At 40.4% G+C, this 57,671-nt stretch carries 39 protein-coding genes and 4 tRNA genes (1 of these 43 running past the window's edge); 20 read left to right on the top strand and 23 right to left on the bottom strand.

Annotated elements, in window-relative coordinates; all coding sequences use genetic code 11:
- From ACTJKC_RS19820 to ACTJKC_RS19795, 6 genes are all read right to left on the bottom strand, one after another.
- On the bottom strand, positions 1-848 hold the 5' portion of the coding sequence (locus tag ACTJKC_RS19820; RefSeq protein ID WP_440794626.1) for a glycosyltransferase family 39 protein. It extends 640 nt beyond the left edge of the window; only the first 848 of its 1,488 coding nucleotides appear in the window; the start codon lies at positions 846-848; the stop codon falls past the left edge of the window.
- A 59-nt stretch (positions 849-907) separates the two neighbouring features.
- Positions 908-1,699, bottom strand: coding sequence for a phosphatase PAP2 family protein (locus ACTJKC_RS19815; RefSeq protein ID WP_440794624.1), 792 nt, complete (start codon positions 1,697-1,699; stop codon positions 908-910).
- A gap of 3 nt (positions 1,700-1,702) precedes the next feature.
- Positions 1,703-2,113, bottom strand: a complete 411-nt coding sequence (locus ACTJKC_RS19810) for a hypothetical protein (protein WP_440794622.1) — start codon at positions 2,111-2,113, stop codon at positions 1,703-1,705.
- 57 nt (positions 2,114-2,170) lie between these two features.
- Complete coding sequence (locus ACTJKC_RS19805; protein ID WP_440794620.1) at positions 2,171-3,424, bottom strand: sensor histidine kinase; 1,254 nt, start codon at positions 3,422-3,424, stop codon at positions 2,171-2,173.
- Positions 3,421-4,098, bottom strand: coding sequence for a response regulator transcription factor (locus ACTJKC_RS19800; RefSeq protein ID WP_440794618.1), 678 nt, complete (start codon positions 4,096-4,098; stop codon positions 3,421-3,423). Before ACTJKC_RS19800 ends, ACTJKC_RS19805 begins: the two co-directional genes overlap by 4 nt.
- 85 nt (positions 4,099-4,183) lie before the next feature.
- Positions 4,184-4,783: an HD domain-containing protein gene (locus ACTJKC_RS19795; RefSeq protein ID WP_440794616.1), complete on the bottom strand. Its 600-nt coding sequence runs from the start codon at positions 4,781-4,783 to the stop codon at positions 4,184-4,186.
- A 181-nt stretch (positions 4,784-4,964) separates the two neighbouring features.
- On the opposite strand from ACTJKC_RS19795, the gene ACTJKC_RS19790 reads away from it, so the two are divergent.
- The 3 genes from ACTJKC_RS19790 (at position 4,965) to ACTJKC_RS19780 (ending at position 10,590) form a co-directional block, all read left to right on the top strand.
- Positions 4,965-7,388, top strand: coding sequence for a TonB-dependent receptor domain-containing protein (locus tag ACTJKC_RS19790; RefSeq protein WP_440794614.1), 2,424 nt, complete (start codon positions 4,965-4,967; stop codon positions 7,386-7,388).
- Positions 7,389-7,586: 198 nt separating this feature from the next.
- Positions 7,587-10,058 carry a TonB-dependent receptor domain-containing protein gene (locus ACTJKC_RS19785; RefSeq protein WP_440794612.1) on the top strand — a complete coding sequence of 824 codons (2,472 nt, stop codon included), beginning with the start codon at positions 7,587-7,589 and terminating at the stop codon, positions 10,056-10,058.
- Positions 10,059-10,224: 166 nt separating this feature from the next.
- Entirely contained in the window at positions 10,225-10,590 is a 366-nt protein-coding gene (locus ACTJKC_RS19780) for a helix-turn-helix domain-containing protein (protein ID WP_440794610.1), read from the top strand.
- A 91-nt stretch (positions 10,591-10,681) separates the two neighbouring features.
- Here the strand turns inward: ACTJKC_RS19780 and ACTJKC_RS19775 are convergent, their stop codons facing one another.
- The 4 genes from ACTJKC_RS19775 to ACTJKC_RS19760 form a co-directional block, all read right to left on the bottom strand.
- Positions 10,682-13,069, bottom strand: coding sequence for a TonB-dependent receptor domain-containing protein (locus ACTJKC_RS19775; RefSeq protein WP_440794608.1), 2,388 nt, complete (start codon positions 13,067-13,069; stop codon positions 10,682-10,684).
- Positions 13,066-14,445: an HTTM domain-containing protein gene (locus ACTJKC_RS19770; protein ID WP_440794606.1), complete on the bottom strand. Its 1,380-nt coding sequence runs from the start codon at positions 14,443-14,445 to the stop codon at positions 13,066-13,068. The genes ACTJKC_RS19775 and ACTJKC_RS19770 overlap by 4 nt, the downstream gene beginning before the upstream one ends.
- On the bottom strand, positions 14,438-15,544 hold the full coding sequence (locus ACTJKC_RS19765) for an imelysin family protein (RefSeq protein WP_440794605.1): 1,107 nt from the start codon (positions 15,542-15,544) through the stop codon (positions 14,438-14,440). Before ACTJKC_RS19765 ends, ACTJKC_RS19770 begins: the two co-directional genes overlap by 8 nt.
- Before the next feature lie 96 nt (positions 15,545-15,640).
- A complete protein-coding gene (locus ACTJKC_RS19760) occupies positions 15,641-16,777 on the bottom strand; it encodes a DUF4856 domain-containing protein (RefSeq protein ID WP_440794603.1) in 1,137 nt (378 codons plus the stop codon).
- Positions 16,778-16,925: 148 nt separating this feature from the next.
- Here ACTJKC_RS19760 and ACTJKC_RS19755 point away from each other — a divergent pair, with 148 nt between their 5' ends.
- From ACTJKC_RS19755 to ACTJKC_RS19725, 7 genes are all read left to right on the top strand, one after another.
- On the top strand, positions 16,926-17,600 hold the full coding sequence (locus ACTJKC_RS19755; protein WP_344853916.1) for a response regulator transcription factor: 675 nt from the start codon (positions 16,926-16,928) through the stop codon (positions 17,598-17,600).
- On the top strand, positions 17,600-18,838 hold the full coding sequence (locus tag ACTJKC_RS19750) for a sensor histidine kinase (protein WP_440794601.1): 1,239 nt from the start codon (positions 17,600-17,602) through the stop codon (positions 18,836-18,838). Before ACTJKC_RS19755 ends, ACTJKC_RS19750 begins: the two co-directional genes overlap by 1 nt.
- A 920-nt stretch (positions 18,839-19,758) precedes the next feature.
- Complete coding sequence (locus tag ACTJKC_RS19745; protein ID WP_440794599.1) at positions 19,759-22,803, top strand: SusC/RagA family TonB-linked outer membrane protein; 3,045 nt, start codon at positions 19,759-19,761, stop codon at positions 22,801-22,803.
- Positions 22,804-22,815: 12 nt separating this feature from the next.
- Positions 22,816-24,324 carry a RagB/SusD family nutrient uptake outer membrane protein gene (locus ACTJKC_RS19740; RefSeq protein WP_440794597.1) on the top strand — a complete coding sequence of 503 codons (1,509 nt, stop codon included), beginning with the start codon at positions 22,816-22,818 and terminating at the stop codon, positions 24,322-24,324.
- Positions 24,325-25,546: 1,222 nt separating this feature from the next.
- A complete protein-coding gene (locus ACTJKC_RS19735; RefSeq protein ID WP_344853920.1) occupies positions 25,547-26,353 on the top strand; it encodes an MlaE family ABC transporter permease in 807 nt (268 codons plus the stop codon).
- 10 nt (positions 26,354-26,363) lie between these two features.
- Positions 26,364-27,137: an ABC transporter ATP-binding protein gene (locus tag ACTJKC_RS19730; protein ID WP_440794595.1), complete on the top strand. Its 774-nt coding sequence runs from the start codon at positions 26,364-26,366 to the stop codon at positions 27,135-27,137.
- A gap of 2 nt (positions 27,138-27,139) precedes the next feature.
- The gene (locus ACTJKC_RS19725; RefSeq protein WP_344853922.1) at positions 27,140-28,120 is read left to right on the top strand and encodes an MlaD family protein; all 981 of its coding nucleotides are present in this window, start codon (positions 27,140-27,142) and stop codon (positions 28,118-28,120) included.
- 97 nt (positions 28,121-28,217) lie between these two features.
- Here the strand turns inward: ACTJKC_RS19725 and ACTJKC_RS19720 are convergent, their stop codons facing one another.
- Positions 28,218-29,348, bottom strand: coding sequence for a DEAD/DEAH box helicase (locus tag ACTJKC_RS19720; RefSeq protein WP_440794592.1), 1,131 nt, complete (start codon positions 29,346-29,348; stop codon positions 28,218-28,220).
- Between the two features lie 216 nt (positions 29,349-29,564).
- Here ACTJKC_RS19720 and ACTJKC_RS19715 point away from each other — a divergent pair, with 216 nt between their 5' ends.
- The gene (locus ACTJKC_RS19715) at positions 29,565-30,050 is read left to right on the top strand and encodes a PRC-barrel domain-containing protein (protein ID WP_440794591.1); all 486 of its coding nucleotides are present in this window, start codon (positions 29,565-29,567) and stop codon (positions 30,048-30,050) included.
- A gap of 224 nt (positions 30,051-30,274) precedes the next feature.
- Here the strand turns inward: ACTJKC_RS19715 and ACTJKC_RS19710 are convergent, their stop codons facing one another.
- From ACTJKC_RS19710 to ACTJKC_RS19685, 6 genes are all read right to left on the bottom strand, one after another.
- On the bottom strand, positions 30,275-32,047 hold the full coding sequence (locus ACTJKC_RS19710) for an FAD-binding oxidoreductase (protein ID WP_440794589.1): 1,773 nt from the start codon (positions 32,045-32,047) through the stop codon (positions 30,275-30,277).
- Positions 32,048-32,511: 464 nt separating this feature from the next.
- Positions 32,512-32,585, bottom strand: a tRNA-Pro gene (locus tag ACTJKC_RS19705).
- A 54-nt stretch (positions 32,586-32,639) separates the two neighbouring features.
- Positions 32,640-32,713, bottom strand: a tRNA-Pro gene (locus tag ACTJKC_RS19700).
- Between the two features lie 54 nt (positions 32,714-32,767).
- A tRNA-Pro gene (locus ACTJKC_RS19695) sits at positions 32,768-32,841 on the bottom strand.
- Positions 32,842-32,936: 95 nt separating this feature from the next.
- Positions 32,937-33,023: transfer RNA gene (locus ACTJKC_RS19690), tRNA-Ser, on the bottom strand.
- Between the two features lie 81 nt (positions 33,024-33,104).
- On the bottom strand, positions 33,105-35,111 hold the full coding sequence (locus tag ACTJKC_RS19685; protein ID WP_344853745.1) for an HD family phosphohydrolase: 2,007 nt from the start codon (positions 35,109-35,111) through the stop codon (positions 33,105-33,107).
- A gap of 190 nt (positions 35,112-35,301) precedes the next feature.
- On the opposite strand from ACTJKC_RS19685, the gene ACTJKC_RS19680 reads away from it, so the two are divergent.
- The 9 genes from ACTJKC_RS19680 to ACTJKC_RS19640 all read left to right on the top strand — a co-directional run bounded on the left by ACTJKC_RS19680 (position 35,302) and on the right by ACTJKC_RS19640 (position 46,711).
- The gene (locus ACTJKC_RS19680; protein WP_344853633.1) at positions 35,302-36,159 is read left to right on the top strand and encodes an SPFH domain-containing protein; all 858 of its coding nucleotides are present in this window, start codon (positions 35,302-35,304) and stop codon (positions 36,157-36,159) included.
- A 3-nt stretch (positions 36,160-36,162) separates the two neighbouring features.
- The gene (locus tag ACTJKC_RS19675) at positions 36,163-36,684 is read left to right on the top strand and encodes a hypothetical protein (protein WP_440794587.1); all 522 of its coding nucleotides are present in this window, start codon (positions 36,163-36,165) and stop codon (positions 36,682-36,684) included.
- 2 nt (positions 36,685-36,686) lie between these two features.
- Positions 36,687-36,854 carry a ribbon-helix-helix domain-containing protein gene (locus ACTJKC_RS19670; RefSeq protein WP_115401408.1) on the top strand — a complete coding sequence of 56 codons (168 nt, stop codon included), beginning with the start codon at positions 36,687-36,689 and terminating at the stop codon, positions 36,852-36,854.
- 537 nt (positions 36,855-37,391) lie between these two features.
- A complete protein-coding gene (locus ACTJKC_RS19665; RefSeq protein WP_440794585.1) occupies positions 37,392-38,567 on the top strand; it encodes an acetyl-CoA C-acyltransferase in 1,176 nt (391 codons plus the stop codon).
- A 29-nt stretch (positions 38,568-38,596) separates the two neighbouring features.
- Positions 38,597-39,493 (top strand): hypothetical protein, encoded by an 897-nt coding sequence (locus tag ACTJKC_RS19660; RefSeq protein WP_440794583.1) that lies wholly within the window; start codon positions 38,597-38,599, stop codon positions 39,491-39,493.
- 100 nt (positions 39,494-39,593) lie between these two features.
- On the top strand, positions 39,594-41,255 hold the full coding sequence (locus ACTJKC_RS19655; RefSeq protein WP_440794581.1) for a peptide MFS transporter: 1,662 nt from the start codon (positions 39,594-39,596) through the stop codon (positions 41,253-41,255).
- A 42-nt stretch (positions 41,256-41,297) separates the two neighbouring features.
- Entirely contained in the window at positions 41,298-42,932 is a 1,635-nt protein-coding gene (locus tag ACTJKC_RS19650) for a peptide MFS transporter (protein ID WP_344853627.1), read from the top strand.
- A 64-nt stretch (positions 42,933-42,996) separates the two neighbouring features.
- Positions 42,997-44,478, top strand: coding sequence for a peptide MFS transporter (locus ACTJKC_RS19645; RefSeq protein WP_440794579.1), 1,482 nt, complete (start codon positions 42,997-42,999; stop codon positions 44,476-44,478).
- A 1,498-nt stretch (positions 44,479-45,976) separates the two neighbouring features.
- The gene (locus ACTJKC_RS19640; protein WP_440794577.1) at positions 45,977-46,711 is read left to right on the top strand and encodes a polyprenol monophosphomannose synthase; all 735 of its coding nucleotides are present in this window, start codon (positions 45,977-45,979) and stop codon (positions 46,709-46,711) included.
- Between the two features lie 121 nt (positions 46,712-46,832).
- Here the strand turns inward: ACTJKC_RS19640 and ACTJKC_RS19635 are convergent, their stop codons facing one another.
- The 6 genes from ACTJKC_RS19635 to ACTJKC_RS19610 all read right to left on the bottom strand — a co-directional run.
- The gene (locus ACTJKC_RS19635) at positions 46,833-47,336 is read right to left on the bottom strand and encodes a YdeI/OmpD-associated family protein (RefSeq protein WP_440794575.1); all 504 of its coding nucleotides are present in this window, start codon (positions 47,334-47,336) and stop codon (positions 46,833-46,835) included.
- A 480-nt stretch (positions 47,337-47,816) separates the two neighbouring features.
- Positions 47,817-50,831, bottom strand: a complete 3,015-nt coding sequence (locus tag ACTJKC_RS19630) for a DNA polymerase III subunit alpha (RefSeq protein WP_440794573.1) — start codon at positions 50,829-50,831, stop codon at positions 47,817-47,819.
- A 2-nt stretch (positions 50,832-50,833) separates the two neighbouring features.
- Complete coding sequence (gene dinB, locus ACTJKC_RS19625; protein WP_440794571.1) at positions 50,834-52,156, bottom strand: DNA polymerase IV; 1,323 nt, start codon at positions 52,154-52,156, stop codon at positions 50,834-50,836.
- Between the two features lie 1,684 nt (positions 52,157-53,840).
- Positions 53,841-55,802 (bottom strand): OmpA family protein, encoded by a 1,962-nt coding sequence (locus tag ACTJKC_RS19620; RefSeq protein ID WP_440794569.1) that lies wholly within the window; start codon positions 55,800-55,802, stop codon positions 53,841-53,843.
- A gap of 43 nt (positions 55,803-55,845) precedes the next feature.
- A complete protein-coding gene (locus tag ACTJKC_RS19615) occupies positions 55,846-56,817 on the bottom strand; it encodes a PorP/SprF family type IX secretion system membrane protein (RefSeq protein WP_440794567.1) in 972 nt (323 codons plus the stop codon).
- 59 nt (positions 56,818-56,876) lie between these two features.
- Positions 56,877-57,671 (bottom strand): gliding motility-associated C-terminal domain-containing protein (locus ACTJKC_RS19610; RefSeq protein WP_440794565.1); only part of this gene is annotated, 795 nt, incomplete at its 5' end.

The raw sequence follows: 57,671 nt of genomic DNA, 5'->3' as shown, positions 1-57,671 counted from the left end.
GGCAGCTGGCTTAAGCGTTTGCTATAAGTTTTAATGAGTTTAAAAACCGAATAAAGCACTGTAATAAACAGTACGGGGATGAGCAACAGCAATTGATGTCCAAAAAGGCCGAGCATGAATTTAGGCTTCAGTGTAAATGCAGCAGCCTCGTGCATGCGTTGGGTACCCTGAAAAGCGAAGGAGGCAAAATGGTTGTTTATATTCCAGATAATTACCGGTGAGGCCACTGCAATCATAATAAGGCAGCAGAGCCATGGCCATACTGTTAAAAGGTACTTTCTGTTGGAATTGGATAACAATAAAAACAAAATCATGCCTGCAGGAAGAAATACTGCGGTATATTTACTGTCGAAAGCCAGGCCCATCAATATGCCCGTTAAAATCCAATAAAGCTTCTTTTCATTAAATATTGCTTCATAAAGGACAATCAGTGAAACTGTCCAGAAAAAAAGCAATGGCGTATCAGGTGTGGAAACCAGCGACAGGATGCTAACCATGAGCGTACTTAAAAACAGGATAATGGCTTTTTCGGCTTCAAACTTTGGAAAAAACCTGATGGCAAGTTTATAAACTGCTATGCAGGTACAAACCGTCAATACCGAATCTGCCAGCTTAATGGCGAATACATTTTTGCCCAGCACCGAAGTAAATAGCCACAACAGATAAGCAATGGCAGGCGGATGATCGAAATAAGATAGTGCCGGATGCTGGGCGTAAAAAAAATAATAGGCATCCTGTGGCATAGGTCCCATTAAAAATACAGCAATAAGGCGGATCAATACAATTCCTGTAACCATATAAAAAGGAACTTTTTCTATCGCCTTACTTTTAATTTCAGTTAATTCCATGAGCTTTGGGATGATCGCTTGAAATGGATAAAATGATATTTTTTTTTGCAGGAAACAGATTAAAACTTTCCCGAAAGCATCAGCCCGGTACTACCTTGCTGATGGAAAGGCATTAAAGTGAAATTACCTTCTTTTTTTGTGGCAAACAGGCTTTTCATATAAGGATAAATCAGGTAGGCAATTTTAGTCGATGCAATACCGAAACCTGCTCCGACTACTACATCGCTAAACCAGTGTTTGTTGTTATACATCCTGAGCGTTCCTGTTGCGGTGGCTACAAAATAACCGGCATAACCGATCCATGGATTTACATCTTTATATTCCTGGTGGAGAAATTCTGCCGCCATAAAAGCCGAAGCCGTATGTCCTGACGGAAAAGAATTGGTGCCTGAATTATCGGGTCTCAACCGGCCTACGCCCTGTTTTACAAAATGGGTAGAAACGCCCATTATCGCAGCAGAAGTTATATAAAGCATAGAAGCATCAAAAAGATTGTGTTTCCCTTTTACACCCGAGAGATTCAATGCATAAACAGCGGCCGCGGGAGCTAACTGGAGATAATCATCAACATGGGCTGCAAAAAGCGGGTGATCTTCCTGCAATTCATCCTTGGTACTCACATCAAGCTGCTTTAATGCACCATGATCGTAAACGGCAGCAAAACCATAGCCTATTAAAACAACAGGTGCAATAAATGCAACCGGACGAAATTTCATTTTGGGCATCGGGTTTCCGGCATACCATCTTCCTGCCGTATCGGGCTTGAGGCTTGCTGTACTATCGGTTAACTGTGCAGAACAATTGTTTAGCGCTGCAACACAAAGCAGGATAGAAAGAAATATTCTCTGCATAATCTAATGTTTAACCGCGTTCCCCTCCATGTCGAACAAAAAATCCTTTCCTTTCACTTCGGCCTCGTAGCACACAGTTCCATCTGCCCTGGTAATCTTTGCAGCTTCGGCAATTTTCTTTCCTTTTAATCTGGCCAGTACCGCAGCCGGAAGTTCATTGGTTCGGATGGCTGTTTCGGTTTCGAGCAGTGATCCTGCAGCGGTGTAAACCTCCGAAGTTTCTTTCCCGTTCAGTGTAAAACCCGCCTCGTAATTAGATTTTTCCATTTCCCACTTCACACTTGTTTTAGCATGGGCTTTTTCGAAAGCCGCTTTAACCGGTGCAGGTACTTTGGCGCTGCTGATTTTTTGAGCCTGAGATGAGATTACTCCTCCGCCCATCATCAATAATATTCCTAACAACCTTTTCATCATTTTAATTTTTAATCAAAACTATGTGGCAATTTTGTAGGAATTCTGTAGTTATCTGCCTTAGCCTAAATAAATTGTAAAAAAATGCAGGTGATCGTCTTGTTTGTATGCTATACCAAAACCGTACAGGTTACAGATCTGCTTGCTGATGGCCAGCCCCAGGCCCATCCCTTCTGATTCTGTAGACTTGGAAAAGCGATCAAACATCCGGTTTTGGATATTTAGTTTTTTTCCGGTATTGCACACCACCAGCTTTTGAGCAGTTAATTCGAGCAATATTTTTCCGCCGTTTATATTGTGCCTTACGGCATTGCTAATGAGGTTGTTTAGAAGGATATCCGCGAGGTAGCGGCTCATGGTTAATTTTCGCTCCAATAGCTTTACTTCCACAATTAATCCATCGCGTTCAAACAGTTCATGAAACTGGCGGATTTTTGCCTCAATCATTTCTTTTAAATCCACTTCCTGCACATCCGAAATGAGGTTGTTTTCGATTTTTGCCAGCAATAAAAGCGATTGGTGCAAGCGCGAAAGCCTGCCGGTGGCCTGATAAATATCTTCAAGCAAAGTGCCCTGCTGCTCGGTAAAAGATTCAGTCTGCAAAAGTGAATCGAGCTTGGAATTAATGATCGCCAGTGGCGTCATCATTTCATGCGAAGCATTATCAGTAAAGCTTTTTAGTTCTTTATAATCCTGTTTCACCTTTTCGGCCATTGCATTTACCGATTTATTGAGTTCGTTAAACTCATCTATCCGGGTAGGCTCTTCTTTGATGTTATCCATTCGGGTTACTTCAAAAGCCTTCATCCGGTTAAGCACAGCATAAAAAGGTTTCCAGAGCCTGTTTAGTACAAAACGGTTGATTAATAACAATGAAACAAGCAGTAACACGGTTATACCTAAAGTAATCATTAAGATAATCCTGACCAGGTCTTCAGATTCTACACGGGATTTTGTGATCGTTACAATCACCGTTTTTCCGTTAAGGTTAACTGTGGTAACCAGACTTCTGCCGGGTTCCTGCTCCTTCTCCTTTGGATTTAAATAGGTAGTATAGCTAAATTCGCGTATATCGGTAGTATCGCCCTCAGGATTGCTGTAAGAAACCTGCTGATCGAGATAAGTAGCCGGCAAGGGTAGTTTTTTGTAGGTATGGGTATATTGCCTGATCTCATTTTCCTCAACCGCAAGGTCTTTATCCAGCTTATTGGTCAGAATAAGGTGGATCACCAGGTAATAAATAATCCCCGTAATAATCAGCACAATAATGGAGGTGATGATATTTACCCTGTTGTAGCGGCTCGAAAGTTTCATTGGCTGCTAAATTTATAGCCGATACCATAAACCGAACGCAGATAGTCTTTTGCACCCGCTTCGCTCAACTTTTTCTTTAAGTTCTTAACGTGAGTGTAAATAAAATCAAAATCATCCGAGAGGTCCATCTCATCTCCCCAAAGGTGCTCGGCCATGGCATTTTTGGTAACCACTTTATTTTTATTGGACAGGAAATACACTAATAAATCGAATTCCTTTTTAGTCAATATAACGGGCTGATCGTTTACCGTAATTTTCATCGCAGTAACATCAACCTTTACCTCATTAAAGGCAATTACATTATTTCCATCAAAATTCTTTCTCCTTACAATTGCGCTTACCCTTGCTTTAAGTTCAGAAAGGTGGAAAGGTTTTACCAGGTAATCGTCGGCCCCCAGATCAAGTCCGGCCAAACGGTCATCCAGCGAATGCCTCGCCGAAATAATCAGTACGCCGTCTTTTTTATTGGCACTTTTTAGCTGGGTCAATAGTTCAAGTCCTTCTCCATCTGGTAATCCAAGGTCGAGCAGAATGCAATCATAGTGATACAGTGCTATTTTTTCAGATGCCGAGGCAAAATCTTTTGCCAGTTCACAGATATTTCCCTCGCCGGTAAAATAGGCAAGAATACTGTCAGAAAGTGCCTGTTCATCTTCAATGACCAAAATTTTCATGGTGTAAATTATTAAATTATGCGGGCTTTTTAAAGTAAAGTTACAAGCAATGGATGTTCAGATCCTTATTTTTAAAAAATATGGATCAGCCGATACGGGCTATTAGCTTTTCAATATTCGGCATTTTCTTTTCCTGCAATGTTTTTCTTCCATATTCCGTAAAGTACTCATGTCGCCTGAGCATTTCCAGGTTCAGTGTATCCCAGGCCACGTCAGTATAAATCAGGCCAAGGTTTTCCTCCCATTCGGCTTTTAACCTGTCGGCATAGTTCTGATAGTCGTTTAAAGAAAAATGATAAAAATCTGCATCACAAATCACCATTTCCAGTTCGTTTTTGGGATATTGCGGAAAGCGTGTTGCCATGATGCACCCGCTTACCAGCTCTGTCCGCTCCTGACTGAAACCATTTGCCAAAAGAAACTCTGCTGCAATGGCCGCACTGGCTTCTTCATGCCCGATGTATTTTTCGGTATAGCCTAAATCGTGTAAAAATGCTGCAAGAACCACCACCAAATGGTCTGCTTTCGAAAGCCCGGCCTCACCACCTATCACTTGTACGCCCTCCACTACCAATAAGGTATGTTCGAGATTATGGAAATACATTTTTTGCGAAAGCCTGTTTTTCAACCTGTCTTCTACAAATAACTTTACCTTGTTTAATAATATATCGGCTTCTTTATCCATCAGATTAAATTAATCCAACGCAATAATAGAACTCAATTCTGGAGAAAATCTGTAGTCAGCATAATTATACTTTACCCTTACAAATGTGCTTTACTTCTTGCCGGAAATAACTGTGCAGATTTTCAGCAGTTCAGATTGTCTTCAGAATTGCTTTATAATTTGCCTTCCGGAAAACTTTAAAATGATGAAAAACTACATAAGGATATTGAGGCTTTTTTGCCTTGCGCTATTTCTTTGCCCGGATGATGCAGAGGGACAGGAAAAACTGATTACCCTTTCCGGTCAGGTTAGGGATGCGAAAAACGGGAATACACTTCCTTTTGGAAATGTGCAGTTAAAAAAAGGAAATGATGCAAAATTTATTTTCGGTACGCTAAGCAACGAGCAGGGCCGCTTTACCCTTAAAGATGTACCTCCGGGAGAATATACGCTTGAGGTAAGCATGATGGGCTACCAACGCCTCAGCAAAACCATTAACGTTGGCCTGTTAAGCCAGTTTTTAGACCTTGGAAATTTTGATCTTACGGAAGATCCTCAAACCCTGCAAACCGTTGAAGTAAAGGGAACCGCTACATCCGAAGGTGTATCGGCAAAAATGGATAAAAAGACCTACGACATTGCAAAAAACACAAGTCAGCTGGGCGGATCGGTGCTTCAGGCCATGCAGAATCTTCCGGGTGTTACCATTCAGGATGGCAAAGTGCAGTTAAGGGGAAATGATAAAGTTGCGGTACTTATTGATGGAAAACAGAATGCAATTACAGGCTTTGGCAGCCAGACGGGACTTGATAATATCCCGGCATCGGCAATAGAGCGGATAGAAATTATCGCTAATCCTTCCTCCAGATTTGATGCCAATGGTAACGCGGGAATTATCAATATTATCTACAAGAAAAACAGTCAGGAAGGATTAAATGGCAAAGCTGGTCTGAGCAGTGGCCTTGGCGCACTTTGGGTAAGAAAAGAAAACCTGCCGGGTATATCTCCTCAATACCAGGCTACGCCAAAACTTAATCCCACGCTTTCGTTAAACTATAAGAAAAACAAAACCAATACCTTTTTACAGGCCGATTATTTATACACGCAGACATTAAATAAAAATGAATTTTCTGAACGCATTTTTGATAATGGAACAATATTGAACCAGCAGGTAAAAAGAAACAGAACCACCACCTTTGCCACTGTTAAAACCGGTGTAGATTATAATCCTGATGAACACAACAGCCTTACGGTATCAGCTTTTTTTAACCGGGAAAAGATTATCGATTTTGGAGATATCCCCTATTACAACAGCGACTTTAGTGTGCGCAACAGGTTGTGGCAGTTTGTAGAAGATGAGGTAAAATACACCGCCACCGGATCGGCAACGTACCTGCATAAATTTGCCCAGCCCGGCCATACCTTAACTACAGGATTTAACTATACCTGGCACAGGGAAGACGAAAAATATAATTTCACCAACATTTTACCCGCTTTTACAGGTGAAGATGCCTTTAAACTCCTGTCTGACGAACATGTGTCTGATTTAAACGTTGATTATGTTAAGCCGTTGAAACATGGCAGGCTGGAAGCCGGCCTGAAATACCGTTACCGGAACATTCCAACCAATATGCAGTTTTTCGCGGGCCTTAATTCACCCATTGATGTGAATGCAGGGGGCTGGGCCGATTATAGCGAACACATCCCGGCTGTTTATGGAAACTATATTTATGAAACTCCCAAAATAGAACTCGAAGCCGGCCTGAGAATGGAGTATGCCAATATTTATTATGATGTAAATCCGGAACACAATACCTATACAAGCGACGGTTATGATTATTTTCGTCCTTTCCCAAACCTTCGCTTCGCCTATAAAATCAATCCGGAAAATAGAATTACTTTTTTTTACAATCAACGTGTTGATCGTCCAAATGAAGTGGATATCCGCATTTTCCCTAAATACGACGAGCCCGAACTGCTCAAAGTGGGTAACCCTACGCTACGCCCTCAGTTTACTACTTCCTTAGAACTTGGTTATAAGTACAACTGGCACAAGGGTTATCTTCATGGATCGGCTTTCCACAAAATTATTTCGGGCACCATTACCAGAATTGCCACACAAGTGCCGGGAAATACGATTCTTTATAATATCTTTCAGAATGCCGGGAAAAGCTATAATTTAGGAGGAGAACTGCTTTGGCAACAACAGCTTAAACCATGGTTTTCATTCAACCTGAGCGGAACAGTGTATCAGCATACCATTAATGCCTTTAGCATAGAAAACAGATACCCTGTACCCACGCTGTATAGCATGAATAAAGAATCGTTAATATCCGGAAATGCAAAACTCAACGCTCAGTTTAAGTTAAAAGGCAATACAGATATTCAGCTATCTATTGCCTGGCTCGCAGCTGATATCATCCCTCAGGGAAAAATTGGTTCCAGGTTCTCTGCTGATTTTGGGATTAAAAAGCAGCTTGGGAAAGGAGAAGTATTTTTAAACGGTAACGATATTTTTAATACGCTGAAAATAAAAAAAGAAATCACCGGAAATGGATTTAAGCTAAACAGTACCGACTATTACGAAAGCCAGGTATTTAGAATAGGTTACAATTATAAATTTTAAAACAGATATCGAAGCATAGCTTAAGATTTATCCGATGATATTTTTTATCTATCCGGGAGCAAAAAAACCGGAATATGGATTCAATTAACAGAGTAATTATTGCATTACAATGAGCAAAGTATTATTAAAAATAACGGCTCTTCAGTTTTGCAACAGAATCTGCTATGATATTTGCGGTATAATTATTAATTCAGATTCATGCGATACTTTTTAACCCTGCTTATCCTTATTATATTATCCAATACTTCATTTGCTCAAACCGGCTCCGGAAAAGGTAAAATTTCAGGAAATGTTATCGACGCCACTACGAAAGAACCGATTGATTTTGCCACCATCACGATTTTCAAACCCGGTACAAAAACAGTGGTTAACGGGATCAGTTCTGATGCGAAAGGAAACTTTACGGTTGCTGGTCTTGCTAACGGCATTTATAAAGTGGCCATCGATTTTATCGGTTACAAAGAAAAAGTATTCGAAACAGTAACCATTAATGCAGCATCACAAGCTATTAACCTGGGTACCATCCTGTTGGTGTCGACTGTAGATCAGTTGCAAGCTGTAACGGTTACCGCCAAAACACCCATCATTGAAAACAAAATTGATAAAACCGTTTACAATACAGCAAACGATCTTACAGCCCAAAACGGCGTGGCACTGGATGTATTAAAAAAAGTGCCCATGGTGAGTGTAGATATTGATGGAAATGTAGAGCTCCAGGGAAGCGGAAGTGTACGCTTTCTGATCAATGGCAAACCATCAAGTATTTTTGGGGCTAGCCTTGCTGACGCTCTACAATCTATTCCGGCCAGCCAGATTAAAAGTGTTGAGGTAATTACCAGTCCGGGGGCCAAATACGATGCCAACGGCACGGGTGGAATTATCAATATTGTATTAAAAGACAATAAATTGCAGGGCATTAACGGTAGCGTAAATCTTTCTGCCGGAACAAGGCTCGAAAACGGTTCGGTAAACCTGAATGTAAAGAAAGGAAATTTTGGCGTTGGTGTATTTTTTAGCGGAAACAAGCAATTAAACACGGTTACAAAAAGTTCGCTAGACCGTATTTCTTATAATAATACCAGGGATACCATTAACCGTTTGCTTCAGGATGGAAGCAACCCTACAAAAAGAGGAAGTTACCAAACGGGCATTAACCTGAACTGGAGCATTACACCGAAAGATGAAATTACGGCTACGGTAGGCTACAACCATTTTAACAATAACGGTAGTGGCAGCACCAGCCAGCAGCAGCAATACCTGCTTGCCTCATCAGGCATTTTGTTATCCGATATCCGCAGCACCAGAAATTCGGTCAGTAATTTCAGTGCCAATTCTACTGATATCAGTGTGGGTTACAAAAAGAGTTTCAAAAAAGAAGGACACGAGCTTGACTTCCTTTACAATTCGAGTTTTGGGAACAACACGGTTAATGCAGCACAAAACTCGGTTTATTTAAACGGCAATTATCCGCCAACCGGGTTGCAGAGTTTTAATCCCGGCAAAGAAAATGAAACCGAACTTTCTCTTAATTACACTTTGCCGGTAAGCAAAAAATTAACGATTGAAAGTGGCGCAAAAATGATCATCGACGATCTGAACAATAATGTGATTACCGATACTTTAACCACAAACGGATTGTACGTTAACAATGCCAGCCAAACCTATGGCTTTAATTATAAAAGGAACGTATATTCAGCCTATCTTTCTGCCTCTTTTTCGCTTTTTGAAGATTTTATTACCGGAAAAGCCGGAATCAGGTATGAGCGTACAGGCAAAGTGGCAAACTTTTCGGGTGCAGAAATAGCCGGATACAATACTTTTGCCCCGTCATTTACCCTTCAGCACAAATTCGGCGACTCGCAATCGATAAAACTTTCTTACACGTACCGGATCGAAAGACCCGATTACGGCGATCTTAACCCTTTTTATAACATCAGCGACCCACATAATATCAGTACCGGAAATCCACTCTTAAAGCCAGAAATCGGTAATAATTTTGAACTTGGCTACAGCAAAAACTCTAAAAATGGCGCAAACATCTATTTTGCAGGTTATTTTAGAAGAAATACCGACGATATGCAGCAGTTTACCACTTATTATGATGTGCTGAATATTAACGGGACAGATTATTCTGCGGTTTCGCTTACGCAAAGATTTAATCTTGGTACGCAAACCAGTATTGGGGTAAGTTTATTCGCTTCCGTTCCGATAACCGAAAAGTTTAACCTGCGCACCAATATACAGGCTGGCAACAGAAACAATGTTTCTCCAGGGCTGGCAAGCGTGAGTGCATTTGCTTACCGCACAAACCTCAATGCCAGTTATCAGTTTGGCAACAATTTACTGGCAGAAGTTTTTGGAAATTACAATTCATCACAAAAAAACCTGAGAAGCACCAGGCCACCGGTATTTAACTATAGTTTAGCGGTTAGAAAACAGTTTTTGAACAAAAACGCAAGTATCGGGATTACTGCTGCCAATCCTTTTAACAGGTACCTTACACAAAGGCAGACCAGCTTTGGCCCAAATTTTAATCAAACTAACCTCAGAATGGTTCCGGTGCAATCTTTTGGGCTTACTTTATCCTATAAATTTGGCAAACTACAGTTTAAAAAAGATGCAAATGAGGATAATATACCGCAATTACCTGATGTAGGAGGAGGAAAATAATTACTGTTTTTAATGTTAAGCCCGCAACTACAGAATTTCTACAGATTTGATTGAGATATTACCCTTTTAACATAGGTTGCAAGAAAACTGTAGATACAGATCATCATTTTTTGTCTGTGCAACAATGTTTTAAAAGTATCGGAACAAGGAAAATTTTAAGAAAATTATGGATGTAAATATTGGATTGATTATCTGGAAAGAGGTGAAAGCGAGATCGATACAGAGGGATCAGTTTGCTGAAGATATCGGGGTTTCGCGACATAAACTGGATAAAATCATGAAAGAATCGTCAATAGACACTGAAATCCTTCGCCGCATTTCTGCTGTGCTGGGCGTTAATCTTTTTGAACACTTTATACAGGATCAGGAATTAAGCAAATTCAATATTTCTCAAAAACAATTAAATATCAGCGAGCACAAAAAACTCATCGACCTTCTGGATGAGAAAAATGAACTGCTCCGTTTAAACGAGGCCACTATAAAAAACCAGGCCCGGACTATTAAAATACTGGAAACGATTACCAAACGATAAGTTCAACAGTTATAAAAGCAAATGCCATAAAATAAATACTGCCTGCAACAGGTAAATTTATTTTATGGCATTTTAAGTATTCCGATTGCGTCTATAACTTAACCTGAAGCGTTAAATAATACGTTCTCGGATCAGAAGGTAGAATCCCCGGACCTGGATAACCATCTGCCCTTCTGGTAAAATATTTCTCATTTAACAGGTTATTAATACTTCCTGATAGCGTAAACCATTTCCAGTTGTAACTGCCGCTTAAATCCATCACATTATACGCCGGTACAACACCATCAACGGCACGTTCGGTAAACTCGGCATTTGTAGCATCCGAATATTGTTTGGCCACATGCGAAAATTGTAAAGACACATCATATTTTTTTGCGCCGAATGATAACCCCGTTCTAAACAACAACGGAGGTACAAATTCTACCAGTTTATCTTTAATCGCGGTTTCCTGGGTATTGATGTAACGGGCATCGATGAGGGCGAGGTTACTGTAGGCCGATAAATGGTATTTGCTTTCTGCATTAATCAGTTTCATAAAATCGGCCTCTATCAAACTTTCAAAACCGATGTTCCGGCTATCTGCCACATTTGTGCGGAAGCGGTAGGTTTCGGTCTGGTCTTCGCTTTTTACATTTAACGATCCGATTCTGTCGTTGTATTTTAAGTAGAAAACGCTCAGGTCATAAGAAAGCCAGCCTTTTAACTTCCCCCTAATCCCGGCATCGGCAGTGTACCCTTTTTCATCTCTCAGTAACGAATCAACCCTTGCATTCTGGTTAAGCACCCTGATATCGTTAAAATTTACCGAACGGTAGTTCTGCGAGATGTTGGCATAAATTTCTACTTCTTTAGCCGGCCTGAAAGAGGTACCTATACCAAAGAAAACAAACGATCTTCCGTTTTGCTTACTTTCGTTAATTTTTACATTGGGAACAAAACGCTGTATTTTATAATAATATCCGTTGGCCTCATTAGAAATATATTCGAACCTTGCCCCGGGAGTAATGCTCCATTTATCATTGATCTGAAAAATATTTTCGGTAAAAACAGATAGGTTTTGCCCCGGAAAACGGTATTGCGAACTGCTGGGTTCGCCGTTTAAAAAATCAAAAGCGGCTCCACTACCGGCATCGGCATTCCCCTGGCTGCGTAGGGTAAGTCCGTGATAAGCCCTTACCCCGGTGAGTAAAGTACTGGTTTGCCCGTTAAAAAGTTTGTATTGGTGCAATACCCTGAGCTCGGTTCCGTAGTTATCATAAGTATCGGCCATCATATCCCTTGCGCCGCCCGGATCGGGCCTGTCTATGTATTGAAGAATGCCCAGTGCATCTCTACCTGCTTTTAAATGATAAGCCATCCAGTTTACCTTTGTGCTGGCACTAAAACGATAATCGGCCGTTAAGCTCATCAGGTTCCAGTTTACTTTAAACCAGTTCCGATCGCGCACCGAAATTCTCGGATCGGCATTAAAATCTTTGTCAGTTAAGCCTCCAGGCTGTTGAGCCAGGTAATGCATGTAAGTATATTCTCCTGTAAGGCTAAATTTATCGCTAAAATTATAATTCAGGTGGATATACGCTCCATTTTGGTCAAAATGACTGTTAGGACGGAAATTATCACCACGTTTATATTGGTAATAGGCATAATAATTCAGTTTTTTTACTGTTCCGCCTATACTGTTAAAAGAATTAAAAAAGCCGTAAGATCCTGCGGTTTGCCTTGAGGTAACCTCTACAGGTTTATCAATTGGTCCGTTTTTTAATTTAAAGTTGATCATCCCCCCAAACTGGGTTCCATATTGTAATCCTGCTGCACCACGCACAATCTCAATGCGTTCTAAAGCTTCAGTTGGTGGTGTATAATAACTTTCGGGATAGCCAAGTGCGTCGGCACTGATATCGTATCCATTTTGCCGGGTATTGAAATTCGAAACCCTGCTTGGATTCAGGCCCCTTCCTCCTATTCCCAGTTGCACACCGCCACCATCGTATTCCCAGATGTTGATACCGGCAATTCTCCCGTACACCTGCCTGGCATTATTGGTTGCAAGATTGGCGTTGAGATTGGCCAAATTAATGACTTCGGTTTTTTTTGAGGCATAAATGGCTGTTCCTTCCACCTGCCTTAATTTCCCCGAAACCCCTTCGTTTTTTGAAATCACATCAACGTTTTCCAGCTGTGTAGCCGATTCAGCTTCCATTGATATGTCTATCACAATATCTTTCTTCCTCAGCGTAAAATTCCTGATAACTGTTTTTGAACCCACAGCGCTTGCTTTCAATTGATATTGACCGCCTGGAACATTGGTAAAAATAAAATCTCCCGCAGCATTGCTCTGCGTTTTAAAATTGGTGGGTAATAAACTAAGTGTAACTCCTTCGGCTGCGCTGGCACCTAAATTAATTCTTCCCTTAACGGTATATTGAGCCTGTACGGTGGAAAGGCCGATAAAAAAGGCAATAATAATTAATATTCTCATTTATGTGTTTGATTGGAAAATGGTTTAATCCACTTCATGTGCTGCAGGCTTAACTGCTGTTCGCTCAGGTCTACGCTCGAATCGATGAAAGACTGCGAGCGCCTTCCGTTTAAGGCGACATAACCTTCAGCATAAACCTCAGGTTTTTTTATGCCCCTTTTGTGATAAGTATTTTTTAAAAAATGTGCATAACGGAGCATCATATCAGGCTGGGTACTCATCATTTTTTCCTGCAAGGGGGTTAAAAACTGCGCATTATCAACCTCCCATGTTTTTCCGTTTCCGGCATCTTTAACGTAAAAAAAGGTATTCCCCGATTTTTCCATCAGCATTACCCTCCAGGAGAAACGATAACCCTCTTCAGTCCAGAATAATGTGCCCGGATAAAGTAAAAACCGCAGGGGTAAATACACCTGGAGCAAAAAATAGAATCCCAGAAAAATGGCAAAGCCCCAATTGCGTTGTTTGCTGTAGCTTTTATTATCTCCTTCGAATGGTTTTAACCTGAATATTTTGGCCAGTAACTGATCATGATAGGCTGCACTGCAAAATATTAAACTCGATAGCATCATCACGTATGGAAACATACCAATGCCCGGAAAAAATATGGCTGTGCAGGCATGGAATACCATTACCGCTAAAAATGCTAATTTTCTGGTCGCCCGGTTAATCAATAGAAATGGAATGGTCAGATCGTAAGCAGCACCAAACCAGCTAAACAGGTAGGCTACCCAACTGTAATGCATAATTGAGCCAACCAATGGAAGATGGCTTTTTGCCGGCAGCCATATTTTCATCGGAACAGCATCTATCAGCCAGTCGTAATTTAATTTGGCCAAGCCTGCAAAAAAATACACCATGCCCAGTTGTAAACGGATGATACCGATCGTCCAGAATGGCACTTTAGCTATTTGTTTCTTTGGATCGAGCCATACATCGATAGAAAAGCATTTCCCTGCCGGTAAAATGATCATCAGCAAGCCAACTATACTCACAAAGTAATAATGGTTTAGATAGTTGGTAACATCAATCAGTTCGACATAGGTAAAGCTTAAAAAAAATGCCGCAGCCGATAACCTGTAAAATAAGCCGAGAATGATTCCGGCTGCAGAAACGGCAATCAGTAAAAATACAAGATGCATTCCCGTATCGCCCAATGGTTTTACCCAATCGAAGCCCATATAGGTAAAAAAGAATTTGGGTGCAATGTACTGGGAAGTAATCCAGCCATTAACCCAAAAGCGGATGGTACTGAAAAGCATTAATGCCCCGAAAGCAATCCGGAAAGTAATAAGAGGAGAAATGGATACCTCGCGGTTTAAATAAACCTTTAAGGCATCCAGATTCCATTTTAGTGTTTTTGGGGTATTAGTCACCGTCGCTATCCTGATAGGTAATACGTACGCCCGTTGCCGATGCTACGTCGGTTTTAATTAATGTCAGCAAAATCTGAATGTCTTTATAAGCCGTTTCTACCAAAGGTTTTTGATTGTTTAACGAAGCCGATAAAGGATTTGGAATCGCATTCAGGTCGGCAATAACCAGGTCGAATTGTTTAAGTACATCCTTATTCAGCTGTTCTTTTTTTAATGCAATCAGGTAATCAGAAATTCCTTTTCCATTGCCACCACCGGTGTACATCTGTTTTAAACCGGTAATGTTTTCGATAGCCAGGCTAAGCGAAATACCTGAATAGTAACCTTCGCATTTTTCAGGAAAAATTAATCCACCCGACTGTTTTCCAAATGGCCAGCCAATACGCGGTCCTTTCATTTTGTCCATCTCGTTTGCAAAACGTTCTACCATCGAACCAATCGGACTACCCACATCGGTTTTGGTATTGGCTACAAAAGTTGCACGGTAAGTGCCTTGCCAATCGGTAACAATGTGTCCTGTTATATCTTTAATTCTTGCCACCACATCCTGAACATATTTTTTACGCTTTTCGCTACCTGCAGCGCTTAGCTTTTGAATGGCATCCGGAGCAAACAATAAATAATCGAGTGCGGGAAAGCCCTGCTGATTGGTGGTAGAATTTAAGGTAAGGTTATAATTACCGGTAGCAGCATTATTTTCAATGGCATTGATGCCTGCATTATTATCGTTTTCAGGCTCGGCAGGAAGCGTATTCAGGAAGTTATTTTGCAGATAGGTATTTCCTGGCCCAAACTGGATAGAAGAAACCCTTTCGAACTTTTGATAAGCAAGTTTAAATGCTGCCTTTGTCAGGTCCTGATTGGCCTGAGTAGGGCTCGCCAGAAATGCGTTGATTGCAACTTCTAAAGGGCTTAATTGCTGTTGAAGGCCTAAATAAGCAGGAACAATTACATTATCTGCATAATTGGCAAGCATGGCGCTTTTATCAAAACCATTTTCGGTCGGATTTTCCGAATCAGGACTTTTTTTCCCGCAGGAGAAAATCAGCAGCCCTAAAACGATGCCCAGGCCACCCAGTTTGTATATTTTGAAATTCATAATTTCACTGTTTTTAATCAATTCTTCATTTAACAGCAAACTCCCCGCATAAAAAATGCAGAGAGTTAGCTTTGATGTTCTTTATTTTTCCGAAGCTTAGAAGGTTACATTCTGAAGATCGTAAGTTGTTCTTAAAATGCTTTCAGCCTCTTTCAGTTTAGCCAGTCCCGGATCATCAACCAAAGTGTAATAATTAGTGGTGAAGATGCTGACCAGTTTTTGATAATTGGCTTCAGTAAGTTTACTGGTAGACGGACGGAATTTCAATCCGATAATAAAACCATAACCTTCTGAAATATAACCGAACTGATCTCCTTTTTTACCAATAAAATCTGATTTTTGAGGAAGGATTACATAAGCTAAAGCAGAAATGGCATCCAAACGCTCCCAGGTAGTTTTAATGGTAGCAATGGCTTCGTCCCTCACTTTATAATCTTTGGCACCAATAGCAGCGCGACCTTTCAAAAAGGCATCGAATAAGGTTTTACCCGCATTGATCTGTTTTCCGCGTTCAGCCAGATATCCGCCCCATGCACCAGGTTTTGCAGGGAATACCAATGCGCTTAAAGGTGCAACAGTATAATCCAGATCCGGACTATAGTCTTTAGGTACAGCTAAATAACCGAAAGCTTCATCCCAGTGTTTTTGCATAGCTGTTGGGGTTGCTCCTTTAGGGTTGGTATTGTCATCAGCAGGAACAGCAGCCAATAAATCTAAAGCCTGTTTAAAATACAAAGAACCCATGGTACCTTTGTTAACTGCCTGATTGTAGTTCATTCCCTCCGGGCCAACAATTACTTTACTACCGTTTACACGGGTTAAAAAACCTGCGGTACCATTAACTGCCGGTACTGTACGCGAAAGACTGTTAGAAGCTACTTTAGCCATATAACCTGTAATTACAGCGGCATCTGCTGTTTTTGCCGCCAGGTTATAACCCAATGAGTTTAAAAAGGTATTTGTGGTAAAAGGATTACCGGTATTATTCCAATAATTTAAAAGAACAGTATTGCTTACCTCAGCCGAAGTTACCGTACCCAGGTAGGTGTTCATTTCATTATACATAATAATGCGGTTGGTAGAACTGCTGTAATCTACGCCGGCAAAATTATACGTTGCAGGGACTGTATAAGGCTCAATAGCTTCTTCTCCTACCTTATCTTTTTTACATGATGCAAGGCTCAAAACTGCAAGGGCTATCAGCGCCGGATGTTTAAAGTATTTGTTTTTCATTTTTATTGATTGTGTATGATTAATTGATTTTTAATTTGTATTAAGTCTAAATAAGCCTTATTCTTGTGCAAAGATTAAAACCGATTCTAAAGTTTTTCTAAAGAATTGGAATTTTTCAGATTTTTTTTTTTAGAAAATCCAACTAATCATGAAACTATTATTTGTGGAAGACGAGCCCGTTCTGCTGGACGAGATGCTCAGTTATTTTTCTTCGGATGGCAACATCTGCGAGCAGGCAAATGATTATGGCCAGGCCGTTGAAAAAATAAACACTTATGCTTATGATGGAATTGTGCTGGATATAACCTTACCCGATGGAAATGGAATAGACCTGATACCGCAGATCAGAACCTGCCAGATGGGTACAGGGATTTTGATTTTATCAGCAAAAAATTCGCTTGCAGATAAAGTAAACGGATTAAATCTGGGCGCGGATGATTATTTAACCAAACCCTTTTACCTGGAAGAGCTGAGTGCAAGGGTTAATGCACTTTACCGCCGGAAAGCCCTGCAGGGAGAAGAAAACATCCTGTTTGATGGTTTTACGATCGATACCGCGGGAAAATGTTTGATGTACGGAACGGAAGAAATCAAACTCACCAAAAAAGAATATCAGCTTTTAATTTATTTTGTAGTCAACAAAAACCGGGTGGTGAGCAAATCGGCAATCGCCGAACATATCTGGGGAGATAGCTTTGATGAGGCCGATAACTTTGATGTAATTTATGTACACATGATGAACCTCCGGAAAAAACTGATCAAAACAAACGGTACAGATTATATTAAAACGGTTAGGGGCCTGGGCTATAAATTTGTGAGCTGATGAAACTCTTGTCGAGAACCATCATTAACTATTTTTGGCTAACCATATCTGTATTGCTCGTTTCGGGGTTTTTGCTTTACGGCTTTTTATACCTGCAGATTTTTGAAGAAATAAAAGAACAACTGCAGTTACAGGAGTCGATGGTTGCCAAAGAAATCAGCCAGGGCAGAAAAGTGAATTTTCCACTGGTAAAAACAGAAGCTGTACCTATCGATCGGTTAATGGTAAATCCGGTTTTTAAGGATACATTAATTTATGATAACATTCAGAAAAAAGAAGAAGGTTATTATATTTTACGCCAGCCCAGGTTAATTAACGGGCAGGTGTATATGATTGAGGTTATGACTACGCATATTGGCTGGAGCGGGTACTCGCGAGCCATTCTTTATATTTTTATTTTTATTGCGATGATGTTAACCGTTGTGGGGTCGGGAATGAATTACCTGCAAAACAGGAAAATGTGGAATCCGATGAAAATTAACCTGAAACGGCTTAAAAACTATTCTGTGTCTTCGGGACAGAAACTTGAAATGGAAAGCTCGGGGATTGATGAGTTTAAGGAACTTAACGGCGTGATTCTGGAGCTTGCCGATCGTGCAAAATCAGAATACAGTACCCTGAAAGAATTTACTGAAAATGCTTCTCATGAAATTCAGACACCTTTAACCATTATTCAAAGCAGGCTGGAAAGAATAAGCCAGTTTGATCACCCCCCGGAAATGGCAGGTTATATTTCGGATGTTAAGCAGGCCATTAACAGGCTTAGTAAGGTAAATAAAGGCCTCTTATTACTTGCAAAATTAGAAAACAAGGTATTTCCGGATGAAACCCATCTGGATCTGGCTGAACTGTTAAAAAAGCAGCTTGGGCAGGTAGACGATCTGATCCTTCATAAAGAAATTTCCCTCAATATTGATATCGAACCCAAAGAACTGATGGTAAGTGCTTCTCTAATGGAAATTCTGATCTCAAACCTGCTGTCGAACATGATTACCCATTCACCAAAAGGCGCTACAGCAAAAATAACATTGCAGAAACATAAACTTTCCTTCGAAAATTCGGGCAATAAATTGCCTTTTGAAGAATCAAAATTATTTAAACGTTTCGGGAAAAACAGCCCTGGTAAAACAGGTAATGGCCTTGGTTTACCTATTGTGCAGCAGATATGCTGGTTATATGGATGGCAAATTTCATACAGCTATGCCGCAGGTTATCATATTTTTGAGATAAATTATTAAAAGTATCATGTTCGATCCCGAAGATTCGGGAAGGAATCTTTGCTTTGGCTGAGTTGGCGATCTTACTGTTAACCTTAATTCGATTAATATTAGCAGTAATTATTTGCTTTTCATCGCTTCTAGTCTAAGCGTCGCGTCATGCTGAATTTATTTCAGCATTTTATTTGCAGGAAAGACCCTGAAATGAATTCAGGGTGACGAACCGTTCATGCAAAATGTGCATACGAACAAGTAAAAGAACATTATTGATCGAACTCAGGTTGTTAGATCTGTCAATGATAGAAATCTAATATATCCCATTCATTACTTCTCACTTGCCATAAGGGTTTAGATAAGCTAAAGTTTTGTTCCCGCAGATTGCGGTGATTGATGCAAAGCCCCTTCCATTAGCCGCTTTATATCTTCTATGGGCTGTCAGAAAATGAGCGTGCGTTAGTATTATTTGTATCCACGGATGGAAATAATAAAATTATTTAAGCTGAGGTACAGGAAAATATCTTGTATTTCTAAAAATACAATTATAAAACTAAAGCACTCCACGCAGCAAGAGATAATCATAAATATAAAGTTAATAATCAAACAGATATATCTCTATTGTATTTGTTCTGCATAAAACAAAAACTTTGTATTTTTTTTTACAAGACAAATTCGAAGTATAGTTACATTAAATTAATAACTACATTATATACTTACATGTATTACATTTTTATGTAATTTAACCAAACGGTATTTCAGGTAATAAGTGAAAAGCAGGCGGATTTTTTTTGCGAATCCGGGAAATGGCTTAATCAAATTCCTGAAATCATTTATGAACTAAAACAAAACATCATGAACTTCTGCAGCGAAAACAAACCGCCTTAGGTTATACCTGTCTTTTTGAAAATCAGCTAAATATTTCTAACCAAAATGATAAATCGACTATGAAGATTACTTTACCAAAAAGCAATTCTCCTGTTTTAACCAACAAACAGAAATTGCATTTTTTACCGCAGCTTGTAATGATAAGTTGCTTTATGTTCCTCCTCAGTGCATCGGCTTTTGCACAAAGCGTAGTTAAGGGTGTTGTACTCGACAATGAAAAGATGCCGATGGCCGGTGTAACCATCCAGGCAAAACCAGGTACCGCCAAAGCCCAAACCGATGTTGAAGGGAAATATTCCATTACCGTTCCAACAGGTGGTACCCAGCTTGTTTTCAGCTTTGTAGGAATGGAAACACAAACGGTTAGCATCAATAACCAAACGGTAATCAATATTACCATGGCCTCCTTAAATAACCTTGATGCAGTGGTGGTTATTGGCTACGCTTCGGTAAAGAAAAGCGATTTAACCGGCGCTGCCACAACTGTTTCGGCAAAAGATTTTAACAAAGGACCTTTAAATGCTCCTGATCAATTGATACAGGGTAAAGTTGCAGGTGTGCAGATGATTAACAATAGCGGTCAGCCAGGCGGCGCTTCAACAGTGCGCATCAGAGGTAACTCAGCCATAACAGGCACCGGACAGCCACTGTATGTGGTAGATGGCGTTGCCCTTGACGGAAGATCTGCGAGACCATCAACCAACGCCGGTGTTGGAGGCTTAACCGCCAGCGCAGGCACAGGTACCACACCCGATGGCAATCCTTTAAACTTTATCAACCCCGCTGATATTGAATCGATGGAAATCCTTAAAGATGCCTCGGCAACAGCAATTTACGGCTCGCGTGCAGCATATGGGGTAGTGTTAATCACTACCAAAAGAGGAAAATCAGGCGAAACAAAAATTGATGTGAACGCATCAGCAGGTGTTGGCAGTATCGCCAGAAAAGTGGATGTGCTGACAGGCGATGAATACAGGGCAGCATTGAAAAAATATAACCTCACCGCCGGTGATTTTGGCACCAGTGTTAATGCCCTTGATGAGGTGCTCCGTCCAGCTTATAACCAAAATTATTCTGTAGGAATTAGCGGAGGCACTAATGGCAACACTTTCAGGGCCTCATTGGCTTATCAGAACCAACAGGGAATTATTAAAGCGTCGGATTTTAAAAAATACAGCGCAGGCTTTAATGGCAACTTTAAATTTTTAGAAAGCAAAAAACTGGGTTTAGATGTAAATATGATCAGCAACCAGTATTTGGAAAATATTGCACCCATTACTACCGATGCTGGTTTTACCGGTAGTTTAATCAGTCAGGCACTATCCTGGAACCCTACCCAGTCTTTTTATAATCCCGACGGCAGTTTATTTATCGATTATGGTTCTACCACGATTAATCCATTGGCTGCTTTAGCTGCAAATAGTGATAAGGCAAAGGTTTCTACCATTTTGGGTAGCCTATCGCCATATTATAAAATTACGCCATGGCTGGAGTACAGGATGCTGGCCAGCGTTAATTACAGTACGGGTATTAGAAGATCTTCTACCAGAAGTACGTTAAATCTTCAGGGTATTCAACCTGATGGAGCCTTTAAAGGCGGTTTTGCCAGTTATTCAAACACCGAACTGGTAACACAACAATTTACCAATACCTTAAATTTTAATAAAGAGATTGCAAGCAAACTGAATTTAAATGCCGTGATTGGTTATGAATATTCTAATTTCGTTAATAAGGCAGCCATTAATACAGCAACCGGCTTTGGAGATATTGCGGTAGATTATACGGATGCATTTGAAGCCACCCTACCGGTTAACCGCACTTTTGTAACCAGTAACGACCCCACAACAGAACTGCAATCTTATTTTGCAAGGGCCATTTTTAACTACGACAGTAAATATATTTTAACAGCCACTTTCAGGGCTGATGGTTCAACCAAATTTGGAGCCAATAATAAATATGGTTATTTCCCCTCTTTCGCTGCTGCCTGGGATGTAAAAAAAGAAAGTTTTTTAAGTGATGCGCAATGGTTTAACCAGTTAAAACTAAGATTAGGCTATGGTAAAACCGGTAATCAGGATTTCCCATCGGGATCCTCTCAACAGCGATTTGTAATCAGGGGTGTTGATGGCTTGGTGGGTATCAATAATGCCAATCCGGATTTAAAATGGCAGGAAGATAAACAAACCAACATCGGTCTTGATTTCGGCTTTTTAAATAATAAGCTAACCGGCTCAATTGACTACTTTAATAAAGTTACTTCAGATCTTTTGTTTCCACAAAGTGCATTTTCGCCAGCGGCACCTAACGGCGTAATTACCTGGTACAATTTAGATGGAGAAGTTCAGAACAAAGGACTGGAAATCAGCCTTAATGCGAATATTATTGATAATGACAATTTATCGTGGTCTGTAGGCGGTAATGTTACTTTTATTAAAAATACGGTTAAAAACCTTACCGGATTAATCAGAACAGGTTCTTTAAGCGGTCAGGGCTTAAGTGGTGTAAATCTTGAGGTTATCAAAAATGGATTACCATTATTTGCCATGGTAACCCGAGAGTACAATGGTTTAGATACCGAAGGATTTTCTACCTATACCGATGATGGTTTTACCAAATATTACCTCGGCAATCCCAACCCGAAAGCAATTATGGGATTAAGCACCAGCCTGAGCTATAAAAAATTCACATTCACGGCTAATTTAAACGGTTCGTTCGGGCAGAGCATTTACAACAATACGGCGAACTCGGTTTTAGCCATTTCTAATCTGGGAAACAGAAATATCGCATCAGCGCTTATTAATTCAGGCATTCAGGAATCATTGGCCAACCCTATTGCTGCTTCATCAAGATATATTGAAAAAGGAGATTACGTAAAATTGGCCAATGCCACCATCAATTACAACGTTGGTAATATAGGTAAAGCCATAAAATCACTAAATATCTATGTTAATGGGCAGAATCTGTTCGTAATCACCAATTACACCGGTTTCGATCCGGAGGTAAATGTAAATAAAAGCATCAATGGCGTACCCTCAGCAGGCATAGATTATACGGCTTATCCTACGGTGAGAACTTTCAATTTTGGTGTTAATTTTTCACTCTAATTCAACAACCACATGAAAAATAAATATATCATCAGCTTCGTAGCTGCTACCCTGGCGCTTGCGGGCTGTACCAAACTAGACGAAAACTTAAATGGCCAGGTGAGTTCGGGTTCACTGGGATCAAATGATGTACCCGGATTAATTACAGCAAGTTATACGGCAATGAGGGGTCCTTACCAGGCTCCCTGGAACTGGTCGGCCTTGCAGGAAGTAACCTCTGATGAGGCAATTGTACCTACCCGTGCAGGCGATTGGGATGATAACGGCGCCTGGCGTGCCCTGCATTTGCATAAATGGGCTGCAGACGATGCCAGAATTTCGGACGTGTTCAGGGATTTAAACAGCATTAGTTATGTAAGCACAAATGTACTGGGTTTTAACCCTACTCCGGCACAGGCTGCAACAGTACGTTTTATCAGGGCATTTTCTGAATTTTCGGTTTTGGATGGCTGGGGCCAGGTACCCTACCGCGATCCGGGAGAAGGGGTTACCAAACCATCGAGGGTGAGAAACGCAACCGATGAAATTGCTTATTTAATTAATGAGTTAACTACCATCATTCCGCTGTTGCCAGATGGTCCGGCAAGCCAGGCCAATAAAAATGCCGCCCGGACACTACTCATGAAGATTTACCTCAATAAAGGTGCTATTTTAAACCGTGTTGCACCAACTTTCGACCCGGCAGATATGGCTAAAGTAATTGCTCTTGCCGATGAAATTGCAACGGGCGGCTATACCCTTACCGCTAATTATTTCGATAATTTTGCCCCTTCAAATAATAAGTTGTCCACTGAAAACATTTTTACCTCTGAAAACACTGCCGGTGTAACCGGAAGCGATCTGGATGGGATGTGGAAATGTACTTTACATTATAATCAGAATCCGAATGGCTATAATGGCTTTTCTACGCTATCTAACTTCTACAATAAATTTGAAGCAAGCGATACCAGAAGAGGTGGCGATTATGCCGGACAAACCAATGTTTACGGAGTCAGGGTAGGCTTTTTAATCGGCCAGCAGTTTGACCAGAACGGGGTTGCACTGAAAGACAGGAAAGGCAATCCTCTAGCTTTTACCCCTGAAGTAAGTATCATAGAGCGTAACCCGAATCACCTGGAAGTGGCTGGAATCAGGGTTGTTAAATATCCGATTGATTATGCCAATACCGGCTCAAAAAAACCGGAAAACGACTGGGTGTATTACCGTTATGCGGATGTATTGCTGATGAAAGCCGAAGCATTATTAAGAACTTCTCAACCTGGACCGGCATTAACGATTGTTAACCTGATCAGAACGAAGAGAGGTGCTTCAGCCTTTACCAGTTTAACATTAGACAATCTGCTTGATGAACGTGGAAGAGAACTTTATTGGGAAAGCTTCAGGAGACAGGATTTAATCCGCTTCGGTAAATTTTTGGCGGCCTGGCAGGAGAAACCCGCCAGTGATGCAAAATACCTGGTATTCCCGATCCCGGATAACCAGCTTGGGAACCCGAACCTTGTTCAGAACCCTGGTTATTAAGTAATTTCATCGAAGTCAATATTAGTCGGATCATCTTTTCGATCCGGATTCAGGAAGAAATCTTTATGTTAAAGATTTCTTCCTTTATTATTTATGTAAGATTTTTGAACATGTAAAACTTTGTATAAGCTCAACGGCTTTCATGTTCTTAAATGTCTCACATGGTGAAAACCATAACTATAATTTTTATACTTCAACAAAGCATTTTTGAACCATATAAGTCACATAAGGTTTCATATAAGCTCAAAGGCTTTCATGTTCTTAAATGTCTTACATGGTGAAAAACCTTAACTATAATTTTTATACTTCAACAAAGCATTTTTGAACCACATAAGTCATATAAGGCTTCATATAAGCTCAACGGCTTCCATGTTCTTAAATGTCTTACATGGTGAAAACCATAACTATAATTTTTATACTTCAACAAAGCATTTTGGAACCACATAAGTCATATAAGGCTTCATATAAGCTCAATGGCTTTCATGTTCTTAAATGTTTTACATGGTGAAAAACCATAACTATAATTTTTATACTTCAACAAAGCATTTTTGAACCACATAAGTCATATAAGGCTTCATATAAGCTCAACCGCTTCCATGTTCTTAAATGTCTTACATGGTGAAAAACCATAACTATAATTTTTATACTTCAACAAAGCATTTTTGAACCATATAAGTCACATAAGGTTTCATATAAGCTCAAAGGCTTTCATGTTCTTAAATGTTTTACATGGTGAAAAACCATACTATAATTTTTATACTTAAACTAACCATTTTTGAACCACATAAGTCATATAAGGCTTCATATAAGCTCAAAGGCTTTCATGTTCTTAAATGTCTTACATGGTGAAAAACCATAACTATAATTTTTATACTTCAACAAACCATTTTTGAACCATATAACATATAAGCTCAAAGGCTTTCATGTTCTTAAATGTTTACATGGTGAAAAACCATACTATAATTTTTATACTTCAACAAACCATTTTTGAACCATATAAGGTTTCATATAAGCTCAAATTGCTTACATATTATTAAATACTCATCCTGTGAATACAGTGATTATCAGATTTAACATAATTTAAGGTTAAAAAGCAAACAATTTGCACACTTTTATGTATAGGTTAGGATATTAAGCTATTGCACATCGGGTTAACTCAAAAACAAGAAAAAATAGCCTATAAAACATAGATTAAATAGATGAAAACAGGAACCCAAAAACAATGGCAACAGAGAAAGATTTAAGTGCCAGCCAAAATGAAGTGAAACCGGTTGGGCGTTTTGCTGCCTGGTTTATTACCCTTTATGATGTTTTTAAATTCATAGGCAGGTTTTTTAAAGAAGCCTTTCTCCCACCCTACGAGCTAAAAGAACTGGTAAGGCAATGTTACGAAATCGGTTATCGCTCTGCTTTACTTATTTCTACAACGGGTTTTATTACCGGTTTGGTATTTACAAAACAATCGAGGCCCTCGCTTTCTGAGTTTGGTGCAACCTCCTGGCTTCCTTCTTTGGTAGGAATTGCCTTATTAAGAACCTTAGCACCCTTACTTACCGGACTTATTGCTGCCGGAAAAGTGGGTTCGAGCATAGGTGCGGAACTTGGTTCGATGAAAGTAAGTGAACAGATTGATGCCATGGAGGTTTCGGCCACCAACCCTTTCAAATTTCTGGTGAGCACACGCGTACTGGCAGCTACCATTACCATGCCCATCCTTACATTTTACACCGCTATGGTAGGCATGCTGGGCGCATTGCTCAATGTATCGGTAAATGAGGGAACAAGTGCCACCACTTTTTTTCAAAGTTCGCTCGAAAGCATTACGTATCTGGATATTATCGCTTCTACCGTTAAGGCCATACTTTTTGGCTTCACCATTGCTATTGTAGGCTGTTATCAGGGCTATAATTCATCAAAAGGCACCGAGGGTGTAGGTAAAGCGGCTAACTCTTCGGTGGTAATTGCCATGTTCCTCATTTTTGTGGAAGAAGTAGTTTGCGTACAGATATTTAGTTTGTTTAATACCTAAGCCATCGGTTATGAGAGAAAAACAATTTACAGACGAAAGTATCGAAAAAGTAATTGAGATTAAAGGGCTTAACAAATCTTTTGGCAATTATACCGTGCTCGAAAATGCTTCGCTTGATTTATACAAGGGTGAAAACCTGGTGGTTTTAGGTAAATCGGGAACGGGAAAATCGGTACTGATTAAAATTATTATCGGCTTGCTAAAACCTGATTCGGGCCTGGTAAAAGTATTGAACCAGGTGGTGGATGAGATATCTTACGAAGAACTTCTTGCATTAAGGTTAAGGGTTGGTTTTTCGTTCCAGAACAGTGCGCTTTATGATAGCATGACGGTAAGGGAAAACCTTGAATTTCCTTTGGTGCGCAACAGGAAGGATCTGACGAAACAGGAAGTAAAATCATCAGTTGAAGAAATGCTGGATGCCGTTGGCCTATCGCAAACCATTAACCAGATGCCTTCAGAACTTTCAGGCGGACAGCGGAAAAGGATCGGTATTGCCAGGACTTTAATTTTAAGACCTGAAATTATGCTTTATGATGAGCCTACTGCCGGGCTTGACCCGATTACCTCACGTGAAATTAATAAACTGATTAACGACGTACAGGAACGTTACCATACCAGTGCAATTATTATCACCCACGATCTTACCTGCGCCAAAGAAGTAGGCAACAGGGTAGCCATGCTGATTGAGAGAAATTTTGATAGAAAAGGCACCTTTGAACAGGTTTTTAATTCGGGTGATAAACAGGCTCAACCATTTTTTGATTACAATTTTATACAATAACCATGAATGAAAACAGAAAAAAAATAACAGTAGGTATTTTCATTGCCATAGGTATCCTGATTTTCGTACTGGGCATATTTACCCTGGGCAGCCAAAAGAAAACATTTGTTAAAAGTTTTACGCTGAGTGTAGTATTTAACGATATTCAGGGTTTAAAAAAGGGCAATAACGTATGGTTTTCTGGTGTAAAAATCGGCACCATCAAAAAAATTGATTTTTTTGGCACCTCGCAGGTAAGAGTATTGCTTAGTATAGAGGAAGATGTGCATAAATACATCCATAAAGACGCAGGGGCCAGCATTGGTGCTGATGGATTGATCGGAAATAAGATTGTGGTCATCACCGGCGGAAACCCAAAATTTCCTTTTGTAGAAGATGGCGATATGCTAAAAGTGAATACCTCCCTCTCTACCGATGATATTATGAAAACATTACAGGTAAACAATAAAAACCTGGTGGATGTTACCGGCGACTTTAAGATACTGGCCAGAAACCTGATTGATGGCAAAGGTGCCGCTGGTGCTTTATTATCCGATCAGGAGCTTGCTACTAATTTTAAATCGATGGTTGCAAATTTAAACCGTACTTCTATTGCCACTGCGCAAAGTGCGGAACTGCTTGGCCGTTTTGGAAAAACACTGAATACTAAAAACGGACTGATGGATAAAATGCTGACCGATACTGCAGTATTTAGAAAACTCGAGCGTTCTGCTGCTACCTTACAAAAATCTGTAGAATCGGCATCAAGCCTGGCCGCTAACCTGGATGCTGCATCGGCAAAACTAAAAACTTCAGATAACGCCGCCGGACTGCTGTTAAACGACCAGAAAACGGCAGAACAGGTGAGAACAATTATGTTGAATCTGGAGAAAAGCAGTAAAAAATTAGACGAAGATCTGGAAGCGGTACAAAGCAATTTCCTGCTGCGCGGTTTTTTCAAGAAAAGGGCTAAAGACTCTCTAAAATTAAAAAACCAACAGTAGTTTGTTTAACTTAAAGACCTGCTTGGCTCACGAAACAACAAGCTGGGCAGGTCTTTTTTATCAAGACTTAAAAGCAAGAAAAACAAGCTGCAATAAATTATTTAACCCTTTCACTATCAATCATTTCAACCTGCTTACCCATCTTTTTTTCTATCACCTCAAAATGGTGTAATTCGTCCGGACTAACCAGCGAGATGGCCTCTCCTATGCTGCCCGCCCGGCCGGTTCTGCCAATGCGATGAATATAATCTTTTGGTGATCTTGGTAATTCATAATTAATTACAAAAGGAAGCTGGTTAATGTCAATTCCTCTTCCCATTAAATCCGTAGCAACCAATATCCTGAGTTTTCCTGATTTGAAAAGATATAAAGCCTCATTCCTCGCACCCTGGCTTTTTTTGCTATGGATCGTTTTTGCATCGAAGTTATTTTTACGCAGTTTATTTACTACAGCATCGGCTGTATGAACTGAAGAGGCAAATATTAATACCTGCTGCATTTCATGATGATTGATCAGATAACGTAAAAAAGGTCCTTTTTTATCATCTGAAACGATATAAGCCACCTGATTAATCTGATCTATGGAATCTTCCTGGTCTTCAATTTTAATTACCAGCGGATCGTGTAACAAAATTTGATGAATCGACTGGATATCGGTACTTAAAGTAGCCGACAATAATATGTTCTGACGATTTTGAGGCAAAAGAGAGATGATTTTATCAACCTCTTCTTTAAATCCCAGATTAAGCATTTTATCTGCCTCATCAAGCACCAAAGTTTCAATAAGAGATAAGTTGACTGCATTGGAATCCAACAGTTCTAATAGCCTTCCCGGTGTAGCAACAAGTACATTTACCCCTTGTAACGCAGTCATTTGCGGATTAATGGAAACCCCGCCAAATACCGCTAACGTTTTAACAGGCACAGAAAGTCCTGAGCTAAAAGTCAGGAAAACTTCTTTTACCTGCACGGCAAGTTCGCGGGTAGGTACCAAAACCAGTACATTAACGTGGCGGTTTTTAAGCTTAGGTGCTTTTTGCAGATTCATCAGCAGCGGTAAAACATAGCTGGCTGTTTTTCCAGAGCCTGTTTTAGCAATACCCAAAACATCTTTTTTATTTAATATTGCCGGTATAGCTGTTTGCTGAATGAGCGTTGGTGCAGTAAAATTCTGATCTGATAATACTTTTAATAAATCCGGAGATAAACCCAGGGTGGTAAATGACATATTATTATTTTTTGCTAAAATAAACAAAAATCATCACTAACCAGATTCTTCCTGACACGCTATTCGTATAGAACAACTCAAAATACATTTAAATTGCAACTTAAATAAAATTATCAAACAACCTTATTTCCAGCACTTAAGGGGGCTTAAACCAAAAACTTCAAACCAATCGCTTTCGGCAACTGTTGTATTTATTTATGCTTTAATCTATTTATTATGAACAATCACCAGATCATTTACAGTAATCTTCAAGAATTATCCATTAGTAATTATACACTCACCGAAGGTGAGGCAGATATCACAGGCTGGCTGGTAAAGAGCGGCGAAAACCGCATTGGCAAAGTGCACGACCTACTTTTTGACCCTGAGGCAAATACCGTTCGCTATGCGATTGTTACGCTTGATGAAGGCACCACAATGGTAGAGGATAAAAAGGTACTCATCCCCATTGGCCTTATCGACCTCGATACCAGCGCAAAAGAAATCCAGACTCCTGATTTTCACCATGAGCAACTGGAAGCAATGCCCAGGTACATTATCGGAGAGGTAACTCCAGAAATGGAAGACAACATCAGGGTGGTTATCGGCAGTCCTGCCGCATTAAAACTGGAAGAAGAAACAGTAGAAATCGACAGGCAAAACTTCTACCGTCACCACCATTTCGATAAGAATATTTTTCCGCAGGAACGAGGCGATAGCTAGTATGCCATTGAATTCATCTTTCCGGAAAATTAGCAAATCAACAGATGGAACTAACATTTCGAAAAATAAAAGAACCTCTAATCATTTGATTTAGAGGTTTTTTTATATTATTAATTTTTACTGCTTTTTTATTTAGCACTTTTTTTGTCGTATAGAATTTAATAATCTTAAAAATCAAAAGGCAGCACTTAGGCTGCCTTGTAATCCTCCGTCAGGTTACTACATCAAATAATAGTCTTGCGACTGCTGAATAAATTGTTGGGGTCTTGGCAATACGTTTCTTTTATTTCTTTAAGCTTATCGTAACTTTCCTGAAAATAAACGCGTGTTGGAATGCTTTCATCTTTAAAACTGATGAAGGCACCATAAGTTGCAGGGATCTCATAATTGCGGCAAACCTCCAGCCAATCCAGAGCACGGTTTACGTAAGGCTGTACTTTTGGATTTTCAACACCATCATTGTCCCACCAGGCCTGATATTGTACGGTGTAATAACATTTTTTATATGCAAAAGAACTGCCCTGAGGATATTGACTGGCATTGAAATTATAATCTCTGTAATATGCACCGGTAATGGCTCCAAGCGTGAAATACGTACTCAGGCGCTGATTGGCGCCTTCAATATCCAACAGGTTGGATTCAAGGCTTTCTATCAGTTTGTTTCTTCGTTGGGCGGCAATGTTCTCATCATCAATAACCATGGCAAACCTTGAAGTTATTTTGTGTGGAGCAGGCTTATCCAGCTCAGGCGGAATAGCCTGGAAATGCGGAGGTAAGGCAGCAGTATCATATATACTTTCAAGCCGATGGTTCTTATGGTGACCTGTATCCCATTTTACAACCCTGTCCCAGGCCGAAAATGTACTCCACTGCCGTCTGTTGTGATCAGGCACGGCCGTTAACTTGCCCGATGCATTGGTAACATTGTTGGATAGTATTGCCGGTATGCTATCTTCAAAGTTGATACTATAATCACCAAATTGTTGTACCGGAAACCAGGCCTCCTCAATAATATTTTGCAGGTTTGCTTCAAATTCATCCTGATCATCAAATTCGCTTTTACTGCCCATGTAATATCCATAGAAGTAACAATCATGCACAGAATTTTCTACCGGCGTTGTGTCCTGTACATCTTTAAATTTAGCAGCCACTTTAAGGTTGGTACCCAGTAAATCTGTGTTTTCGTTGTAGTTGATAAGTTCTTCCCAACGTTTAAGAATGTTTACCGCAGGTGGGATATTCCTACCCGGCTTCTGCTCCCAGGCTACAGTAAATTTAGTGGTATAATCAGGCAAGGTGAATGTTTTGTAAATAAGTTCGGTGATGATACCGTAACTCATGCCCCCGCCGCCGCGCAATGCCCATAAAAGTTTGCGGTCTTCTTCATTAAGATCCTGTACCGGGTTGCCTTCATATTCAGGAATAAGCTGGTTGTCAATAATTGTCCGGAATGAGCCATCGCCTAATACTATAGTTACACCGGCCAGGCTTTCGCAGCCCATGCCTTTCTGGCGTGTCCAGGGCCCCCAGCCACCACCAAAGGTAAATCCGGCAATGCGTACAGAATAACAGGTACCATGCGGCAATCCCACGTTCTTTGCGTTCATTTGTTTAATGAGATCAATGAACATAATACCCGGCTTTATGGTTGCATAATTCTTGTCTGCCTCGATATCAACGGTCTTCATTTCAGACAGGTCTATTACCAGCGCATCAGTTGCAGAACATTCTCCTTCATGATCATGACCGCCTGACCGTACCCTTAAAGGGCCGTTGTAGTTATTTTCTCTGATGCATTTGATAACTTCCGAAACTTGTACTGTATTGGTGCAAAATACTATTGCAGTTGGCCGAAACTGATAATAGGTATTAAATATCTGTCGCTTATCGTTGTACTCTTTACTGGTTAAAGGCGAGTCGAACAGTATTTTCGGCATGTTGTCCTGAGGAAGATATTGTTTTAAAATATCAATGATGTTAAGCAGCGTTACTTCCATGAAATGGTGTTTTTTTAGTTTTTATAAATTGGATGAATTTTGACAGGGCTTATTTTTGATTAGCAGAATAGCATTTTCTGGCTGTTTTAAACGTTCAGGACAGGTTAATTGCCTGAATTTCTTTTCAGAAAAGCAGTTTCTTGAATCAACAATCAGGATTAGTTATAAAATAATATCTCCGCTTATCCGATAACCAGTCAGTTTATTGATGCAAGCTGTAACAGGCGCAGCATTGATACGGTGAAAAATATTTCGGGCAGATAAGCTGCCAAAGCCGCTAAAGGCCAGGATTGTGAAGAGGAGCGTTTTCCTGAGCATGGGATTTTAAATTTAGATAAATAAAAGTACAAATTTTTACAATAAAAATAAACCTGTAGAATTTATTCGCCCAATGTCTTAAAATTACAAAACCCCTTAAATGTTTAGTTTAAAGGGTCTTTGTTGGATTTTGCGTCCTTGTTTCGTCGGGATGGCAGGATTCGAACCTACGACCTCCTGCTCCCAAAGCAGGCGCGATACCGGGCTACGCTACATCCCGAACTTGGTATCGATCTTTTTTTTTATCCTGTTTTAAAAGGGGATAAACTTTTTGTCGGGATGGCAGGATTCGAACCTACGACCTCCTGCTCCCAAAGCAGGCGCGATACCGGGCTACGCTACATCCCGAACTTGGTATCGATCTTTTTTTTAATCCTATTTTAAAAGGGGATAAACTTTTTGTCGGGATGGCAGGATTCGAACCTACGACCTCCTGCTCCCAAAGCAGGCGCGATACCGGGCTACGCTACATCCCGAACTTGGTATCTTCTTTTTCCTCTTTCGGAGGGATTGCAAATTGACGGTTTTAAATTGATAATTCCGTTTTTATTTACATTTATTTTTATTTCTGCGGAGAGGGCGGGATTCGAACCCGCGGTACCGTTACCAGTACGACAGTTTAGCAAACTGTTCCTTTCGGCCACTCAGGCACCTCTCCTTTCAACCTCTTCTTTTCGCCCTACCGGCGTTGTTTTGAGGTCTGCAAATATAGTAAAACAAGTTATTCTGCAAAAAAAAATTATGATAATTGTTGATAATCTATGCGCACATGATAGATACTCATCAGCATCGTCTTGAATATCAATTTGATAGTTTCAATATCTTTTAACGTTAAATCGCAATCATCAAGCTGATTTTGTTCCAATTTGTAGTTGATTATGCGTTCAACCAGGTCATTTATGTTCTGCGCATCGGGATTTTTCAGACTTCTTGAAGCAGCTTCGACCGAATCTGCCAGCATCAACACCCCGGTTTCTTTACTAAAAGGGATCGGTCCGGGGTAGCGGAAAATGTTTTCATCAACAAATTTTTCGGGAGAATTCTTCAAAAACGACTGATAAAAATAATCCACCCGGGTATTTCCATGGTGCGTTCTGATGAAATCGATAATGGCTTCTGGAATCTGGTTTTTCCTTAAAATCTCAATTCCTTTATGTACGTGCTGAATAATAATCTGTGCACTTTGCTCGTAAGGCAATTTATCGTGCGGACTTACAGCGGTATTCTGGTTTTCGATAAAGTATTGCGGATTGTCTACTTTACCGATATCATGATATAATGCTCCTGCCCTTACCAGTACAGAATTACCGCCTATTTTAAATATGGCTGCCTCCGCAAGGTTAGCCACCTGTAACGAATGCTGAAACGTTCCTGGTGCTTTAAAGGCAAGCTCCCTTAACAATTTATTATTGGTATTGGTTAATTCGATCAATGCTACATCTGAGGTGATACCAAAAATCCGTTCAAAAAGGTAAATTAACGGATAAGCCAAAAGCGACAAGAGTACGCTGAAAACAAAAGGAATAAAATTAATCCACTCGATTTCGCGGAAAGATCCTTCGCGCAGCAAGGCAATCCCCACAAAGGAAACAAAGTAAGCCAGCAATATAAATAAAGCCGAAACCAAAAATCTTTCGCGTTTAACAAAGTTTTTAATGCTGAATATGGCCACCATACCGGCGGTAACCTGATAAAATACAAATTCGAAACTGTTGGCTACAAAAAACCCGGCGATCAAAATTACCAGCATGTGCAGGTAAAGTGCCAAACGCGTATCAAATAAAATCCTGATGATAATCGGCACCACACAAAACGGAATGTAATATAAACTCGGGATTTCCATTTTAATGGCCCAGGTTAAGGCCAGTAACATTCCGGTGGTTACAATTAATATAAGAGAAAGCTGACGGTTATCGGCAAAAATATCTTTCCTGAAAAGAAAAAGGAACGACATTAATATGGTCAGGATGAAACCCACCAACACCACCTGACCGAGGTAAACCAGCGCCCTGCTGCCAATGGTTTTGGTCTGTGCATCGTAAGTTGCCTTGTACGATTCGAGTTTCTGGTAAATTTCTTCATCAATTACATCGTTCTTGGCTACAATCAACTCCCCTTTTTGTACCATCCCCTTAGTGGTCGAAATATTATTGATGGTATTATCCTGTATGGTTTGCGTTAAACGCTCATCAAATACAATATTCGGCGTAATATGATCAATGGCCAGGTTGGCCACCAAATCGCCCATTACCGGGTTGGGCGCTTTAAAATTTTCTTTAAAAAAGTTAAGTGCCGTTTCGGCTGTAAAAACATCCTGTGTATTTTTTTCCTGTGCCACATTATTTTCCAGCAGAGAGAAATCGTAGTTTTTCCCGCCTGCCTGGTGTTTTACATTTAATCCGATAATTCCTTTCTGGTAAATATTCTGCAGCAAACGGTAGGCTGCAGCTTTATAAGCTTCCTTTTCTTTTTCATCAAGCTGCTTCGATTTCCACTTAATATCAAATTCGTTTCCAAATTCATCCAATGCTGTTGCGGTAATCCCCCTGTCGAGTTGGTAAACCGGCAAAATATCTTTTAACGCATTCTTTTTGTCGGCACTTACCTGCGGGTTCGTTTTTAAAATCGCAAAACTGAAAGGAGAAATCAGATCTTTATTTTTCCAGACTGCATTTTTTTCAAATTCATACCTGAATCTCGGTTGTTTCGGAAGGAACAGCGTAATAATGAAAACGGTAAATATCATCATTACATACTTCAGGTTTGATGAATATTTCCGGTAAAGGATTTTATGGGAATTTCTCTTGATTTTGGCCAAAACGATATAATTATTGTATTGTCAAAAATAACATTTTTATCTAATATACATTTTGGGGATTTTGTTTGCAATTACCAGATTTTATATTTTACTTTATGATATCAAATTAATATCAATTATGTATCAGGAAAAAATCATCAGCCCTCCTTCTGGGTATTTAACTTTCGCCATAAGCATTGCTTTATTGGTGGCTTCAATTTTATGTTTTGTTTCAGAAATCTTTTTATGGGGAGGGATTTTACTGGCTGTGGATATATTTTTAATCTTCCCGGGCTTTTTAATCATCAACCCCAACCAATCGATGGTATTAACCTTATTTGGGAAATACCTGGGCACGGTAAAAGCTGATGGATTTTTCTGGGTAAACCCCTTAACCGCCAAAAGAAGGTTATCGTTAAAAGCAAATAACCTTAACGGGCAGCAGTTAAAAGTAAACGATAAACTGGGTAACCCGATCGAAATTGCCGCGGTGGTGGTATGGAAAGTGAACGAAACAGCCAAAGCAGTTTTCTCTGTAGAAAATTATATGCAGTATGTAAATATCCAGAGCGAAGCCGCGGTAAGGCATTTAGCCAACATTTTCCCCTACGATCATGCCGAAGGCGAGGAAACCAGTATTACGCTAAAAGATGGCGCCGAAAAAGTAAGCGAATTACTGGAAAATGAACTGAATGAACGTTTATCAAGAGCAGGGATTGAAGTTCTGGAAGCAAGGATTTCGCATTTGGCTTATGCGCCCGAAATTGCCAGCGCCATGTTACAGCGTCAGCAGGCCACAGCTGTAATTGCAGCCCGTAAATTAATTGTAGAAGGCGCCGTAGGCATGGTAGAAATGGCTTTAGAGAAATTATCACAAAAAGGCATTGTAGAACTGGATGAAGAACGCAAAGCAGCCATGGTAAGTAATTTACTGGTGGTACTTTGTGGCGACCGCCATGTGCAACCTGTAGTAAATACCGGTACCTTATATAATTAAGCGATGGAATTTGAGGAGAAACAAGGCTTAAAAATCTGGTGGTTATATCTTATAACCGGGGTAACAATATTCCCGACATTGGCGATATTGATCTTCCAGAAAAACGGACCAAGCCTGTCAGAGTTGCAAAAAATGTATTTTGCTCCATTATTGGCCGTTTTTCTGCCATTTTTAATCATTTTTATAGTGCAGCAAAATAAGTTGACCTTAAAAATAAATGCTCAGGGTTTATCTTACCGCTACTTCCCTTTCCATTTCAAGCCGAGCCATTTCCATTGGATGAGCATTGAAAAAGCATACATCCGCAAATATGATGCATTTTCTGAATACGGCGGTTACGGTGTTAAAACGCGTTTATGGTTTAAACTTAAAGATAAGGCTTTCATTTTAAACGATAAAAACAGGGGCTTGCAACTGGAATTTAAAAATGGAAAAAAACTTTTGTTCAGTTCCAATAAAATAGAAGAGCTGGAAATGTTCCTCCTAAATTTAAAAACGAGGTATAATATACAAGCAATACAATAAGAATGGCGGAGAAAGATAAAAAAGCTTTTGTATTAAGAATAAGTCCTGCTTTATTAAAAGAAGTAGAAATCTGGGCTGCAGATGAGTTCAGGAGCACCAACGGGCAGATTGAGTTTCTGCTTACCCAGGCCTTAAAATCCAGGAAAAAAGGTAAGGCGAAAGAAGAATAGACTAAAAGATAGTAGATGCAGATATGCAACATTCAACTGGATTTTTTGAACTTTCAAAGGTCAAGGCACCGGTAAGCTGCAAATTGTAAATTGCAAATAATATGGGCGTTCCACAGGGGGGCGGGCTTTGCAGGGCTGCGCTGCGCTCCGGTACCGATGAAGAACCGGTACTGAACCCTTACAATCCCTAACGCAAAACCCACAGGCCTGCCATAAACACCGAACCAAGCATTTCCAAAAAAAATTGACCACCGAGCTGACGCTCGTTTCTAACAAGCGTTAAATAATTTTACATTTACCACGATAGAATCGTATAGCTATTTATGCACTCGTTTGGAAACGAGCGCAAGCGTTCTCCCAAAAAATTATTTCCTATTTAACAAACCTCATAGGTTTACATAGAACCTTAAAATTTATTATGATCAGAAGGTGCTAAAATCATTTGCAGTAAGTTATTTTAAAGCCTGCAGGTTTTGGAAACATGAGCGGTTTAATTAACTTAGCGGCCTAACCAAAAATTCATTAAAAATTTTGTACATGAAAGAAGTTGTAATTGTATCAGCTGTAAGAACCCCTATTGGAAGTTTTGGAGGCTCATTGGCCCAATTTTCTGCTACTCAGCTTGGAGGCTTCGCTATCAGGGCCGCCATCGAAAAAGCCGGCTTAAAACCAGAACAGATCCAGGAAGTATATATGGGCAATGTGTTATCGGCCAATTTAGGTCAGGCACCAGCCACACAAGCTGCAAAAGCCGCCGGTTTACCTGATTTACCTGCAACTACCATTAATAAAGTATGCGCATCAGGCACTAAAGCCATTATGCTTGCCGCACAGAGTATTGCCAATGGCGACAATGATATTATTGTGGCCGGGGGTATGGAAAGCATGAGCAATGTACCCTATTACCTTGATAAAGCCAGAAATGGTTACCGTTTAGGCCATGGACAGTTAACCGATGGACTGGTAAAAGATGGACTTTGGGATGTGTACAACGATTACCACATGGGCTCTGCAGCCGAACTTTGTGCTACAGAATGTAACATCAGTCGAGAGGCACAGGATCATTTCGCAATAGAATCTTACAAACGAGCACAAGCTGCACAAACTTCGGGCAAATTTGCCGGAGAAATTGTAGCGGTAGAGGTAAAAGACCGTAAAGGTGAAATCACCTTGGTTGATACCGACGATGAACCTACAGCTGTTAAATTTGATAAAATCCCCTCGTTAAAACCCGTTTTTAAAAAAGATGGAACGGTAACCGCGGCAAATGCTTCTACCTTAAATGATGGTGCAGCCGCTTTGGTTTTAATGAGTGCTGATAAAGCAAAAGAGCTGGGTATAACACCATTGGCTAAAATTTTAGGCTATGCTGACGCACAACAGGCACCAGAATGGTTTACCACAGCACCTTCAAAAGCCATTCCGCTAGCTTTACACAAAGCAAATGTAGACATTAAGGATGTTGATTTTTTCGAAATTAACGAAGCTTTTTCTGTAGTATCGTTAGCAAACAACCAATTATTAAATTTAAACGAAAACCAGGTAAATGTTAATGGTGGCGCAGTTTCTTTAGGTCACCCGCTGGGTGCATCGGGCGCAAGAATAGTAGTTACCCTGCTTTCAGTACTGGCACAGAACGATGGAAAAATTGGTGTTGCCGGTATTTGTAACGGTGGTGGTGGTGCCAGTGCATTAGTGATCGAAAAGTTATAATCTGGAAGTTTTAGCTATCTTAGATACGCATGAAGTTTTTCAAGTTCAACATATTTTTAATTCTGGCCCTGCTGAGCTTTAACCTGAAAGCGCAGCAGGTTGCCAGCAAACTGGGTGTTTTTCAGGATACGCTGATCAAAATATCAGCAAATACTGTTGCCGCGCAAAGCGATGCTCAAAAAACGGAATTCAATAGCAGGTTTGTAAAAACCCTGGTAGAGGCACTAAAAATGCCAAATTCTTTTTCATTCCCATTCGATTCGCTAAAAAATGTATCGGTAATTAAATCTCCTGATCAGGCTTTCAGGATTTTGAGCTGGTATGTTCAATTAGAAAATGGTTCTTACCGCTATTATGGCGCCATCCAGATGAATACCAAAAGCGGTCCGTTAAAATTGTTTCCGCTCATCGATCAGACCGAAAACCTGAACGATCCTAATATCATCACCAATAACCAGAAATGGTTTGGAGCGAGGTATTATGAAATAATTCCGGTAACGAGTGGAAACCAGTTGCCTTATTATGTGCTTTTGGGCTGGAAAGGCAATACACAGGCAACTACTAAAAAAGTGATCGAAATTCTTTCGTTTGATAAGGAAACCCTCACTTTGGGTGCGCCAGTTTTTGACGGAAAAGAACTAAAGGGAAAGAACAGGCTAATATTCGAATATGCAAAATCGAATGCCATGACCTTGAAAACGGATATGAAGGCAGGAATGATTATATTCGATCACCTGGCATCTTTTGATCCTGAAATAAAAGGAAGGTTCGAATATTATGGATCGGACGGAACTTTTGACGGTTTCAAAATTATTGGCGGTAAATTAAAACTCCAGGAAGAACTGGTACTTAACAACGATCCGAACGCAAACGACGAGCTTTATGCAGACCCCAAAAAAAATGTAAAACCCATCAGAAAGTTCTGATTTTTAACCAGGCTTAACAAATCATTTACCTGCCATATGGTTTAAAAATTTGCCAGAATGGCCTCCACTCGCTATATTGCGCCCTAAAAACTTTTCCTAAATGCCCGCAACAAACCAAACCAAACATCCTAAAGGCTTAAAATTCCTTTTTTTATCAGAAATGTGGGAACGTTTTGGTTACTATTTAATGATCGGCATTTTTACGCTTTATTTAAAGGATGTGAAAGCAGGTTTTGCCATGACTGAGGCAGAATCAGCTGATTTGTACGGAACATTTATCGCCCTGGTATTTTTAACACCATTTTTAGGTGGCTTACTTGCTGATAGATACCTCGGTTATGCCAAATCGATCATTATTGGCGGCCTCATGATGGGTGTAGGCTATTGTTTAATGGGCGTGCACAGTTTGCCCATGCTTTACCTGGCCATGACCCTTGTTATTTTGGGAAATGGCTTTTTTAAACCCAATATTTCTACTTTATTGGGCAATATTTATTCAACCCCTGAGTATCAGGCTAAAAAAGACGACGGTTATAATATTTTCTACATGGGTATTAACGTTGGTGCGTTTATATGCAACTTTTTTGGCGCGGCCCTATACATTATGCTGGGCTGGGAATATGCATTTTTCGCCGCCGGCGTGGGCATGTTTATTGGGGTAGCGGTTTTTACTATGGGACTAAAGCATTACCGGGCTTTCGATATTAAAAAAGGAATGGTTGATGGTGATATGCCTTTCCTTAAAATTTGCTTACTCATTCTCCTACCCTCTGTAATTGCAGGTGTTATCGGCTGGGTGTTGCCAACAAAATCAATTGGTCACCCATTAGTAGGCTCTACCAGCACCGATGCTTTTATATTTGCCTGTTTTCCGGTAATTTATTTCTACAGCACGTTATTTTTTAAAGCCAGTAAAGAAGAAAAACGGCCGATTGCAGCTTTGTTAACCATTTTTGTAGTCGTAATATTATTCTGGGCCGTATTTAAACAAAACGGTACCGCTTTAACTACCTGGGCCGACCGCTATACCGACCGGAGCCTCACCAATCCTACCGCAAAAAACACTTTTTCAAACTTAAGCCTGTCACAAAATTTAGTTTACAAAAAAGACAGCTTGGCACTTTACGATCATGCTTTCCGTTTGCAAAAAGTAGATGGTGTGGTGCAGAAAGAATACAATTATCCTGTTTATTTTAAAAATGTACCCGCGGCAGAATTGCCAAAAGAAGGCGAAGGGGTAGAATTATGGGCTACAAATTTAAGCCAATCCATTAATCCGGCCTGGGTAATCCTGTTAACGCCATTGGTTGTTGCCTTTTTTACCTGGCTACGCAGCAGAGGCAAAGAACCGAGCACGGCAAGTAAAATCATATTCGGCATATTCATATCCGCAATTTCTGTCCTGGTGATGATTACAGCTGTTTATATCGGTAAAAACGGATCCGAAAAAGTTTCGGTACTCTGGCTGATGGGCACTTACGGTATCATTACCATTGGCGAACTCTTTTTAAGTCCGATGGGTTTATCATTGGTATCAAAACTAAGCCCGGTTAGGATCACCTCTTTAATGATGGGCGGCTGGTTTGTCTCTACCTCAATCGGCAATAAACTTTCTGGCGTACTGGCTACCCTTTGGGATACTTACGAAGACAAATCCAATTTCTTTTGGGTAAACTTCTCGCTGCTAATGGCTTCGGCAGTAATTGGCCTGGTGTTATTAAAATGGTTAAATAACATCATGAAAGCATACGGCATTAAATAAAATTTTATCACATTCAACAACAAACAAACTAAAATACTGAATATGACATCAATACCAAATCAATCTAAAGGCCATCCCAAGGGTTTATACGTGTTATTTGCCACAGAAATGTGGGAGCGTTTCAACTATTACGGCATGCGGGCAATCCTTGTGCTGTTTATGACCAAAGCCCTGTTATTTGATAAAGCTTTTGCTTCTAACCTTTATGGTAGTTATACCGGCTTAGTTTACTTAACACCGCTAATTGGTGGCTACATTGCCGACCGCTACTGGGGGAATAAAAAATCGATTATCACCGGTGGATTAATGATGGCCCTTGGTGAGTTTGTACTTTTCTTCTGCGCAACACTGTTCCACAGTAATCCATCTCTGTCGGCCTTTCTGTTTTTTACAGGTCTTGGCTTTATGATTGCCGGAAATGGTTTTTTTAAACCAAATATTTCTTCGCTGGTTGGTCAGTTATATCCTAAAGGCGATAAAAGAAGCGATGCGGCTTATACCATTTTTTACATGGGTATAAACGTTGGTGGTGCATTAGGCCCTATCGTTTGTGGTTTTTTAGGCGATACCGGAAATCCGTTAGATTTTAAATGGGCATTTTTTGCAGGAGGTGTAGCCATGCTTTTAGGTGTTCTGGTACAAATCTTATTTCAGAAAAAATATGTGGTAGCACCTGATGGTAAAGAGTTAGGCGTTGTTCCTGCAGGGACACCTAAAGCGGCTTTAAACCCACTGGTTATTGGTTTTGGTCTGGCAGCTTTTTCTGCATTAATGATTGGTTTATTTTATATTGATGCAAAAGTATTCAGTTTTTTAACCTATTTATTGGTGGCTTCGGTACTGTTTATTGCTTTTATTATCTTTTCCAATAAATCGTTGAGTATTATCGAAAAACAACGTATTGGTGTAATTTTTATCGTTGCCTTTTTCGTTATCTTTTTCTGGAGTGCCTTTGAACAGGCTGGTGCTTCTCTAACTTTCTTCGCAGCAGAACAAACACAACGAGATTTAGGCTTTATTACCGTGCCTGCAAGTATTTTTGCTTCGTTAAATTCTATTTTTGTAGTAACATTTGCACCGATTTTTGCCTGGCTATGGATTAAATTAGGTAAAAACGAACCATCATCACCAACTAAAATGGCATTAGGTTTATTCTTACTTGCTTTAGGTTATTTATGGATTGCTTTTGGCGTTAAAGATGTATCATCGTCAGTCAAAGTAAGCATGATGTGGTTAATCGGGATGTACGCCTTGCATACGTGTGGCGAGCTTTGCCTGTCTCCTATCGGTTTATCTTTGGTAAATAAACTGGCACCGTTAAAATTCGGTTCGCTGTTAATGGCGGTTTGGTTTTTAGCCAATGCTGCTGCCAACAAATTTGCCGGAATTTTAAGTAGTTTATATCCTCCGGGAACAGCAGAAATTAAACAGGCTGCTGATGCAGGTATTAACCTTCAACCAATTTTATCTAAAACGGTTACACCAAGTGCTGCAGAACTGGCAAAATTGAAAGATTTAAAAATTCCTTTCGAATATCAATCTATTTTAGGCATCCAGATTAATTCGTTGTACGAGTTTTTTATGATGTTTGTGGTAATGGCCGGCATTGCGTCGCTTATCTTATTTGCAATTACCAAAAAACTGCAAAAAATGATGCACCAGGATATTCTGGACTAATTTAAAACACAACCATATAGAAAGCCCGGCTCCGATCGGGCTTTTAATTTTTAAACCTATTTTAATGGAAAAAACAGTTTCAATAGAAGAGATCCAGAATTTTGAAGGAAAATACCCGAAGCAACTCTGGCACTTATCGCTGGTAGAAATGTGGGAACGTTTCTGTTTTTATGGTATGCGGGGTGTACTGGCCTTTTTTATGGTAGATCAGCTGGGTTTGAGCGATCAGAAATCGAACCTGCAATATGGTGCCATCCAGGCTTTTGTGTATGCTTTCACTTTTATTGGCGGCATTTTCGCCGATAAGATCCTGGGTTTCAGGAAATCGCTTTTTTGGGGCGGTTCACTCATGATTATCGGTAATCTTGTTTTGGCATTTTCTCCTCACGACCTTTTTTACGTAGGTATTACCCTATCCATCATTGGTACAGGTTTTTTCAAACCCAATGTATCTTCAATGGTAGGCGAGCTTTACCATGAAAAAGATAACCGAAGAGATGCTGGCTACGGACTTTTTTACGCTGGCATTAACGTTGGAGGCCTCTTGGGCGGCGCCATGTGTATTTATCTGGGTAAATATTATAACTGGCATTTATGTTTCTTATCTGCTGCCCTGGTGATGATGTTTGGTTTAGGTACCTTTATTTTTACTAAAAAATACCTGGGTCCGATAGGAAATTCCCCATTGCTCCACCTCAAAAAATCAAAACAGCAATTATCAGAAATCGCTGTTTATGCAGGATCAATAGTCTGTATTCCATTGATTTACATCATGGTAAAAAATACGGCCTTTACGGATTATTTCATGTACACCATCGGTATTATTGCTATGATTTATTTCCTGTACGAAACGTTTAGCATAAAAGATAAAACAGCACAATATAAATTGCTCGCAGCCTTTGTATTCATTTTCTGTTATTTCATTTTTATGGCCATATCCGAACAAAGCGGTGGTTCATTGTCCCTGTTTGCTAAAGATAACCTCGACCATAAAATTCTATTCCTCAATATGGATCCCAATGTGGTTAACAATAGCGCAAATTCATTTTTTGTGATCGTTTTTAGTCCCATTGTAGGTATTTTATGGTTAGGCCTCTACAAACGTAAAATAGAACCGAATACAGTTGTAAAATTTGGAATCGGTTTCCTATTACTGGCCTTAAGTTTTTACGTTTTTTATGCCACCAGGTTCTTTGCCAATGCACAGGGAATTAGTTCGCTTAATGTATTTACGTTTGCCTATTTGTTGTTAACGCTTGGCGAGCTTTGCTTAGGTCCGATCGGAATGTCGATTATTACCAAACTATCACCTAAGAAAATGTTCGGGATGATGATGGGGCTCTGGTTTTTATCGAGTGCTTTCGGACAATTGGCTGCAGGTAAACTCGGTGCAGAAATGTCGAGTATTGATCATGCTTCGTTAACCACCAAATTGATGGCCTATACCGAAGGTTATAAAGCCCTGGCCTTGTACTCCTTAATTGCAGGCCTGGCACTCATTATTTTTTCGCAACTGGTAAGGCGCTTAATGCAGGAAGTGAGGTAAGAACAGATCCGTCATTTCGACCGCAGTGGAGAAATCTATTTAAAAAGATCCTGAAACGCGAGTTTAGGATTTCTATTAGAAAATGGGCGGACAGTAGTTCTTGGAGGCCTGCTGTCCTGCTCTTCGTTACAAGTCCTCGCCCTCATGCTTCGGTCTGCGGGCTTTACACTATGATCGGGTTTAGGTACAATGGTTCAGAGCATTAAATTCAAATTCTGCGCAGATCTTAATAGATCCGTCATTTCGACCGCAGTGGAGAAATCTATTTAAAAAGATCCTGAAACGCGAGTTTAGGATAGCTATTAGAAAATGTGCGGACAGTCGTTCTTGGAGGCCTGCTGTCCCGCTCTTCGTTACAAGTCCTCGCCCTCATGCTTCGGTCTGCGGGCTTTACACTATGATCGGGTTTAGGTACAATGGTTCAGAGCATTAAATTCAAATTCTGCGCAGATCTTAATAGATCCGTCATTTCGACCGCAGTGGAGAAATCTATTCAAAAAGATCCTGAAACGCGAGTTTAGGATGACGATTACTATTAGAAAATGTGCGGACAGTAATTCTTGGAGGCCTGCTGTCCCGCTCTTCGTTACAATGGTTTAGTGCCTTAAATTCTAATTCTGAGCAGGTTTTAATAGATCCGTCATTTCGACCGCAGTGGAGAATCTATTTTAAAAAGATCCTGAAACAAGTTCAGTATAACGATTACTATTAGAAAATGTGCGGACAGTCGTTATTGGAGGCCTGCTGTCCCGCTCTTCGTTACAAGTCCTAGCCCTCATGCTTCGGTCTGCGGGCTTTACACTATGATCGGGTTTAGGTACAATGGTTCAGTGCTTTAAATTCTAATTCTGCGCAGATCTTAATAGAATCGTCATTTTCGACCGCAGTGGAGAAATCTATTTAAAAAGATCCAGAAACACGAGTTTAGGATTTCTATTAGAAAATGGGCGGACAGTAGTTCTTAGAGGCCTGCTGTCCCGCTCTTCGTTACAAGTCATCGCCCTCATGCTTCGGTCTGCGGGCTTTCCACTACGATCGGGTTTAGGTACAATGGTTCAGTGCCTTAAATTCTAATTCTGCGCAGGTTTAATAGAATCGTCATTTCGACCGCAGTGGAGAAATCTATTTAAAAAGATCCAGAAACACGAGTTTAGGATTTCTATTAGAAAATGGGCGGACAGTAGTTCTTAGAGGCCTGCTGTCCCGCTCTTCGTTACAAGTCATCGCCCTCATGCTTCGGTCTGCGGGCTTTCCACTACGATCGGGTTTAGGTACAATGGTTCAGTGCCTTAAATTCTAATTCTGCGCAGGTTTAATAGAATCGTCATTTCGACCGCAGTGGAGAAATCTAACAGATAAGGTCCGGATACAAATCCATACCAACAAAAGAAAATTCATGATGATTTCATATTAAATCTTTACTTTCGCCTTTTGAAAGCAAAGCGCATCGTATAAACACAAAAGCAGGAGCTTACCTTATTAAAAAACCACAACAAACGTGTCAGATAGTTTAGTCATCATTCCCACCTACAACGAGAAGGAAAATATCGAAAAGATCATTAGAAAGGTTTTTTCTTTAACCCAGCCTTTTCACGTTTTAATTATTGATGATGGTTCGCCGGATGGAACTGCCGAAATTGTAAAATCATTACAGGCCGAATACGACGGGCATCTTTTTATCGAAGAACGTGCAGGTAAACAAGGTCTGGGTACAGCATATATTTATGGTTTTAACTGGGCTTTACAAAGGGCATACCCTTACATTTTCGAAATGGATGCCGATTTCTCACACAACCCGGATGATTTGGCCCGTTTACGCGAAGCTTGTGTAAATGGTGCAGATGTAGCCATAGGTTCGCGTTATGTAAAAGGTGTAAATGTGGTAAACTGGCCAATGGGCAGGGTTTTAATGTCGTACTTCGCTTCGATGTACGTACGCTTCATTACAAGAATTAATATTCAGGATGCTACTGCTGGTTTCAAATGTTACCGCAAAATCGTGTTAGAAACCATTCCGCTCAACAAAATTAAATTTGTAGGCTACGCCTTTCAGATCGAAATGAAATTTACCGCCATTAAATTCGGTTTTAAGGTAGTCGAAGTGCCTATTATCTTTACCGACCGTACCGAAGGAACTTCTAAAATGAGTACCAAAATTTTTAGAGAGGCCTTTCTGGGGGTTATTCAAATGAAAATGAACAGTTGGTTTAGAAATTATAGTCGGAAGGTTTAAGTTTGGAGCCGGAAGACTGGAGTTGAGAGTTGCCAAATGTCAATCGTCCCAAGCTCAGAAATTTGAATTTAACCGTTAAATGTTTCTGCTCTTTGTAAACTCCGCACTCAAAATTCCAAACTTACAACTTACTTTCCCTCATCATTGCGCCGAAATCCTGTTCCTTATCCATTGCTTTAACCGTCATGGTAAGTCGTTTTGTGCGTGTGGCTTCGGTTTTCGCCTGATTGATCCAGTTGATGTAATAATTCTGGTGTGATTTAGGTTGTTTTAAGAAATTCCGGATGAGGTGTTCTTCTTCCGAAAGGCAGATTTCGAGATCCTCAGGCATTTCGATCTTAAAATCTTTATCTTCTTCTAAATACAGTTCGATAGCTGCTCCTGCTTCTTTTTTTAGTTTTTTACGGAGTTCGCCTTTTAAGGCAATAATAAAATCGCCCTCGCCCATTGGGATGGTTGCCAGTCCCGCTACCTCAACCTGATCTATTTTCCCTTTTACCCTGAAACTCTTTTTGCAACCTGGCTTCATTTCGCTGGCTAAAGCAGCAGAAATAAATACATAACTCCAGCCGGTTTTTTCGCCCATGGCTTCGAAACGTTCTATTTCTGCTTTAAAGTGGATCATGGTTTAAATATAAAAAATTATGTTTTAACTGGTAAATGATAAAATCCTTAGCAATAGATACTCTTCATAGAGGAATCGTCATCTCGACTGAAGCAACGCGAAACGGAGAGATCTGTAACTAGAAAGAATTTATCGGTCTACCAGTCATTCCCGCGCAGGCGGGAACCTTAAACCTCAAGCTAGTAGCTACCGTTGTAAGATTGCTTCGTCGGCTGAAAAGCCTCCTCGCAATGACGATCTCTTAAAGAAAATCTTATTCGGCTCAAAAAAAAGCCATTTTATGAGCCGATTAGCTAAATTATTCGGCTCATGATATTTAGAATGTATTTGAAATTTATAACAGTTGAGCTTTATTGTTTGTACCATAGGAGGCATTTAAGAACATATAAGTTTAATATCATCCTTCCCGCGTAGGCATGAATTTTAAAGCTTATTGCATTAAGATTCCCAATCAAGTTGGGAATGACGAATCCTTATTTTTTAATCAATCGCCACCGGGTTCATCTGGATATCCAGCTTGGCAAACTTTAATACTTCAATGCTCTGGAATCCGAAATCTTCAACCACTTTACCTAAAATGAGGTAACAGCCTTTTCCTTTAAAAGGGTACATCGGTGTGGTGTTAGGGAAATGGGTGGTATCGAAGAAATCGCCGTTTGCATCTAAAAAGGTACCGAACCACATTTTGGTATTTTTAATGGTATGCACTGTTTTTTCACATACATAATTACCTACCATCCTTACGGTTTTACCTAAATATTTGTGCAGATCGGCTGTCATTACATCACCGCGGTAAGGTGTTTTTAAAAAATCGAACATTTTATAATTAAGCGGATACCCCAGTAGTTCGAGTTCGGTATAGGCATTTTCGAGTTCCGAATCCATTAATGCAGGCAGCTCATAAGTTTTGTAACTCAGCTTGAAAAGCTCAGCATGGTTTACCTTTTTCTGTTTAAAGCCAAGGTAATTGTGCACGTCCCAAAGCAGGGTTTTGCGGTCTTTCCCAGTAAAGCGAAATGCACCCAGGCGGATTAAGAGAATGGCCTGTTCGAGCGAAACGCAGGTTCGTTTCACAAAGTCTTCGAGATCGAGATATGGCCCGTTTGCTTTGCGTTCCTGAGGAATAATTTTAATGTTTTTTTCTTCCAAACCCTGAATGCCAATGAAACCCAGATGGGCATCTTCGCCTGTTATGGTTACCACTTCATCACTTTGATTAACACAGGGCAGATGCACCCTCGCGCCTGCTTTTTGCAGTTCGTGCACATATACCCAGCGACTATAAAAACCACCATAATTATTGAGCACCGCAACCATAAACTCCTTAGGGTAATAGGTTTTTAAGTAAAGGCTCTGATAACTTTCTACGGCAAATGAGGCCGAATGTGCCTTAGAAAAACTATAACCCGCAAAAGATGAAATCTGCCGCCATACTTCGTTAACCAGTTCTTCGGAATGCCCCTGGTTCCTGGCCGAAACTTTAAATTTGTTCACCAACTCTTCAAAAGCGAGTTTAGACCGGTATTTACCACTCATGGCCTTGCGGAGGATATCGGCATCGGCCAGATCCAGACCTGCAAAATAATGGCAAACTTTAATTACATCTTCCTGATAAACCATTACACCATAGGTTTCGCCAAGCCGCTCTTTCATCACGTCACAGAGGTACACTACTTTTTCGGGCGCATGATAGCGCTCGATATAGGATTTCATCATGCCTGAGCTGGCTACTCCCGGGCGGATAATGGAGCTGGCCGCCACCAGGGTAAGGTAATCATCACATTTTAGCTTTTTAAGCAGTTGCCGCATGGCCGGCGATTCGATGTAAAAACATCCGATAGGTTGTCCTTCTTTAAGAATATTATTTAGCTTCTGATCTTTTTTAAACTTTGGAAAATCGTGGATATCGACCTCTTTTCCTCTATTCTTTTTAATTAATTGCACGGCCTCACGGATGTGCCCAATGCCCCGCTGACTCAAAATATCGAATTTTTCGTAACCTATGGCTTCGGCTTCGTACATGTCCCATTGCACCGTTGGAAAACCTTTTGGCGGCATATCTAATGCGGTATAATAGGTAATTGGCTCCTGCGAGATCAGGATCCCCCCGGCATGGATAGAGCGCTGGTTAGGCATACTTTTCATGTAGCGGTGCACAGCCAATAATTTCTGGTAAGTGGCATTGAGCAGGTTTTCGCGTTCTTTGGTGGGATCGGTAAAACTATCTATTTCTTCTTTAGGTAAGCCCATTACCTTGCCAATTTCCCTGATGATTGCGCGGTCTTTAAAAGTACTCATGGTGCCCAAAAAAGCCACATGCCATTTGGGATAACGGTCAAAAATATATTGCTGTATGGTTTCCCTTTCGTCCCATGAAAAATCGATATCAAAATCCGGCGGACTTGTTCTTTTTTCGTGCAGAAAACGTTCGAAATAAAGGTCCAGATCAATGGGATCTACATCGGTAATGCGCAAACAATACGCTACAATGCTGTTAGCACCAGAACCACGGCCTACGTGGTAAAAACCGCAATCTTCCATGGCATAACGTACAATATCATAAGTAATGAGGAAATAGGCGCAAAAGTTTTTAAGTTCGATAATCCGCAGTTCTTTTTCCAACCGCTTAATGGCAATGGCATTGTTATCACCATAACGGTCTCTAAGTCCTTTTTCGGCCAGTTCGCGGAGCATCTTTTTATCACCATCGAAATTAGCTGTATAAAAAAACTTATTTTTTGAGGAAGGCGTGGGCGTATCTTCAAAATAAACACTTAAATCGCAACTATTGATCAACTTTTGTGTGTTTTGAACAATAAAAGGATACTGCTCAAATTGCTGCGTGAGGATTGCTTCGGGGATCAAAAATTCGTCGGGATTGCATTTTTGCTCATCGGGCACTTTACTTAAAAGGGTATTGAGTTCTATTGCCCTTAAATATTCGTGCAGCCGGTAAGTAATTTTATCGCCCACGGTAACGGGATGCCATACCAATAATTTTTCTTTCTGTTTTAAAATCGGATGCCCATACAAAAAATTGAGCTGTTTGCCCCGGATGCCTACGAATTCGTTCTCTTTTAATGTTTGGTTAAAAGTTTTTTGAAAGGGATAAATGATGTACACATTTTCCATTTCGGGCGGAACTTCCGGCAATGGGATATGATAAATGTTATGGTGACTTAAAAACTCGTTCAGCTCGCGCATACCTTCCTTATTTCTGGCAATCCCGACATACAACAACTTGTTACCGATCCTAAATTCGATCCCGGCCACAGGTTTGATCTGGTAAGGAATGTTGCCTCTGTGTATTTCGTCTGCTTCTTTGGCAATACCCTGTTTGTAGCACTCGCGGATAAATTCTACCGCCCCGGTTGAATTGTTTATATCGGTTAATACCATCTGATGGATCCCCAAATGCCGCGCAGTAGCAATAAGCTGATCGATGCTCTGTGTACCATATTTCAGGCTGTAAGAAGAATGTACATTCAAAAACATAACTATTCGTAAGATTTAGTACCTGTTATTCCTTTTTCGCTCATAAAACTCCTGATTTTTGAACGTTTTCTTACTTCCGGCTCCTGATTTGGCTCTTCTTCTTCAGTATTTTTAAGCAGTACTTTCTTTTTTCGTGGATTGTACTTGATTATTTTCCCCTGTTCATCGCGGGGTGGCTGGGTAACAATACAGGCTTTTACTACGGCTTCGGCACCATAATTATTGCGCACTTTATCCATGGCCTGGTAAAGACTATATTCTTCTTCGGCGATATTATACAGGCCGATCTGTTCGTAACCGCTTACCAGATGCGACAATTTAACGCCCACCAAACGCAGTAACATCCGCTTGGAATATACTTTTTCGAATAGACTGTGTGCCTTGCTGATTAGCAGTGAATCGAGCGAGGTGTAAGGGATCCGCTCCTGCTGTGTAACGGTTTCGAAATTGGTATAACGCACGGTTACGGTAATGCAGGCGGTCAGTTTTTTCTGGTTGCGGAGCTGAAAAGTAAGTCCGGTAACCATGCCGGTAATGATGGCTTTAAGTTTGGACATGTCCATGGTATCACTTTCGAAAGTAGCCTGTGTGCCGATCGATTTTCTTTCGCGGTAAGGTACTACGGGTGCGAGATCGATTCCGTTTGCTTTTTGCCAAAGGCTCAATCCGTGCTGCCCCAAGATTTTAAACATAAGCTGTTGGGGAATCTGCGTGAGGGTAAGGATTTCGCGGACGCCCATTTCGCTCAGTTTTTTATAGGTGGCATGACCGATGCCGGGAATTTTATGGATGGCAAGGGGATCGAGAAAAGGGCGCAGCTCGGGATAGGTAACCTGTAATTCACCACCCGGTTTTGATTCGTTAGTGGCAATTTTTGCTACCGTTTTATTAATGGACAAGCCAAAGGAAATGGGTAAACGCATTTCTCTTATAATGGTTTGCCGCAGTTCTGAAGCAAATTTCATGCAACCAAAAAAGCGGTCCATACCGGTCATATCGATATAATGTTCGTCGATACTGGCTTTTTCAAAAAGCGGGACTTTATCGGCAATGATTTCGGTAATATCATGTGATGCTTTGGAATACTCTTCCATGTCGCCCTTTAAAAATATGGCCTGTGGGCACAGTAATTTAGCTGTCCGGCCTGGCATCGCAGAATGTATGCCGTATTTACGGGCTTCGTAACTGCAGGAGGCTACCACGCCCCGATCGCCGCCACCGCCTATAATAACAGGTTTGCCTGTTAGGTTGGGATTTTTTCTGATTTCTACCGACACAAAAAATGCATCTTGATCCATATGAATAATCTGCCTTTCTTTTTCCATTACTATACAATTGGGATGATTGAAAACAAAAATACTAATATTATTAGTTTTAAGCTGATTTAAATTTAGTAATTTTTAAACATAATACTAATTATTTTAGTTTTATTTTTTGAAGTAATTTTAAAAATTGTCTTTCTGCGCAGGCATGAATTTTAAAATTAAGGTTCGGTTAAAGGCACTGAAAACAACGCAGTGGTGCGTAAGGACACGAGCTACGGAATTGGAGATATTCAGCTAACGAATCGCGGTGGTGCGTGAGGACACGAAACACGGAATTAGGATTACCGGAGCAACGCGAAGTGGAGAGACTATTTAGACAGCATTAAATTATTCCATCTTACATTTTCCATTATTTTTTTTGATCATTAAAGAGTTAAGAAAATTAAGCAGAAGAGATATTTAGTTAACGAATCGCGGTGGTGCGTGAGGACACGAACCACGGAATTAAAGAAGTGGAGAGATCTATTTAGACAGCATTAAATTATTCCATCATCCATTTTACATTTTCCGTCATTTTTGACCATTAAGGAGTTAAGAAAATTAAGCAGAGGAGATATTCAGTTAGCGGATTGCGGTGGTGCGTGGAGACACGAACCATGGGATTAAAGAATTGGAGAAATCTATTTGGACAGCATTAAATTATTCCATCATCCATTTTACATTTTCCATCATTTTTGATCATTAAGGAGTTAAGAAAATTAAGCAGAGGAGATATTCAGTTAATGCACCGCGGTGGTGCGTGGGGACACGAACCACGGAATTAAAGAATTGGAGAGATCTATTTGGACAGCATTAAATTATTCCATCATCCATTTTACATTTTCCATCATTTTTGACCATTAAGAACTTAAGGACATTAAGTAGAGGAAATATTTAGTTAACGCATCGCGGTGGTGCGTTGGAACACGAACCATGGGATTAAAGAATTGGAGAGATCTATTTAGACAGCATTAAATTATTCCATCATCCATTTTACATTTTCCATCATTTTTGATCATTAAGGAGTTAAGAAAATTAAATAGAGAAGATATTCAGTTAATGCATCGCGGTGGTGCGTGGGGACACGAGCCACGGAATGGGCTAAGTTATCACATTGACAGATTCCAATAGAAAGATCGTCATCCCGACCGGAGCAACGCGAAGTGGAGATATCTATTTAGACAGCATTAAATTATTCTATCATCCATTTTACATTTTCCGTCATTTTTGATCATTAAGAAGTTAAGAAAGTTAAGCAGAGGAAATATTCAGTTAACGCATCGCGGTGGTGCGTGGGGACACGAACCACGGAATTAAAGAATTGGAGATATCTATTTAGACAACATTAAATTATTCCATCATCCATTTTACATTTTCCGTCATTTTTGATCATTAAGGAGTTAAGAAAATTAAGCAGAGGAAATATTCAGTTAGCGGATTGCGGTGGTGCGTGGGGACACGAACCACGGGATTAAAGAATTGGAGAGATCTATTTGGACAGCATTAAATTATTCCATCATCCATTTTACATTTTCCATCATTTTTGATCATTAAGGAGTTAAGAAAATTAAGCAGAGGAGATATTTAGTTAATGCATCGCGGTGGTGCGTGGGGACACGAACCACGGATGAAACAAAAAAATGCCCCTGATTTTCACCAGAGGCATATACTAAAAAATTGAATATATTGTTTCCTTATCTGTGTTCTATTGTTTTACAATTTTAAACTCGGTACGTCGGTTTAACTGGTGTTCGGCGTCGCTACAATCTACTCCATTGGCACATTTGTTCAGCAATTGAGTTTCGCCATAACCTTTAGCGGTAATGCGGTTTTTATCGATCCCTCTTGAAATGATATACTGTACAGCAGATTCAGCTCTTTTTTGCGACAGGTTTAGGTTGTAATTATCTTTACCCCTGCTATCGGTATGCGAACCTAATTCGATCCAGATGGTTGGGTTATCTTTCATGATTTTAACCAGCTTATCCAGTTCAACCGCAGCATCCGGGCGGATATTCCACTTATCGAAATCGTAGTAAATGTTTTCTAACCTGATGGCTTTATCAATCACCACACCTTCTAAATACAGGTTTTGGGTAAGTACGCTTGAGGTGGTTAAACCAATGGTTGCCAGGTTTTCTACGTCAGACCGATAATCTGTTTTTTCTGCTGAAACATTGTATTCGGTTTCTTTGGCCAGATTAAATTTATAACCCCCGTTATCATCGGTTTCTGTTTTTAAGATCGATCCGTTTACTTTTGCTAAGGTTACCAATGCACCTGCAATAGGCTGATTGGTATTTTTATCAAAAACGCGGCCCTCTAATTTAAAAGCCAGGATCATTTTCTGATCGATGGTATAAATATCATCGCTACCTAAACCACCATCGCGGTTAGAAGAAAGGTACACAATACCGCCTTTTTCGTTCAGGCTAAAGCCGAAATCATCCTGTGGCGAGTTAAAAGGATAACCCATATTTTCGACCTTACCAATGCCACCTCCTTCTCTCAAAGCCTGGTAAACATCCAGTCCGCCCATGCCTACCCTGCCATCGCTTGAGAAATAGAAGTTATCTTTTTCATCAAAAACAGGACTGCGGTCGTTACCTTCGGTATTTACTTCTTTCAGGTTAATTGGTTTACCCCATTCGCCTGCATCGGTTTTTAAACATACATAAATATCGGTACCGCCCAATCCGCCCGGCATGTTGGAAGCAAAATAAAGGCTGTTTCCATCAGTGGTGATAAAAGGATCGCCAACAGAATAATCGTTTACATTGTTATAGGCGAAAGAAACCGGCTCGCTCCATTTACCATCTGCATTTTTGGTGCTGCTGTAAATTTCTACATTTACGGTACTCGGCCTGTTTTTTACTTTTTCGAGCTCGTTAGAGATCCGGGTTAAGGTAAAATACATGGTTTTGCCATCGGTGGTAAAACTTGCGGAACCTACGTGGTACCTTGTTCCTGCTTTGATTGGAAATAATTGAAGGCTATCTTTTGGTGAAGCTTTGAAATACAGTTTCAAATATCCGTTACCTGTCCAGCCGTAAACCTGTTTATCGGGTTCTTTTGATCCGTCGAAACGCAGGAAAGGTTTGCTTTCTTCTGATGCTAAACCTTTGGCAGACCTATCGGAAGTAAACACTACCCCGCCCTGGTAATTAACCGCACCCCAGTCAGACTGCGCACTGTTTAAGTCAACCTGATTGATCAGTTCGATTTTTTTAGGATTTTTGATCCATTTTAAAGCCGAATCGCAGGAAGCAATCAAAACGGCCTGTTGTTTTTCGGATACATCTTTCTTTTTATCGATGTAATTTAAATACTGAAGTTTGGCTTCGCTGTATTTCGAATTGCTTTGTAAAGCTTTGGCATAGCCTAAAATATTTTCAGGTTTGCTTTCCGGCATTTTAGAAGCAATGGCGTACCAGCTTTCGGCCTGTTTGTAGTTATAAACCAATGCATAGGCACTGGCTAAGCGCTCTGCAACGTGTAAGGATTTTTTCTTTTTATAGGCCTGTTCGTACAAATCAATCGCCTTGCTATAATTAAACAGCTCGTACTGTTTATCGGCATCTTTGAGTACATACTGTGCTTTTGCTGAAAAATTGAAAGCTAGTAAACAATATGCAGAAAGGCAGGTACCTATTAAAATTTTCTTCATTATGTTGTTTGGATAATTTAGTCAAAAATACTGAAATACTTGGTTAAAACACCCTTGGAGTTGCCAGCCTGATGTTTGGTTTGATGAATGAATAAGATAAAGAAATTTCGTGCGTTCCGCCGCTGTAGCCCTGCAACGGACCAACGGAGAAATCGTATCCATAACCGATCCTGATTTTCTCTGATGGAAAAATCTGGATTGCTGCTACCGCTGAATTTCGCGGGGTAAGGTCTTTTTGAAGATAACTTTTATCGTACAACTTTACACCTGTACGGTAAGAGCCGCCTACCCAAAGGAAATCTTTAATCATTAAGAATGCATTTACATCTAAACTGGTCGGGCCGCCACGGTCGTCTTTTAACAGGAAGGAAGGTTTGATCTGAAAATCTTCGTTAAGCGGGAACAATGCCCCGGCGGTTAGATAATAATGTGGTTTGGGCTGTGGGATAAAGGCATAGCGGTCGATATTGATGTAAGTGGCAATCAGGTTATCTACCGAGAAACCGGCATAATATTTATCGTTGGCGAAGTACACCCCTGCCCTGGCATCGGGCACAATGGTACTCTGCATGCCTACAGGCTGGTTAGGCTCCGGGTTATTTGGGTTGAGCATGGAACCGTCGATACCCAGCTGAACCATCCCTACCCCAAGGCCTAAAGCTAACCTCGAGCTGCCATCATCGTTCATCCTGATGCGGTAGGCATAGTTGCCATAAATGCTCAGGTTGTTCTGCGCACCCAGTTTATCGCTGGCCACCTGGAGGGCTAGTCCCACGTTACCGCTATTGGCAATGGCATCTACTGCGAGCGACATGCTCCTTGGTGCTCCGGTAATGCCCGTCCATTGGCTACGGTAAAAGCTGTGCACATTGAGTACTTCTTTATAGCCCGCATAGGCAGGATTAATGTAAATTCCGTTAAACATGTACTGACTGTACTGGGCATCCTGTTGTGCAGATACCGGTCGCGAAAGCAACAAAAACGAACCTGCTATTAACCATATTAATTTCTTCATTATCTTAACATCTTAGTGTTCGGCCTGGTTTTAGAAACCTGGCCGAACTAAGTCTTATCCTATTTTTTAAACGCCCTGATTAATGTGATGTAACCTTTGTACACTTCGAACTCCTCGCTGTTTGCCTTTTTAACACGCAATAAGTAGTAGTAAGTACCTTCGTTTAATCCCTCGCCCGTCCAGTTGTTCTGGTAACCTTTGGCATGGAATACTTCATTACCCCATCTGTTTACGATCTGTAGTTCGTTGGCCTGGTATTGGTTTAGGCCAACAATCTCGAAGGTATCGTTAATGCCATCGCCGTTTGGCGTAAACAGGTTTGGAATGGTAATACCGGTGAAGTTTGCCGTTAAGGTTACGGATGCTACATTGGTGTAATAGCCGTAAGCATCTTTTACACGGTAGGTAAACACATCATCGCCCACATAACCCGGATCCGGGGTGTAAGTTACCGTACCATCGGCATTTACTTTTACGGTACCGTGTTTAGGCTGGCTTACAATCTCGACTGTTAATTTATCGAAGGTTGAATTGCCCGGATCATCATTTGCCAGTACATTGATTACCACCGGTGCATTGGCAACGGTTTGCGCCTTATCATCAACAGCTGCCGGCGATTTAGGGAAAGTAGTAACGGTTGGTGTATTGTTGGTTTCGGCTGTTCCGGAAACGTCTGATACATTTGCACCGCCCAGGGTTTTAGCATTTACGGTTGCGGTATTGGTTACCGTACCTAAATCTTTATCGGCCTGGGTTAAGGTGTACACCTCCACATCGGTTGTGGTTGCACCCGGGGCAAGTCCGCCGGCGACGGTAACCACCTTATTGTTTAAGCCCAGTTTTGCATCAGATAA

It is taken from the genome of Pedobacter sp. 22226 (assembly GCF_052045455.1).
Lineage (GTDB): Bacteria > Bacteroidota > Bacteroidia > Sphingobacteriales > Sphingobacteriaceae > Pedobacter > Pedobacter jeongneungensis.
This window is presented reverse-complemented; position numbering and strand designations above follow the sequence as displayed.

Excerpts from the sequence above, each read along its gene's own strand:
- ACTJKC_RS19635 (WP_440794575.1), bottom strand. The coding sequence starts at position 47,336 with ATGATCCACTTTAAAGCAGAAATAGAACGTTTCGAAGCCATGGGCGAA.
- ACTJKC_RS19725 (WP_344853922.1), top strand. The coding sequence starts at position 27,140 with ATGAATGAAAACAGAAAAAAAATAACAGTAGGTATTTTCATTGCCATA.
- ACTJKC_RS19675 (WP_440794587.1), top strand. The coding sequence starts at position 36,163 with ATGGAATTTGAGGAGAAACAAGGCTTAAAAATCTGGTGGTTATATCTT.
- ACTJKC_RS19720 (WP_440794592.1), bottom strand. The coding sequence starts at position 29,348 with ATGTCATTTACCACCCTGGGTTTATCTCCGGATTTATTAAAAGTATTA.
- ACTJKC_RS19730 (WP_440794595.1), top strand. The coding sequence starts at position 26,364 with ATGAGAGAAAAACAATTTACAGACGAAAGTATCGAAAAAGTAATTGAG.
- ACTJKC_RS19680 (WP_344853633.1), top strand. The coding sequence starts at position 35,302 with ATGTATCAGGAAAAAATCATCAGCCCTCCTTCTGGGTATTTAACTTTC.
- ACTJKC_RS19745 (WP_440794599.1), top strand. The coding sequence starts at position 19,759 with ATGAAGATTACTTTACCAAAAAGCAATTCTCCTGTTTTAACCAACAAA.
- ACTJKC_RS19665 (WP_440794585.1), top strand. The coding sequence starts at position 37,392 with ATGAAAGAAGTTGTAATTGTATCAGCTGTAAGAACCCCTATTGGAAGT.
- ACTJKC_RS19620 (WP_440794569.1), bottom strand. The coding sequence starts at position 55,802 with ATGAAGAAAATTTTAATAGGTACCTGCCTTTCTGCATATTGTTTACTA.
- ACTJKC_RS19650 (WP_344853627.1), top strand. The coding sequence starts at position 41,298 with ATGACATCAATACCAAATCAATCTAAAGGCCATCCCAAGGGTTTATAC.
- ACTJKC_RS19760 (WP_440794603.1), bottom strand. The coding sequence starts at position 16,777 with ATGAAAAACAAATACTTTAAACATCCGGCGCTGATAGCCCTTGCAGTT.
- ACTJKC_RS19795 (WP_440794616.1), bottom strand. The coding sequence starts at position 4,783 with ATGGATAAAGAAGCCGATATATTATTAAACAAGGTAAAGTTATTTGTA.
- ACTJKC_RS19810 (WP_440794622.1), bottom strand. The coding sequence starts at position 2,113 with ATGATGAAAAGGTTGTTAGGAATATTATTGATGATGGGCGGAGGAGTA.
- ACTJKC_RS19660 (WP_440794583.1), top strand. The coding sequence starts at position 38,597 with ATGAAGTTTTTCAAGTTCAACATATTTTTAATTCTGGCCCTGCTGAGC.
- ACTJKC_RS19750 (WP_440794601.1), top strand. The coding sequence starts at position 17,600 with ATGAAACTCTTGTCGAGAACCATCATTAACTATTTTTGGCTAACCATA.
- ACTJKC_RS19765 (WP_440794605.1), bottom strand. The coding sequence starts at position 15,544 with ATGAATTTCAAAATATACAAACTGGGTGGCCTGGGCATCGTTTTAGGG.
- ACTJKC_RS19815 (WP_440794624.1), bottom strand. The coding sequence starts at position 1,699 with ATGCAGAGAATATTTCTTTCTATCCTGCTTTGTGTTGCAGCGCTAAAC.
- ACTJKC_RS19685 (WP_344853745.1), bottom strand. The coding sequence starts at position 35,111 with ATGATATTTACCGTTTTCATTATTACGCTGTTCCTTCCGAAACAACCG.
- ACTJKC_RS19670 (WP_115401408.1), top strand. The coding sequence starts at position 36,687 with ATGGCGGAGAAAGATAAAAAAGCTTTTGTATTAAGAATAAGTCCTGCT.
- ACTJKC_RS19740 (WP_440794597.1), top strand. The coding sequence starts at position 22,816 with ATGAAAAATAAATATATCATCAGCTTCGTAGCTGCTACCCTGGCGCTT.
- ACTJKC_RS19735 (WP_344853920.1), top strand. The coding sequence starts at position 25,547 with ATGGCAACAGAGAAAGATTTAAGTGCCAGCCAAAATGAAGTGAAACCG.
- ACTJKC_RS19800 (WP_440794618.1), bottom strand. The coding sequence starts at position 4,098 with ATGAAAATTTTGGTCATTGAAGATGAACAGGCACTTTCTGACAGTATT.
- ACTJKC_RS19755 (WP_344853916.1), top strand. The coding sequence starts at position 16,926 with ATGAAACTATTATTTGTGGAAGACGAGCCCGTTCTGCTGGACGAGATG.
- ACTJKC_RS19785 (WP_440794612.1), top strand. The coding sequence starts at position 7,587 with ATGCGATACTTTTTAACCCTGCTTATCCTTATTATATTATCCAATACT.
- ACTJKC_RS19630 (WP_440794573.1), bottom strand. The coding sequence starts at position 50,831 with ATGTTTTTGAATGTACATTCTTCTTACAGCCTGAAATATGGTACACAG.
- ACTJKC_RS19780 (WP_440794610.1), top strand. The coding sequence starts at position 10,225 with ATGGATGTAAATATTGGATTGATTATCTGGAAAGAGGTGAAAGCGAGA.
- ACTJKC_RS19655 (WP_440794581.1), top strand. The coding sequence starts at position 39,594 with ATGCCCGCAACAAACCAAACCAAACATCCTAAAGGCTTAAAATTCCTT.
- ACTJKC_RS19715 (WP_440794591.1), top strand. The coding sequence starts at position 29,565 with ATGAACAATCACCAGATCATTTACAGTAATCTTCAAGAATTATCCATT.
- ACTJKC_RS19775 (WP_440794608.1), bottom strand. The coding sequence starts at position 13,069 with ATGAGAATATTAATTATTATTGCCTTTTTTATCGGCCTTTCCACCGTA.
- ACTJKC_RS19710 (WP_440794589.1), bottom strand. The coding sequence starts at position 32,047 with ATGGAAGTAACGCTGCTTAACATCATTGATATTTTAAAACAATATCTT.
- ACTJKC_RS19645 (WP_440794579.1), top strand. The coding sequence starts at position 42,997 with ATGGAAAAAACAGTTTCAATAGAAGAGATCCAGAATTTTGAAGGAAAA.
- dinB (WP_440794571.1), bottom strand. The coding sequence starts at position 52,156 with ATGGAAAAAGAAAGGCAGATTATTCATATGGATCAAGATGCATTTTTT.
- ACTJKC_RS19790 (WP_440794614.1), top strand. The coding sequence starts at position 4,965 with ATGATGAAAAACTACATAAGGATATTGAGGCTTTTTTGCCTTGCGCTA.
- ACTJKC_RS19805 (WP_440794620.1), bottom strand. The coding sequence starts at position 3,424 with ATGAAACTTTCGAGCCGCTACAACAGGGTAAATATCATCACCTCCATT.
- ACTJKC_RS19615 (WP_440794567.1), bottom strand. The coding sequence starts at position 56,817 with ATGAAGAAATTAATATGGTTAATAGCAGGTTCGTTTTTGTTGCTTTCG.